General features: G+C 71.5%; 52 protein-coding genes and 2 pseudogenes (1 of these 54 cut by a window edge). 33 read left to right on the top strand and 21 right to left on the bottom strand.

The window, feature by feature from the left end; translation table 11 throughout:
• Positions 1-138: the beginning of an ATP-binding protein gene (locus E4N62_RS19520; protein ID WP_230216061.1), read on the bottom strand. It extends 279 nt beyond the left edge of the window; only the first 138 of its 417 coding nucleotides appear in the window; the start codon lies at positions 136-138; the stop codon falls past the left edge of the window.
• 179 nt (positions 139-317) lie between these two features.
• Between E4N62_RS19520 and E4N62_RS19515 the strand changes: the two genes are divergently transcribed.
• A complete protein-coding gene (locus E4N62_RS19515) occupies positions 318-1,187 on the top strand; it encodes a helix-turn-helix transcriptional regulator (protein ID WP_230216059.1) in 870 nt (289 codons plus the stop codon).
• Complete coding sequence (locus tag E4N62_RS19510; protein WP_230216057.1) at positions 1,184-1,384, top strand: DUF397 domain-containing protein; 201 nt, start codon at positions 1,184-1,186, stop codon at positions 1,382-1,384. Before E4N62_RS19515 ends, E4N62_RS19510 begins: the two co-directional genes overlap by 4 nt.
• Before the next feature lie 126 nt (positions 1,385-1,510).
• On the opposite strand, the gene E4N62_RS19505 is transcribed toward E4N62_RS19510, so the two are convergent.
• On the bottom strand, positions 1,511-2,092 hold the full coding sequence (locus E4N62_RS19505) for a hypothetical protein (RefSeq protein WP_230216055.1): 582 nt from the start codon (positions 2,090-2,092) through the stop codon (positions 1,511-1,513).
• Positions 2,093-2,693: 601 nt separating this feature from the next.
• Here E4N62_RS19505 and E4N62_RS19500 point away from each other — a divergent pair.
• Positions 2,694-3,335, top strand: a complete 642-nt coding sequence (locus E4N62_RS19500) for a hypothetical protein (protein ID WP_230216053.1) — start codon at positions 2,694-2,696, stop codon at positions 3,333-3,335.
• The gene (locus E4N62_RS19495) at positions 3,332-3,703 is read left to right on the top strand and encodes a peptidase inhibitor family I36 protein (protein ID WP_184905513.1); all 372 of its coding nucleotides are present in this window, start codon (positions 3,332-3,334) and stop codon (positions 3,701-3,703) included. Before E4N62_RS19500 ends, E4N62_RS19495 begins: the two co-directional genes overlap by 4 nt.
• A gap of 104 nt (positions 3,704-3,807) precedes the next feature.
• On the opposite strand, the gene E4N62_RS19490 is transcribed toward E4N62_RS19495, so the two are convergent.
• The gene (locus tag E4N62_RS19490) at positions 3,808-4,947 is read right to left on the bottom strand and encodes a diacylglycerol kinase (RefSeq protein ID WP_230216051.1); all 1,140 of its coding nucleotides are present in this window, start codon (positions 4,945-4,947) and stop codon (positions 3,808-3,810) included.
• Positions 4,948-5,146: 199 nt separating this feature from the next.
• On the opposite strand from E4N62_RS19490, the gene E4N62_RS19485 reads away from it, so the two are divergent.
• Together E4N62_RS19485 and E4N62_RS19480 are read left to right on the top strand one after the other, a co-directional pair.
• Positions 5,147-6,430 (top strand): adenylosuccinate synthase, encoded by a 1,284-nt coding sequence (locus E4N62_RS19485; protein WP_215448175.1) that lies wholly within the window; start codon positions 5,147-5,149, stop codon positions 6,428-6,430.
• Positions 6,431-6,921: 491 nt separating this feature from the next.
• The gene (locus tag E4N62_RS19480) at positions 6,922-7,215 is read left to right on the top strand and encodes a DUF3303 family protein (protein WP_230216049.1); all 294 of its coding nucleotides are present in this window, start codon (positions 6,922-6,924) and stop codon (positions 7,213-7,215) included.
• A 23-nt stretch (positions 7,216-7,238) separates the two neighbouring features.
• Here the strand turns inward: E4N62_RS19480 and E4N62_RS19475 are convergent, their stop codons facing one another.
• From E4N62_RS19475 to E4N62_RS19460, 4 genes are all read right to left on the bottom strand, one after another.
• Positions 7,239-7,889, bottom strand: a complete 651-nt coding sequence (locus tag E4N62_RS19475) for a hypothetical protein (protein ID WP_230216047.1) — start codon at positions 7,887-7,889, stop codon at positions 7,239-7,241.
• A 97-nt stretch (positions 7,890-7,986) separates the two neighbouring features.
• Positions 7,987-10,443, bottom strand: coding sequence for a dolichyl-phosphate beta-glucosyltransferase (locus E4N62_RS19470; RefSeq protein ID WP_230216044.1), 2,457 nt, complete (start codon positions 10,441-10,443; stop codon positions 7,987-7,989).
• Positions 10,440-11,144 (bottom strand): GntR family transcriptional regulator, encoded by a 705-nt coding sequence (locus E4N62_RS19465; RefSeq protein WP_230216042.1) that lies wholly within the window; start codon positions 11,142-11,144, stop codon positions 10,440-10,442. The genes E4N62_RS19470 and E4N62_RS19465 overlap by 4 nt, the downstream gene beginning before the upstream one ends.
• 166 nt (positions 11,145-11,310) lie before the next feature.
• Complete coding sequence (locus E4N62_RS19460) at positions 11,311-12,666, bottom strand: aspartate aminotransferase family protein (RefSeq protein WP_230216040.1); 1,356 nt, start codon at positions 12,664-12,666, stop codon at positions 11,311-11,313.
• Positions 12,667-12,939: 273 nt separating this feature from the next.
• On the opposite strand from E4N62_RS19460, the gene E4N62_RS19455 reads away from it, so the two are divergent.
• The 4 genes and pseudogenes from E4N62_RS19455 to E4N62_RS19440 all read left to right on the top strand — a co-directional run bounded on the left by E4N62_RS19455 (position 12,940) and on the right by E4N62_RS19440 (position 16,841).
• Positions 12,940-13,551: a DJ-1/PfpI family protein gene (locus E4N62_RS19455; protein ID WP_230216038.1), complete on the top strand. Its 612-nt coding sequence runs from the start codon at positions 12,940-12,942 to the stop codon at positions 13,549-13,551.
• A complete protein-coding gene (locus E4N62_RS19450) occupies positions 13,548-14,015 on the top strand; it encodes a MarR family winged helix-turn-helix transcriptional regulator (RefSeq protein WP_230216036.1) in 468 nt (155 codons plus the stop codon). Before E4N62_RS19455 ends, E4N62_RS19450 begins: the two co-directional genes overlap by 4 nt.
• 200 nt (positions 14,016-14,215) lie before the next feature.
• Positions 14,216-15,137, top strand: a pseudogene (locus E4N62_RS19445) (serine/threonine-protein kinase); the annotation flags it as partial.
• A 1,149-nt stretch (positions 15,138-16,286) separates the two neighbouring features.
• On the top strand, positions 16,287-16,841 hold the full coding sequence (locus E4N62_RS19440) for a hypothetical protein (protein WP_230216033.1): 555 nt from the start codon (positions 16,287-16,289) through the stop codon (positions 16,839-16,841).
• 208 nt (positions 16,842-17,049) lie between these two features.
• Here E4N62_RS19440 and E4N62_RS19435 read toward each other — a convergent pair whose 3' ends face one another.
• Positions 17,050-17,667, bottom strand: coding sequence for an SLATT domain-containing protein (locus E4N62_RS19435; RefSeq protein WP_230216031.1), 618 nt, complete (start codon positions 17,665-17,667; stop codon positions 17,050-17,052).
• A gap of 344 nt (positions 17,668-18,011) precedes the next feature.
• On the opposite strand from E4N62_RS19435, the gene E4N62_RS19430 reads away from it, so the two are divergent.
• From E4N62_RS19430 to E4N62_RS19415, 4 genes are all read left to right on the top strand, one after another.
• Positions 18,012-18,356 carry a YbaB/EbfC family nucleoid-associated protein gene (locus tag E4N62_RS19430; protein WP_230216029.1) on the top strand — a complete coding sequence of 115 codons (345 nt, stop codon included), beginning with the start codon at positions 18,012-18,014 and terminating at the stop codon, positions 18,354-18,356.
• Positions 18,357-18,559: 203 nt separating this feature from the next.
• Positions 18,560-19,159, top strand: a complete 600-nt coding sequence (recR, locus tag E4N62_RS19425; protein ID WP_184905496.1) for a recombination mediator RecR — start codon at positions 18,560-18,562, stop codon at positions 19,157-19,159.
• A complete protein-coding gene (locus E4N62_RS19420) occupies positions 19,152-19,817 on the top strand; it encodes a DUF5063 domain-containing protein (protein ID WP_217182050.1) in 666 nt (221 codons plus the stop codon). The genes recR and E4N62_RS19420 overlap by 8 nt, the downstream gene beginning before the upstream one ends.
• Before the next feature lie 182 nt (positions 19,818-19,999).
• A complete protein-coding gene (locus E4N62_RS19415; protein ID WP_230216027.1) occupies positions 20,000-20,935 on the top strand; it encodes a M56 family metallopeptidase in 936 nt (311 codons plus the stop codon).
• 47 nt (positions 20,936-20,982) lie between these two features.
• Here the strand turns inward: E4N62_RS19415 and E4N62_RS19410 are convergent, their stop codons facing one another.
• Positions 20,983-21,417, bottom strand: coding sequence for a hypothetical protein (locus tag E4N62_RS19410; RefSeq protein ID WP_268269553.1), 435 nt, complete (start codon positions 21,415-21,417; stop codon positions 20,983-20,985).
• Positions 21,418-21,564: 147 nt separating this feature from the next.
• Between E4N62_RS19410 and E4N62_RS19405 the strand changes: the two genes are divergently transcribed.
• From E4N62_RS19405 to E4N62_RS19385, 5 genes are all read left to right on the top strand, one after another.
• On the top strand, positions 21,565-22,320 hold the full coding sequence (locus E4N62_RS19405) for a helix-turn-helix transcriptional regulator (protein WP_230216320.1): 756 nt from the start codon (positions 21,565-21,567) through the stop codon (positions 22,318-22,320).
• Positions 22,313-22,504, top strand: a complete 192-nt coding sequence (locus E4N62_RS19400) for a DUF397 domain-containing protein (protein ID WP_230216023.1) — start codon at positions 22,313-22,315, stop codon at positions 22,502-22,504. Before E4N62_RS19405 ends, E4N62_RS19400 begins: the two co-directional genes overlap by 8 nt.
• A gap of 778 nt (positions 22,505-23,282) precedes the next feature.
• A complete protein-coding gene (locus tag E4N62_RS19395) occupies positions 23,283-23,840 on the top strand; it encodes a hypothetical protein (RefSeq protein ID WP_230216021.1) in 558 nt (185 codons plus the stop codon).
• Positions 23,841-23,890: 50 nt separating this feature from the next.
• The gene (locus E4N62_RS19390) at positions 23,891-24,472 is read left to right on the top strand and encodes a Uma2 family endonuclease (RefSeq protein ID WP_230216019.1); all 582 of its coding nucleotides are present in this window, start codon (positions 23,891-23,893) and stop codon (positions 24,470-24,472) included.
• A gap of 173 nt (positions 24,473-24,645) precedes the next feature.
• Entirely contained in the window at positions 24,646-25,146 is a 501-nt protein-coding gene (locus E4N62_RS19385) for an SgcJ/EcaC family oxidoreductase (protein WP_230216017.1), read from the top strand.
• A gap of 71 nt (positions 25,147-25,217) precedes the next feature.
• Here E4N62_RS19385 and E4N62_RS19380 read toward each other — a convergent pair whose 3' ends face one another.
• Positions 25,218-26,603, bottom strand: a complete 1,386-nt coding sequence (locus E4N62_RS19380; protein ID WP_230216015.1) for a HAMP domain-containing sensor histidine kinase — start codon at positions 26,601-26,603, stop codon at positions 25,218-25,220.
• The gene (locus E4N62_RS19375; RefSeq protein WP_230216013.1) at positions 26,600-27,358 is read right to left on the bottom strand and encodes a response regulator transcription factor; all 759 of its coding nucleotides are present in this window, start codon (positions 27,356-27,358) and stop codon (positions 26,600-26,602) included. Before E4N62_RS19375 ends, E4N62_RS19380 begins: the two co-directional genes overlap by 4 nt.
• 340 nt (positions 27,359-27,698) lie before the next feature.
• Between E4N62_RS19375 and E4N62_RS19370 the strand changes: the two genes are divergently transcribed.
• The 4 genes from E4N62_RS19370 to E4N62_RS19355 all read left to right on the top strand — a co-directional run bounded on the left by E4N62_RS19370 (position 27,699) and on the right by E4N62_RS19355 (position 33,016).
• Positions 27,699-28,979 (top strand): aspartate kinase, encoded by a 1,281-nt coding sequence (locus E4N62_RS19370; protein ID WP_230216011.1) that lies wholly within the window; start codon positions 27,699-27,701, stop codon positions 28,977-28,979.
• 127 nt (positions 28,980-29,106) lie between these two features.
• Positions 29,107-30,174, top strand: coding sequence for an aspartate-semialdehyde dehydrogenase (locus tag E4N62_RS19365; protein ID WP_230216009.1), 1,068 nt, complete (start codon positions 29,107-29,109; stop codon positions 30,172-30,174).
• 755 nt (positions 30,175-30,929) lie between these two features.
• Positions 30,930-31,535 carry a SigE family RNA polymerase sigma factor gene (locus E4N62_RS19360; protein WP_230216007.1) on the top strand — a complete coding sequence of 202 codons (606 nt, stop codon included), beginning with the start codon at positions 30,930-30,932 and terminating at the stop codon, positions 31,533-31,535.
• On the top strand, positions 31,532-33,016 hold the full coding sequence (locus E4N62_RS19355; protein WP_230216005.1) for a hypothetical protein: 1,485 nt from the start codon (positions 31,532-31,534) through the stop codon (positions 33,014-33,016). The genes E4N62_RS19360 and E4N62_RS19355 overlap by 4 nt, the downstream gene beginning before the upstream one ends.
• A gap of 92 nt (positions 33,017-33,108) precedes the next feature.
• Here E4N62_RS19355 and E4N62_RS19350 read toward each other — a convergent pair whose 3' ends face one another.
• Positions 33,109-34,026, bottom strand: coding sequence for an SURF1 family protein (locus E4N62_RS19350; RefSeq protein WP_230216003.1), 918 nt, complete (start codon positions 34,024-34,026; stop codon positions 33,109-33,111).
• A 74-nt stretch (positions 34,027-34,100) separates the two neighbouring features.
• Positions 34,101-34,583 (bottom strand): nuclear transport factor 2 family protein, encoded by a 483-nt coding sequence (locus E4N62_RS19345; RefSeq protein ID WP_230216001.1) that lies wholly within the window; start codon positions 34,581-34,583, stop codon positions 34,101-34,103.
• 153 nt (positions 34,584-34,736) lie between these two features.
• Here E4N62_RS19345 and E4N62_RS19340 point away from each other — a divergent pair, with 153 nt between their 5' ends.
• The gene (locus E4N62_RS19340) at positions 34,737-36,566 is read left to right on the top strand and encodes a prolyl oligopeptidase family serine peptidase (RefSeq protein WP_230215999.1); all 1,830 of its coding nucleotides are present in this window, start codon (positions 34,737-34,739) and stop codon (positions 36,564-36,566) included.
• A gap of 92 nt (positions 36,567-36,658) precedes the next feature.
• On the opposite strand, the gene E4N62_RS19335 is transcribed toward E4N62_RS19340, so the two are convergent.
• Together E4N62_RS19335 and E4N62_RS19330 are read right to left on the bottom strand one after the other, a co-directional pair.
• The gene (locus tag E4N62_RS19335; RefSeq protein ID WP_268269552.1) at positions 36,659-37,339 is read right to left on the bottom strand and encodes a sigma-70 family RNA polymerase sigma factor; all 681 of its coding nucleotides are present in this window, start codon (positions 37,337-37,339) and stop codon (positions 36,659-36,661) included.
• A gap of 210 nt (positions 37,340-37,549) precedes the next feature.
• The gene (locus tag E4N62_RS19330; RefSeq protein WP_230215995.1) at positions 37,550-38,215 is read right to left on the bottom strand and encodes a hypothetical protein; all 666 of its coding nucleotides are present in this window, start codon (positions 38,213-38,215) and stop codon (positions 37,550-37,552) included.
• Positions 38,216-38,432: 217 nt separating this feature from the next.
• On the opposite strand from E4N62_RS19330, the gene E4N62_RS19325 reads away from it, so the two are divergent.
• Positions 38,433-40,448 carry an NAD-binding protein gene (locus E4N62_RS19325; RefSeq protein ID WP_374117023.1) on the top strand — a complete coding sequence of 672 codons (2,016 nt, stop codon included), beginning with the start codon at positions 38,433-38,435 and terminating at the stop codon, positions 40,446-40,448.
• A gap of 214 nt (positions 40,449-40,662) precedes the next feature.
• Here the strand turns inward: E4N62_RS19325 and E4N62_RS19320 are convergent, their stop codons facing one another.
• Together E4N62_RS19320 and rpmF are read right to left on the bottom strand one after the other, a co-directional pair.
• On the bottom strand, positions 40,663-41,814 hold the full coding sequence (locus tag E4N62_RS19320) for a GTP-binding protein (protein ID WP_230215993.1): 1,152 nt from the start codon (positions 41,812-41,814) through the stop codon (positions 40,663-40,665).
• 4 nt (positions 41,815-41,818) lie between these two features.
• Entirely contained in the window at positions 41,819-41,989 is a 171-nt protein-coding gene (gene rpmF, locus E4N62_RS19315) for a 50S ribosomal protein L32 (RefSeq protein WP_215448211.1), read from the bottom strand.
• 170 nt (positions 41,990-42,159) lie between these two features.
• Here rpmF and E4N62_RS19310 point away from each other — a divergent pair, with 170 nt between their 5' ends.
• A complete protein-coding gene (locus tag E4N62_RS19310) occupies positions 42,160-43,143 on the top strand; it encodes a permease (protein WP_230215991.1) in 984 nt (327 codons plus the stop codon).
• Complete coding sequence (locus E4N62_RS19305) at positions 43,140-43,886, top strand: TIGR03943 family protein (protein ID WP_230215989.1); 747 nt, start codon at positions 43,140-43,142, stop codon at positions 43,884-43,886. Before E4N62_RS19310 ends, E4N62_RS19305 begins: the two co-directional genes overlap by 4 nt.
• 271 nt (positions 43,887-44,157) lie before the next feature.
• Here E4N62_RS19305 and E4N62_RS19300 read toward each other — a convergent pair whose 3' ends face one another.
• Positions 44,158-48,507, bottom strand: a complete 4,350-nt coding sequence (locus E4N62_RS19300; protein ID WP_230215987.1) for a WD40 repeat domain-containing protein — start codon at positions 48,505-48,507, stop codon at positions 44,158-44,160.
• Positions 48,508-49,137: 630 nt separating this feature from the next.
• Between E4N62_RS19300 and E4N62_RS19295 the strand changes: the two genes are divergently transcribed.
• The 4 genes and pseudogenes from E4N62_RS19295 to E4N62_RS19280 all read left to right on the top strand — a co-directional run bounded on the left by E4N62_RS19295 (position 49,138) and on the right by E4N62_RS19280 (position 53,356).
• Positions 49,138-49,593 (top strand): helix-turn-helix transcriptional regulator, encoded by a 456-nt coding sequence (locus tag E4N62_RS19295; RefSeq protein WP_230215985.1) that lies wholly within the window; start codon positions 49,138-49,140, stop codon positions 49,591-49,593.
• 751 nt (positions 49,594-50,344) lie between these two features.
• Positions 50,345-50,833 (top strand): regulator component, encoded by a 489-nt coding sequence (locus tag E4N62_RS19290; RefSeq protein WP_230215982.1) that lies wholly within the window; start codon positions 50,345-50,347, stop codon positions 50,831-50,833.
• A pseudogene (locus E4N62_RS48770) lies at positions 50,830-51,975 on the top strand (MAB_1171c family putative transporter); the annotation flags it as partial. The gene E4N62_RS19290 and the pseudogene E4N62_RS48770, both read left to right, overlap by 4 nt.
• Before the next feature lie 193 nt (positions 51,976-52,168).
• Positions 52,169-53,356, top strand: coding sequence for a cytochrome P450 (locus tag E4N62_RS19280; protein WP_230216317.1), 1,188 nt, complete (start codon positions 52,169-52,171; stop codon positions 53,354-53,356).
• A gap of 158 nt (positions 53,357-53,514) precedes the next feature.
• Here E4N62_RS19280 and E4N62_RS19275 read toward each other — a convergent pair whose 3' ends face one another.
• From E4N62_RS19275 to E4N62_RS19265, 3 genes are all read right to left on the bottom strand, one after another.
• Positions 53,515-53,733 (bottom strand): hypothetical protein, encoded by a 219-nt coding sequence (locus E4N62_RS19275; protein ID WP_230215979.1) that lies wholly within the window; start codon positions 53,731-53,733, stop codon positions 53,515-53,517.
• The gene (locus E4N62_RS19270) at positions 53,730-53,927 is read right to left on the bottom strand and encodes a hypothetical protein (protein WP_230215977.1); all 198 of its coding nucleotides are present in this window, start codon (positions 53,925-53,927) and stop codon (positions 53,730-53,732) included. Before E4N62_RS19270 ends, E4N62_RS19275 begins: the two co-directional genes overlap by 4 nt.
• A gap of 290 nt (positions 53,928-54,217) precedes the next feature.
• Positions 54,218-55,555: a hypothetical protein gene (locus E4N62_RS19265; protein WP_230215975.1), complete on the bottom strand. Its 1,338-nt coding sequence runs from the start codon at positions 55,553-55,555 to the stop codon at positions 54,218-54,220.
• Positions 55,556-55,735: 180 nt separating this feature from the next.
• Here E4N62_RS19265 and E4N62_RS19260 point away from each other — a divergent pair, with 180 nt between their 5' ends.
• A complete protein-coding gene (locus tag E4N62_RS19260) occupies positions 55,736-56,167 on the top strand; it encodes a DUF6325 family protein (RefSeq protein WP_268269603.1) in 432 nt (143 codons plus the stop codon).
• A gap of 32 nt (positions 56,168-56,199) precedes the next feature.
• Positions 56,200-56,487 carry an SHOCT domain-containing protein gene (locus tag E4N62_RS19255; RefSeq protein ID WP_230215969.1) on the top strand — a complete coding sequence of 96 codons (288 nt, stop codon included), beginning with the start codon at positions 56,200-56,202 and terminating at the stop codon, positions 56,485-56,487.
• Positions 56,488-56,809: the final 322 nt, after the last annotated feature.

Below are 56,809 nucleotides of genomic sequence, written 5' to 3'. Positions count from 1 at the left end.
GGTGGTGACGTCATGGGCGAGTTCACCGTCGAGCGCCCAGTCCTTGAGGATCCGCCGCACGCGGGCGCGGGCTTCGGGGACGTGTCTTCCACGCTTGGGGATACGGAAGGAGTCGCGACGTGGGGTGAGAGCGGGCATGGCGAATGGACCCCCTGACGTGCAGGCAAGTTCACGCCCTGTAGCGGTGCGTGCACGAGGAGATTGGATCCTCAATCGCCTACGGCTGCAACTGAAAGAACCTCATGCATGCGAATTTTCCCTCTTGAGGTTGGCGAGGACCCCTAGAGTTGAGGCGGTTCAGACCGAGAGGGGACGCGATGCCCGCAGGGGGACGGCCGACGGTGCGCAGTAGGCGGCTCGGTGCCGCGCTCAGGCGTTACCGACAGGCCGCCAAGCTCGACCAGTTGGCGGCTGCTGAGGTACTCGGGGTGGATCCGGCCCGAGTCAGCCGCATAGAGAGCGGACTCGTGACGGCGCGCATCCTGGAGATCCGCGTGCTGCTGAATGCCTACGGCGAGGACGATCCAGAAGTCCGCAGCAAGCTGGAGGACTTGGCCAAGAGGTCGAAGCATCGTGGTTGGTGGCTCGAACACGCGGCTCACCTGCGGCCGGACTATCTGGACCACATCTCGCTGGAGGATGACGCTACGTACATCCGAGTGTGGGCGCAGGCGCTGGTGCCGGGCTTGCTGCAGACGCCCGCCTACGCGGAGGCCGTCATCACGGCCAGCCCCAGTTACGTTGCGCCGGAACGCGTCGGGCAGATGGTCAAAGTGCGTGCGGCGAGGCAGGCGAAGATCGAGGAGGGTGGAGCGGCGTACACGGCCATCATTTGGGAGCCCGTGGTCATCCACCCCTTGGTGCCCGCCGAAATCCACCGGGAGCAGCTGGAGCAGATTCTTGAGGTCGGGCACAGGAAGAACGTGACTGTTCAGGTCCTCCCGTTGAGCGCGGGCACGCTGGCCGGAGAAGTCTCCGCGTTCGCCTCGTTCAGTTTCGATGAGGCGGCGATGGTGGAGGCGGTGACGCTGGAGAACCTGCGGGGCACGTCGATCCTCGAAGCACCTGAGGATCTCGCCGCTTACACGCTCGCCTTCGACCAACTACGATCGGTGGCGTTGACACCGGATGCGAGCGCGCAGCTCATTCGGCGCGCACTACAGAGAAGCAAGGACGACGCGTCGTGACTCCTGAGCTCATAGGCCCGTTTCGGAAGTCTTCGTACTCCGGAGGACAGGGTGACTGCGTCGAGGTCGCTGTCACTGTCACTGGCGGCCGTGCTGTCCGCGACAGCAAGAACCCCCACGGACCTCTCCTTCACATCTCGCCCACCGGATGGCACGCCTTTATCGGCGGCGTGGCCGGAACGGCCGTCCCGCGCTGACTATCATGGAAAAGGTCATCCCGTAGGGATACCCCCGTGCCGGAACCCCGGCTCGATTACGGCGAGCCGGGGTTTCCGATGCTGCGGGTGGGAGGCTATCCCTATCCGTGGTCGAAATCGGTTGCGTCAGTGGTGCTCGTACGAGTCGATCACGCGGAAGCTGGCCGCAGTGTTGTTTCCGCCGATGTTTGTCCCGGGGATCGAGGAGTTGAAGGTGTGAGCGCCGACCGGGGTGACGATGGGTCCGGTGCAGTCCACCGTGGGAAAGAATTCGACGGTCTTGCGACTGTCGTTTCGGACGCTGAAGGTGGCCGTTTGGGGGGTCTTGAGGACGGTGAAGCAGAACCCCGGCTCGGCAGGGTAGGGGCGGTCGCTGACGAGAATCAGGCCGTCGTCGTCGCGGTTTCTCCGGTTCTCGCCTCGGAAGTCCTCCCGGCCCTCGCCCCCGTTGCCGCCTCGCCCTTCGTGCCCCTTGGACGGCCTCGAACTGTCGCCGCGCCCGGCGTCGGCCGGCGCGTTGGCCGCGTTCGAGCCGGCCTCCGTGCCCGTTCCGTTGCCGCCACGCGGGGCGACGGGTGCGGCGTCCTGGACGATCGAGGCGGACTTGGGGGTCGACTCCAGGGCGGAGCTGGCGTAGGTGACACCGGTGGCGGCCGCGACTGCCACGCCGACGGAGGCGGCGATCACTGTGATCTTACGAGTGCGCAATGCACTTCCCCTTCTCTTCGTTCTCGTCGACAGGACCTGCCGACGAGAACGAACGTAATGACGGCCATTTCCGCTGTCATTTCGAAGAGGGCTGGGGTGGGGCCGGAAAAGAGGCCGAACGGCCGCATGAATGGTCGCCCTGACGGGTGACGATCGGCGTGCCTGACGCACCATCAAAATATGGCGATGAGCTGGTATTTCGAATTCTGGTGCGATCTACACTCGCGCACGCTGACACGTAGTCACCCTCTTGGAGTCGCCGGGACGTACCCCGCTCCCTGATTCCACGTCAGGTCGCGGCCTGAAGCGCACCTGACGGTTCCTCAAAGGTCGGAAATTGCCTGCCCGGAGGGCAATGCGCCCTGCCGCGTGAAATCCGTCGCCGAGAAGTGATCGCGACGGCGTGTCGCACCCTCGTGCGGGCCTCACGGCGCATACCGTCGTCGGCCCTCCGGTGAGGGTCGCGGCGTCGGCAACACGCGCCCCCACGCGCTCGCCGGTACGGGTGGAAACGGGCATATCGGCGTGCGCGGTGGGCAGGTCGCCGTGTCAGCTGTGGCTGGCCCTGTCGACCGAACCACCGTTTCCGGGAACCCCTCCCATGCGCCGACCCGTCATCCCCGCCTCCCTCCGCGTCCCCGTCCAGACCCGCGTCCCCACCTCCATCGCCGTCCCCGCCACGCCCTTCGCCGTGCTCCTCCTCTGTGGGCTGCTCCTTGGCGCCGGTACCGCCTGTTCGCCGGCCCCACCGGCCGCCTCGGCGTCGGCTCCGCCGCCCCGGTTCTCCCCGGACGACGTCATCAAGGCGGCGACCCAGCGGCTGACGGACGACTGCCTGGCCCGGCAGGGGCTCACCCCGCCGCGCCCCGGGCAGGGCGGCTCGCCGGACGTCGGGCGGACGCGTGTCGCGGAGGCCATGTTCGGCGCGGGGCGTACGGAGCTGTCGTTGCGTCTGCCCACGGGGCACGTCGTCCGCGCCCACACCGACGGCTGCCTGGCCGAGGCCCAGCGGCGGCTCTACGGCGACCAGCGCCGCTGGTTCCGTACGTCGACGATCGTCAACAACCTCGCTCCCGAGGCCGCCCACACCGACCGCGCCCTCGCCGAGGTCCGCGCGGACCGGCGTACGGAACTCGCCGAGTGGCGGCGGCTGCGGTCCCGGGCCCTCACCGAAGCCACCTCTCTGATCGGTAGTACCAGCACCACCAACCCCCCACCCCCGAAGGGAAATCCACCACAGTGAAGCGCTTCACCGCCCTCCTCTCCGCCCTGCTCTTCTCCGCCGGACTGGTTCTCGCGTCGTCCGTGCCGGCTCAGGCCGCCGCCTGCGGCACCGGCAACTTCTGTGTCTGGACCGACGCCAATTTCGGCGGCATGAAGGTCGAGTGGCCCGGCGACGACCGCTGGTGGGAGAGCAACATCGCCGACGAGGACTCCTCCTGGGCCAACCACGGCGTCTCCGGACCCGGGGTCAAGGACCACGTCAAGGTGTACTCCCGCGCGCAGCTCGGCGGGCACATGACCATCTGCCTCACCCCCGGCCAGGAGGTCGGCTACAACGGCGCCGCCAACGACAACGGCGACTCCCACACCTGGGCCATGAGCTGCTGACCCGATGACCCGGGACACGGTGGCCCAGTGACCCGCTGACCCAGGGGCGCCCGGCACCCGCCGGGCGCCCCCACGCACGCCCGCCCGGCGCACCCAAACCGTTCTCACCCCGGCAGCGTCAGCCCCCACGCCGCCTCCCGTACCGTCCACGTCCGTGTCCGCACCGGGCCCGCCACCAGGGAGTCCGCCCGGTAGCGGAAGTCCGCGCCGGAGACGGTCACCCGGTGGCCGGTCGCCAGCAGTGGGGCCGCCTCGGCGCCCACCGACACCGGCCGGATCTCGACGTCGGCGCCGCCGTCGGCGCCGGGCACGACGGACACGGCCTCCACGGGCTGGTCCAGATCGACGAGGATCACCCCGTCCACCTCCACCCGCAGCCGCCAGGGCCCGGGCCCGCCCCCGGCGGCGACCCGTATGCGCGAGGGCCGCAGCGGACGGGACATCCGGGCGGGTATCGCCGGACGCGTCGACAACGTACGGGCGAGGGACTGCGGCCAGGCGCGCAGCCAGAAGTGGGAGCCGGCGCCCGACGGCGGTGACGCACAACCTTCGGCCGACCCCTCTCCGGACCGGGTCGCCCCGTCCGGCCCCGCGCCACTGCCCGCCTCCCGGCCCGCCCCCGAAGCCGTACCCGAGGAGCCGGTTCCGGAGGGGCCCGTTCCGGAGGAGCCGGTCCCTGTCCCGGAGGCCGTCCCGGTCCGCCCCGGAGCCGCGCCCCGGTCGGATCCCGGGGCGGCCTTGCCCCTGCCAGGGCCCGGCGGGGCCGCGCCCGCCGGGCCGCCCGCCTCCGGCGTGTCCCGCGGCGGCACGCCCGGCAGGGCCGGGATGCGCAGGGCACCCAGGACCACGCCGTCGCTGTCGTCGACGAGCAGATCCAGCCGCCGTTCGACGCCGTCGAGGGCGGCGCGGGCCGCCGCGACCGCGCCGGGGGGCACACCCAGGGAGTGGGCGAGACCCAGGGCGGTACCCACGGGAACCAGGGAGAGCGCGCACCCCGCCAGCTCCCGCCGCCGATGCAGGTGAGACACCGCCCGCAGCAGCGCGCGGTCGTCGCCGACCAGCACAGGGCGCCGGGAACCGCGTCGCGAGAGTGCCCGCGCGAATTCCTCCGGCCCATCCGGAAGGCACACCTTCGTACTCGCCGCACCCGCGCTGAGCACGTCTTTCGCGATCCGTACGGCCTCGCCGTCCGTGCGACGGGCGACGGGGTCGATGACCACGAGGAGCTGGTCGTCAGTCGCCACCTCGGTCCTGCCTCGCTTCCTCGGGTAGCATCTTTGTGCAAGAGCCCCTTGCGCTATTGCGCCAGGGGCTTCGTCTATTCCGGGGCATCCGGGTCCACAGTGTGCGGCCAACGACGGTCGCGCGGCGCACGCGACGGTAACAAGCCATCGCGTACGCCCCCGACCATGGACATGCCCCGCCCGGAAGGGGTGTACGCGCGTGCCCGCACTTGTGCTGCTCGGTGCTCAGTGGGGTGACGAAGGCAAGGGAAAGGCGACGGACCTGCTAGGCGGATCCGTCGACTACGTGGTGCGCTACCAGGGCGGCAACAACGCCGGCCACACGGTAGTCGTGGGTGATCAGAAGTACGCCCTCCACCTACTCCCTTCCGGGATTCTCTCCCCCGGCTGCACGCCGGTCATCGGCAACGGAGTCGTCGTCGACCCGTCGGTCCTGCTCTCCGAGCTGAGCGGTCTGAACGAGCGCGGCGTCGACACGTCCAAGCTCCTGATCAGCGGCAATGCTCACATCATCACGCCGTACAACGTCACCGTGGACAAGGTCACGGAACGTTTCCTCGGTAAGCGCAAGATCGGTACGACGGGGCGGGGCATCGGCCCGACCTACGCCGACAAGATCAACCGCGTGGGCATCCGGGTCCAGGACCTGTACGACGAGTCGATCCTGACGCAGAAGGTCGAGGCGGCCCTCGACGTCAAGAACCAGCTCCTCACCAAGCTCTACAACCGCCGCGCGATCGCCGTGGACCAGGTCGTCGAGGAGCTGCTGGGCTACGCCGAGAAGCTGGCGCCGTTCGTCGCCGACACCGTCCTGGTGCTGAACCAGGCGCTGGAGGAGGACAAGGTCGTCCTGTTCGAGGGCGGCCAGGGCACGCTCCTCGACATCGACCACGGCACGTACCCCTTCGTGACCTCGTCGAACCCGACGGCCGGCGGTGCCTGCACGGGCGCGGGCGTCGGTCCGACGAAGATCAGCCGGGTCATCGGCATCCTCAAGGCGTACACCACCCGCGTCGGCGCCGGTCCGTTCCCCACGGAGCTGTTCGACGAGGACGGCGAGGCGCTGCGCCGCATCGGCCACGAGCGGGGCGTGACCACCGGCCGTGACCGCCGCTGCGGCTGGTTCGACGCGGTCATCGCCCGCTACGCGACCCGCGTGAACGGTCTGACGGACTTCTTCCTCACCAAGCTCGACGTCCTCACGGGCTGGGAGCAGATCCCGGTCTGCGTCGCCTACGAGATCGACGGCAAGCGCGTCGAGGAACTCCCGTACTCGCAGTCCGACTTCCACCACGCGAAGCCGATCTACGAGACCCTGCCGGGCTGGTCCGAGGACATCACCTCGGCCAAGTCCTTCTCCGACCTGCCCAAGAACGCCCAGGCGTACGTCAAGGCACTGGAGGAGATGTCCGGCGCCCCGATCTCCGCGATCGGCGTGGGCCCGGGCCGCGACGAGACGATCGAGATCAACTCGTTCCTCTAGTCCGCTAGTCCGCGACCCCGCGCGCGAGGCGGCCGACCCGGTGACGGTGTCGGCCGCCGCCGCGTCCCCGGGACGGCGGCCGGATGGGCCCGGGACGGGGAACCCTCCCGTTCGAGTGACGCGCCCTTCAATCGGCCGCTTCGCGGTTGCGGCACTGCTTGCCTGGACGGGCGACGGCGACAGGCGGCAGCGCAGACGTGTGCGCAGCGATTGTGGGAGCAGCAATGATCGAGGACCAGGTCCTCTACGTGATCGAGCTCGAACCAGAGGTACGCGCGTGGCTGCAGACTCTCGCGGTCGCCGACTACCGTGCGGTCGCACACCGGTACCGCCGTCTCCCAACTGCGCGCCGCCGCCCGTCATGTGTCCGCCCAGCCCCTGTCGGCGGCCAACCGGGGCGCCATCACCCTCCTGCTGCACGTGCACATCGGGCATAGAATCGATAAAGCACGCAAGGTGTGCATATCGGGCGACCGGAGGAAGTGACTGAGATGCGCATGATGCTCAAGGCCCGGCTCGACACCGAGAAGTCCAACGAGGCCATTCGGAACGGGACTCTGGGGAAGCTGATGCAGGCCTCCATGGAGCAGGTGAAGCCGGAGGCCGCGTACTTCACCGCCGACAACGGGCACCGCGCCTGTTACCTGGTCTTCGACATGCAGGACAGCTCACAGATGCCCGCCATCGCCGAGCCGTTCTTCCTCGAACTGGGTGCCGAGGTCACGTACACCCCGGTCATGAACGCGGAGGACATGCAGAAGGGCCTCGCGGCCCTGGGGCGCTGAGCGCCGGTCGTCGAGAACCGGGCTCAGCTGAAGACGATCATCGAACCCTGCGCCAGGCTGCGGGTCGTCGCCGCGTGCAGGCCCAGCCAGACGTGCCGTTCACGGGCGAAGGGGCTGGGGTCGTAGGGCGCCGCGACGGCCGGTTCCTCCAACTCCGTGGGCGCGAGCGGCGCCTCGGGCGGTGCCGGGGGATTCGCCGGGTCGATGCCGATGGCCGGGGCCACGAACTCCAGTTCCCGCAGGAGGCCCTGGGAGGAGCCCAGGGGGCCGCCGCCGGCGAGGAGTTCGTCGCTGGAGAGGGGCTGCGGGAAGTCGACGGGGACGTAGGCGCCCGCATGGTCGTAGTGCCACACCAGGTGCGACTGCTGGGCCGTGCCCTCGAACATCTCCAGGAGCTGCTCGTAGTCCCCGCCCAGCGCGTCCACCGGGGTCACCGCGAGCCCGCACACCTGCAAGAGGTAGGCGCGACGCAGGAAATGCAGCGCGTCGTAGTCGAAACCCGCGACGGGGGCGACCTCCCCGGTCAGCCCCGGCATGTACTGGTACACCGGGACCGGTGGCAGCCCGGCCTCGCTCAGCAGCTTGTTGTAGAGCGCGAGTTCCTCGGCGAAGGGGTTGTCGGGCGTGTGGCACAGCACGTCGACGAGCGGGACCAACCAGAGGTCACAGGCCAAAAGAGAACTCCTCGGTCATCCGGCCGCACACGCACGGTAGGCATACGTTCGCGTACGGCACACAGTGGTCAGGGAAGCGTAGTCGCTGAACGCGTCTTCAGTCCCCTTCGTGCAGGTCCCATACCCACACTCCGGCCACCCACCTCCCGGGTCGGCCGACCAGCTCGTCCACGGCCTCCCGCAGCTGCTCGTCGTACGGCTGCGGGCGCAGGACCAGCGCACCCGCGTGCCAGTACGCGAAGTCCCTGCGGGCCTGCGCCTGCCAGTTCTCCCCGATCACCGGGACCTTGCCGGTGTAGCGGACGTCACGCAGCAGGTTGGAGGTGTGGCGGGGGACGGCGCCGTAGATGCCGACCCGGTCCTCACCGAACGGGCCGTTGAAGTAGCCGCCGGGCATCCGGAACCCGAAGTCCGCCGTGGTCTGCCAGTGCAGCGCCTCCGCGTTGCCCGGGTCCGGCAGCGGCACCGGCACCAGGGTCTCGCCGGCCGAGACGTCGACGTACGACCGCCACGTGCCGTCCGCGAAGAACGCCGGGACCTCGGCGCGGTCCACGGACTTCAGGGGGGCCGGGACGATCGGCAGCAGGGCGAGGGTGACGGACAGGAAGCCGACGTAGCGGGTGCCGAGGGAGGGGGCCGCCGCCAGGCGCTCGCAGGCGATCGCCAGCAGCATGCCCAGCACCGGGGCGCAGATCATCGCCACCCGGCCCTCGACGACCGACTCGAAGAGCGGCTTTTCCGCCAGCAGCGCCCATGGGCCGGGCAGGACGAGGTCCGTCTGCGGCAGGCGGAACTCGGGGCCGAGGGAGAGCACGGCGGCGGCGAAGGCGGTGGCGGCGAGCGCCTTCACCAGGGGGCGTTCCCACAGCCGTACGACGATGCCGAGGGCCAGCAGGACCAGGGGCCAGCCGTAGAAGGCGTTCTGTTCGGTGATGTTGAGGGAGAGCGCGTCCGCGCGGTCGCGGTCGCCCGCGAGGAGGGAGCGTTCGGCGAAGGAGAGGAGCGCGAGCGGGCTGTTGCCGGAGTTCGCGCCGTGCGCGATGTTGCCGTAGCTCTGCGGGCCGAAGAACTGCCAGGAGAGCGGGAAGGTGACCAGGGGGAGGGCCACGACGACCGCGATGCCGAGGCCCGTCAGCAGCGGGCGCCAGGACGCGCGGGCCACGTCCCGGCGCACCAGGCCGTACGCGACGGCGAACAGCAGCATGCCCATCGCGGCGAGGAGGAGGGGCTCCTCGCCGAGGAACACCTGGTAGGCCGCCATCAGGCCGAGGACGATCCCGTCCCGCCGGGTCCGGGCGCCCGTGCACAGGCGCAGCGCCCGGTCGACGATCAGCGGGAGCATGAACAGGACGACGAAGTTCGGGTGCGCGTTGGCGTGGCTGACCATCGGCGGCGCGAACGTGGCGAGGGCCGCTCCGGCGAAGGCCGCGCCCCGGTGCCGTACGACCCGTTTGACGATCAGCCAGTACCAGGCGCCTGCCGTGGCGGCGAGGCCCAGGGTCATGACCAGGGCGAGCGAGACCGCCGGGCCGAGGAGGAGCGTGACGGGCGCGAAGGGCACCGACAGGCCGAGCATGACGGTGTTGGCCATCAGGTTCACGCCGTCGGGGAAGCCCTGGAAGGTGGTGAACAGCGGGTTGCGGAAGTGGACGAGGTTGTCGGCCGTGACGGCGAAGAACCACTCCCACTGGTTCTGGTCCTGGAGGGAGTCGGGGAGGTAGCGGCCGTTCGGGTCGGTCCAGCGGCCGATGTAGAGGGTCACCGCCATCAGCAGGAAGCCCAGGACCGCGAGGATGTCGGCCCGGCGGACGGAACGGGCCCGCAGGGCGGCGAGTTCGCCGAGGACCCGGGCGTAGTCGCTCGGGCGGATCTTCGAACCGGGCTGGTGGGACCAGCGGACGGGGACCTCGGCGACGGGCCAGCCGTTGCGGTGGAAGTACCGCAGGATCTCCACGTCGATCCCGAACCCGTCGAGTCGGGAGGCGGCGAAGGCCTCGCGGGCACGGTCGCCGTCGAACAGCTTGAAGCCGCACTGGGTGTCGCGGATGCCGGGCACCGCGACGCCGCGTATCAGGAAGTTGCCGGCCCGGCCGAGCGTCTCGCGCAGCCGGTGCTGGTGGCGCTCGATGCTGGCGCCGGGCGCCTCGCGCGAGCCTATCGCCGCGGTGTGGCCGTCGGAGAGCGCCTTGTCGAGCCGCTCCAACTCGTCGATGGGCGCGGAGAGATCGGCGTCCGTGAGCAGCACCCGGCGGCCGTGCGAGGCGAGGACACCGAGCCGCAGGGCATGCCCCTTGCCCCGGTTGCGGGGCCCGTCGGAGACCAACTGCACCCGTGCGTCGCGGGCGGTGACGGCGGCCACGACCTCGGCCGTCGCGTCGGTCGACCCGTCGTCGACGACGATGATCTCCCAGCGGGCGGCGGCCTCGGTGACCGAGAGACGACCGATGATCGCGTCGAGTGTGGGGGCGAGGCGGTCCTGCTCGTTGTAGGCGGGGACGACCACGGAGAGGTCGACGCTCAGCTGCCCGCCGCCCGTCTTCGGGGTCGGGCTCATCCGTCCGCCAGTCGTTCCACAAGCGTCAGGGACTGCTCGTCGTAACCGGCGATGATCTCCTGCGCGCTCTGCGCGTCCCGGCGGCTGAGGGCGTCGACGAGATCGGTGTGGTCGGCCCACAGCCGGCCCTTGAGGTCGTCCGTTTCGTGGCTGCCCTGCCGCAGGTACTGCACCGCGCACACCCAGGACTGCACGCGCAGCCGGTGCAGGAAGTCGGTGAGGTAGGGGTTGCCGAACAGGGCGCTCAGCTCACGCCAGAACCGCAGGTCGTAGCCGATGAGGATGTCCAGGTCCCCGGCGGTCGCGGCCCGCCGCGCCTCCTCGCCGCGCCGTCGGACCCCGGCGAGCGCGGCCGCCGTACGCGGGTCGACCTTGCGGTCGCCGAGCCGCCGGAACATGCCGTCGGCGATCAGGATGCGGGCCTCGACCATGTTCCGGTAGTCGGCCACCGAGTACGCGCGGACCTCGAAACCCCGGTGCTGCACGGCGTCCAGCAGCCCCTGCGCGGACAGATCCACCAGCGCCTCGCGTACGGGCGTCGCCGAGACGCCGTACTGCTCGGCGATCTCCTTGACGGTGAACTCCTGCCCGGGCTTGAGTCTGCCGGCCAGCACCTCGTCACGGAGCGCGTCCGCGAGCTGCTGCCGCAGGGTGCTGCGGGTCACGGCGCCAGTGCCGCCGCCGGTGCCGGTGCCGGGCATCGTGGTCTGGGTCCCCCATCCGCGTACGCGCACGCGTCCTGTGCGTGCTCTCCGAGCTCTCTTCGGAGTCCTCTTCTGAGTTCTCTTACGAGCACGTCACCTTACGCGTTCGGGTTCGCGGGAGAAGTTTCAGCCCTTCCGCTCGGCACCGCCGCCTGTCACGGCGTCACACGGTGTACTCGTCCGCCACGGACAGCGCCGCGTCCAGGGCGGCCAGCCCCTCCTTGGCCTCGGCCTCGGTGATGGTGCACGGGGGCACGACGTGGGTGCGGTTCATGTTGATGAAGGGCCACAGGCCGCCCGCCTTGGCGGCCGCGCCGAAGGCGAGCATGGGGGAGTTCGCCTCACCGGTCGCGTTGTAGGGGACGAGGGGCTCGCGGGTCTCCTTGTTCCGCACCAGCTCCAGCGCCCAGAACATGCCGGTGCCGCGCACCTCGCCCACGGAGGGGTGCCGGTCGGCCAGTTCGTGGAGGGCGGGCCCGATGAGGGTGGCGCCGAGGGAGGCGGCGTTGGTGACGACGCCCTCCTCCTCCATCACGCCGATCGTCGCGACGGCGGCGGCGCAGGCCAGCGGGTGGCCGGAGTACGTGAGACCACCGGGGTAGGGGCGGCGGGCGAAGGTCTCGGCGATCGCGGGGGAGATGGCGACCCCGCCGAGGGGGACGTAGCCGGAGTTCACGCCCTTGGCGAAGGTCATCAGGTCGGGCACGACGTCGAAGAGGTCCGCCGCGAACCAGGTGCCGGTCCGACCGAAGCCCGCCATGACCTCGTCGAGGACGAACACGATCCCGTACTTGTCGCACAGCTCCCTGACCCCGGCCAGATAGCCCGGCGGCGGGACCATGATCCCGGCGGTGCCCGGGACGGTCTCCAGGATGATCGCGGCGATCGTCGACGGCCCCTCGAAGATGATCGTCGTCTCCAGGTGCTCCAGCGCGCGGGCGCACTCCTGCTCCTCCGTCTCCGCGTGGAAACGGGTGCGGTAGAGGAACGGCGCCCAGAAGTGCACGACGCCCGCCGTGCCGGTGTCGGAGGCCCAGCGGCGGGGGTCGCCCGTGAGGTTCACGGCCTGCTGGGTGCCGCCGTGGTACGAGCGGTACGCGGCGAGGACCTTGGGGCGGCCGGTGTGCAGGCGGGCCATACGGGTGGCGTGCTCGACCGCGTCGGCGCCGCCGTTGGTGAAGAAGATCTTGTCCAGGTCGCCGGGGGTGCGTTCCGCGATGAGCCGGGCGGCCTCGGAGCGGGCCTCGACCGCGAACGCCGGGGCGAAGGTCGTCATCGTGGCGGCCTGCTGCTGGATGGCCGCGACGACCTTGGGGTGCTGGTAGCCGATGTTCGTGTAGACGAGGCCGCTGGTGAAGTCGAGGTAGCGGTTGCCGTCGTAGTCCCAGAAATAGGAGCCCTCCGCGCCGGCGATGGGGAGGGGGTCGATGAGTTCCTGTGCGGACCAGGAGTGGAAGACGTGCGCGCGGTCCGTGGCCTTCACCTGGGCGCCAGCCTGGGGGTTGGGGCGAGGGGTCATGGTGGTGAGGCTAGGGGTGGGTGGTGGGTGGGGACATCGGCTTTGTGTCTGCGTGCGGCTCGGTGAGTGCGACAGTGTGTCGCCCCCGCCGCCCCTACCCGTCCCGTCCTCGCAAGGGGCTGCGCCCCTTCGACCCCCAGGCGTCCGTCCGGTGGGGGCTGGTCGCGCAGTTTCCCGCGCCCCTGAAAGGCGGGGGCTGCGCCCCACGTTTTTCAGGCCCGCAGGGGCCGTTGCTCAATTGACAGCACACTGTCGCTGTGTCAGTATGCTGTCATGACGAATCGGAAGCCCGTTCATCTCGCCGTGTACGACACCTACGCCGACTGGGAGACGGGGCACACCACCGCCTGGCTCGCTCGGGGCGGGTACGAGGTCCGGACGGTCGGGGAGGGGACCGGCGCCGTGCGGACGATCGCGGGGGTGCGGATCCAGCCGGACTCCGCGCTGGAAGGGCTGCGGCCCGAGGACAGCTCCCTGCTCGTCCTCACCGGCGCTGACCTGTGGGACACGGGAGACGCGCTCGCGCCGTTCGCCCGGAAGGCGCGGGAGTTCCTCGCGGCCGGCGTACCCGTCGCCGCGATCTGCGGCGCGACCGCCGGTCTCGCCCGCGAAGGGCTGCTGGACGACCGGGACCACACCAGCGCGGCCCTCTTCTGCCTCGCGGCCACCGGGTACGGCGGCGGTGAGCGGTACGTCGACGCGGACGCCGTCACCGACGGCTCCGGGCTGCTCGTCACCGCCGGCCCCACCGAACCCGTCGCCTTCGCCCGCGAGGTCCTCCGCCTCCTCGGTGTCTACGAGGGCGAGGTCCTCGACGCCTGGTACCGCCTCTTCCACGACTCCGACGCGGAGGCGTACGCCGTGCTGGAGGCGGCGGCCCGGTGAGCCGCGAGCAGCAGGACCTCCTCAGCCGCGCCGCCCTCGGTGTCTTCCGCCTCAACGGCCAGTTTCTCTCCGTGGCAGACGAGTTGGCGGGCCCCGCCGGGCTCACGGCCGCCTGGTGGCAGGTGCTCGGCGCGGTGCTGCCCGAGCCGCTGCCGGTCGCCGGGGTCGCCCGCGCCATGGGCATCACCCGGCAGAGCGTCCAGCGGGTCGCCGATCTCCTCGTCGACCGGGGGCTCGCCGTGTACCTGCCCAACCCGGCCCACCGTCGCGCCAAGCTCCTCACGCCGACGCCCGCCGGCCGCGCGGCGATCGAGCGGATCGACCCGGGCCACGCGGCCCTGGCCGCCCGGCTCGCCCGGGCGCTGGGGGAGGAGGAGTTCGCGGCGACCGTGCGGGCGCTGGAAAGGCTGTCGGCCGTCCTGGACGACCTCGCGGCGCCACCGGACGCTGTTACGGAACCGTAGACACCGCCCCATCCGACTCCCCGCACGGCCGCACTACGATCGGTCCGTTGCGCACGTACGCGACGTAGACGACGTTGATGAGGTTGCCGACGTAGGCGACGTACCCGTACGTACATGCACACGGATGCACGGAGACACGGATACGTGCACGCGTCCACGGACGCGGCGGGGGCGGCACGGGAATCGGGGGGACGGTGGCCATGGAGAAGCTCGGGCCCGGGGATCCGCAACGGATCGGGGCGTACCGGCTGCTCGCCCGGCTGGGGGCCGGCGGCATGGGGAACGTGTACCTGGCCCGGTCCGAGCGCGGCCGTACCGTCGCCGTCAAGCTGGTCCGGCAGGAGCTGGCGGAGCAGGAGGAGTTCCGGGCGCGGTTCCGTCAGGAGGTGCGGGCCGCGCGGCAGGTCGGCGGGTACTGGACCGCGCCGGTGCTGGACGCGGACACCGAGGCGGGGGTCCCGTGGGTCGCCACGGGGTATGTCGCCGGGCCCTCCCTCCAGGCCGTGGTGGGGCGTGACCACGGGGCGCTGCCCGAGCGGTCCGTACGCATCCTCGCGGCCGGGCTCGCGCACGCGCTGGAGGACATCCACGCGGCCGGGCTCATCCATCGCGACCTCAAGCCGTCCAACGTCCTGGTGACCATCGACGGGCCGCGCGTCATCGACTTCGGGATCGCGCGGGCGCTGGAGACCGTGACGGACGGCGGACTGACGCGCACCGGCGCGCTCGTCGGGTCGCCGGGTTTCATGGCGCCCGAACAGGTGCGCGGCGACCGCGTCACCCCTGCCTGCGACATCTTCTGCCTCGGTTCCGTCCTCTCCTACGCCGCCACGGGCAACCTGCCGTTCGGCGCCGCCAACTCCGGTGTCCACGCGCTGATGTACCGCATCGCCCAGGAGGAACCGGACCTGGACGGGCTGCCGGAGGGGCTCTACGACATCGTCCGCGACTGCCTGCGCAAGGACCCCGCCGCCCGCCCCACCCTGGCCCAGATCCTCCAGCGCACCGGCGCCGAGGACACGGTCTTCGCGGGCCGCTCCCGCGACCCGTGGCTGCCGAGCGCCCTGGTCGCCCAACTCGGCCGGCACGCGGTGCGCTTGCTGGAGGCCGAGGACCCGGAGGAGAGCGCGGGACCGGGGCAGCTTGGGGAGCCTGGTCGATCGGGGCAGCCCGGGCGGCCGGGAGCGGGAGGTCCGGGGCTTCGGGGTGCCCGGGGTTCCAGGGGTTCAGGGGCTGTCGGAGGTATCGGCGGGGCGGGAGGCCCGGCGGTTGCGGCGAGCGCGGCGGCTGCGGGTGGGCCGGGTGTGCCGGGTGGTGGCTTCGGCGCGCCGGGAGGTCCGGCGGGAGGCGGTCGGCCTACGGCTTCCGGTGGTTCCGGCCACTCCGGGCAGCCGACCGCAGCGGCTTCCTCGGCCTCGGCCCCGCCCGCCGCGGGCCCGCACCCGGGGCGCCGGGCCAGTCCCCTGACTTCCCCGCTCCGCCGTCGACCCCGCCGTCGACTCCGCCCTCGGGCCGTCGGCGAGCCCGTCGGGGCCGCCGCCGCGAACCTGGCGGGCGGTGCCGCTGCCCAGCAGTCGCCGTCGGCCGGTACACCGTCGGCGGGTGCGCCGTCCGCCGGTCCCGCGTCCGCGCCCCCGGCCGGGGCCGCCGGGCCGCCGTCGGCTCCGCCCGTGTATCCGCTGGGTGACCCGCATTCTCCGTACGGTGGTTCGGGGCCGCGTCGGGCACTTCCCCGTCCCCGCACTCGGGTGGGGCGGCTGGGGCGGCAGCTCCCGGCGCCGCCCCCGGCTCCGGCCGATCACCCCGCCGCCCCGCCCGAGGGTGCCGTGCCGCCTCCGCCGGGGCGCCGGGTGGGGAGCCGTTGGACCGGATGCAGACACGCGTCGCGGGGCGCCCGCCGCACAGCCGCCTCTTCCCGCGGCCCCACCCGGGCCCGCCGCCGCACCCGGTGGTTACAACCCGGGGCCCGCGCCCGTAGGCTATGGCTTCCCGCAGCCGTACACCCAGCAGCCTGCCGGTGGCTACGGTACACCCGCCCCCGGCCCTGCCTACGGCTACCCGCAGAGCGGACCGCAGGCGCCGTACGGGGCGTACGGGCAGCAGCCGTACGGCGGCGGTCAGGGGCACGGAGGCGCCGCCGGGGCGGGGCTGGGCGCGACCCCGCCGTACGGGCCGGAGCCCCTCTACGGATCGGAGCCCCCCTACGGGCCCGGGGCCGGGACGGGCCCCGGCGGGGGTCCCGAACCGGAGCGCGGGAGCCGGGGCGCCTCCGTGCTGCTCGTCGCCGTCGCGTTGGTGGTCGCCCTCGGCGCGGGCGGCTCGGTGTACGCGCTGATGAAGAAGGGGGGCGACGGCGGCGAGAAGGACGACGCGAAGGGCGGTACGACGACGAGCGCGCCCGAGACGCCCGGGCCGACGACCGGCGAGCCCACGGACCCCGCGACCTCGCCGGACCCGACCACCGAGGCGCCCGACGCGGGCACGGTCCCGGAGGACTTCCTCGGCACCTGGGACGCCACGCTCGGCGGCGCGGACACCCGCCGGCTCGTCATCCGGCAGGGCGAGGTCGGCGACACGGTGCTCTCGCTCACGGCGGACGGACCGCTCGAAGGCGGCGGCACGTACCACTGCGTGTTCGAGGCGACGCTGACGGACGAACCGGACGACGACGGTCCGCTCCGGATCGGTCCCTCCACCGTCACCACCGGTGAACCGGCCGAGTCCTGCTCCCCCGGTGCCGCCACCACCGTCACCCTCCTGCCCGACGGACAACTCCGCCGCGTCGACACGGCGGGCAAGTCGGTGACCTACACGAAGACGGGCTGAGAGGTTCGGGGCAGGGGCGCGGGGAACTGCGCGACCAGCCCCCACCGAACCCGCACGTGGGGGTCGAAGGGGCGCAGCCCCTTGCGACGATGGGACGGGTAGGGGCGGCGAGAGAACCCCGCCGCCCCCGGCGGCCCCTACCGAGCCTCTGGCGGCCGCTGCCGAGGCATGTTCGGCCGAGCCGCCGGAGGCAACGGCACCCGCCCGTTCACCACCCTCCGGCCGACCCGCGGATCCCCCACCCGCAACCCCGACGGCGCCGCCCCGCCCGGAACTCCACCATCCAGTCCACCGTCTCGGCCCGCACCAGCTCCGTGATGTCCTCGGAGAACCGCCGCAGCACCCCGAGGCACCGCTCGGCGGCCTCCCCGGCCGTCCCCTCCGCCGGTCCCAGCACCTCCCGCGCGCTCTCCGACGCCCAGTCGAACCGCAACACCTGCAACCGCCGCTGCACCGCCTGGGCCGTGGCGACGTCCCGCATCCACCCGGAGGTGACCCCGAAGAACCGATCCACCGCCACGCACGCCACACAGGACAGCAGCGCGAGATACCCCCAGGGGGCCGCCCCGCCCACCGCCCCGGTGAGGTCGAGCAGCGGCAGCGCGGCCCCGACGAGCGCGCCCGTCGCCGCGCCGACCCGCAGTACCCGCGCCGCGAGGCGCTTCCACACCCGGTCCGCGAGATACCACGACGCGGTCTCCAGCGCCGCCCGCTCGACCCACTGGTACAGCTCCTCCAGCCGCTGCCCCCAGTCCCCCTGCGGGAACGGCCGCCCGGCCAGTTCCCCACCCACGGTCCGGTCGCGGCCGTCCACGGCTCCGCCCACAGCCCGGACCCCTCACCCCGCCCGTCCTGGGGTCCCCCCTCGGGCTGCATCTCCGGCTGGCTCACCCGGCACTCCCTACGTACGTACGGCGCTCACGCACCACCCTGACGCGGCCGGACCCCTTCCTACCGCCCAATGGGTGGCGAAGATGGTGTTTTCGCCGCTTATCCCCTGGAAGATGCCCTTGATCGGATATATGAATCCCCGCCGACTCACTCGAAAGAGTGGCGCGGCAGAGGCCGTGCCGACCACGTAGGCTCGTTGCGACCGCAAGAAGGTCCACGGGGGCGTCCGTAGATCCGTCCCCGCGGACCTCCGCAAGTACTCGTGCGAGGGAGCTGAACGTGATCCCCGGTGGTGGCCAGCCCAACATGCAGCAGCTGCTCCAGCAGGCCCAGAAGATGCAGCAGGACCTGGCGAAGGCACAGGAGGAGCTCGCGCGGACGGAGGTCGACGGTCAGGCGGGCGGCGGTCTGGTGCGGGCCACCGTCAACGGCTCCGGCGAACTGCGCGCCCTGAAGATCGACCCCAAGGCGGTGGACCCGGAGGACACCGAGACCCTCGCCGACCTGATCGTCGCGGCCGTCCAGGCGGCCAACGAGAACGCCCAGACCCTCCAGCAGCAGAAACTGGGCCCCCTCGCCCAGGGCCTCGGCGGCGGTTCGGGCATCCCCGGCCTGCCCTTCTGAACCGGGCCTCTCGGCCGCCCCTCACCCACCCTCTCCGCGCCCCCGGCGCGACTTTTCGCCCGAACACCTCCCGACACCTCCGAACTCCGCAGAACTCGCCCGCAACCCCCCGGCGAGCCCATCCGTGCCCGGTACCGCCTTCCTCGGAGCGGCGGCGGCCGACTACGGTACGTACTGAAAGACACCAGGAAGGACGGCAGTCCGTGTACGAAGGCGTGGTCCAGGACCTCATCGACGAGCTGGGGCGGCTGCCCGGCGTCGGTCCCAAGAGCGCGCAGCGGATCGCCTTCCACATCCTGCAGGCGGAGCCCACGGACGTACGACGGCTCGCGCAGGCCCTCCTCGAGGTGAAGGCGAAGGTCCGTTTCTGCGCGACCTGCGGCAACGTGGCGCAGGAGGAGCTGTGCAACATCTGCCGCGACCCGCGCCGCGACCCGTCCGTCATCTGTGTCGTGGAGGAGCCGAAGGACGTCGTCGCGATCGAGCGCACCCGCGAGTTCCGGGGCAAGTACCACGTCCTCGGCGGCGCGATCAGCCCGATCGAGGGCGTCGGCCCCGACGACCTGCGCATACGGGAGCTGCTGGCCCGCCTGGCCGACGGCACGGTCACCGAGCTGATCCTGGCCACGGACCCGAACCTGGAAGGCGAGGCCACGGCCACGTACCTCGCCCGCATGATCAAACCCATGGGCCTCAAGGTCACCCGCCTGGCCAGCGGCCTCCCGGTGGGCGGCGACCTGGAATACGCGGACGAGGTGACCCTCGGCCGCGCCTTCGAGGGGAGACGATTGCTGGATGTCTGACGCCACGCTGCACGCGACGGACCTGAACCCGGACGACTTCGCGGTCCAGATCGCGGACCAGATCGAGAGCTTCCTGGTCGCCGTCACCGAGGTGGCCAAGGGCGACGAGCCGGACTCGGCCGTCCCGTTCCTGCTGCTGGAGGTCTCCCAGCTGCTGTTGGCCGGCGGTCGCCTCGGCGCGCACGAGGACATCGTGCCCGACGAACGCTACGAGCCCGACCCCGGTTTCGAGCCGGACGTGGACGAGCTGCGCGAACGCCTCGCCCTGATGCTCGACCCGGTCGACGTCTACTCCGAGGTCTTCGACCCCTACGAGCCCCGCAAGGCGCCGGTCCCGGCCCGGATCTCCGACGACCTCGCCGACGTCATCGCCGACCTGCGCCACGGCATGGTCCACTACCGCGCGGGCCGCACCACCGAGGCGCTGTGGTGGTGGCAGTTCTCCTACTTCTCCAACTGGGGCTCCACGGCGTCGGCGACCCTGCGGGCCCTGCAGTCCCTGGTCGCCCACGTCCGCCTCAATCAGCCCCTCGCCGAGCTGGACGGTCTCGACACCGACCAGGAACTGATGGGCGACGAGACGCTGGAGTTCGAGGCGGGCCAGGTCATGGCGGAGGAGATCGCGGGGCCGCTGGGACTGGGCAGGAAGGTCAAGTAGCTCCATCGTCCGTCGTCCGCCTCGAACGCTTGGACGCCGGCCTCGAACGACCGCCTCGTCGCCTGCCGCCTCGCCTGTCTCGTCGCCCGCTTCGGGGCACGCCAAGGGGTGCTGCGGGTGCGGGGACCGGCGGTAGCGTAAGCACCGTCGCCCGCCCCCCGACAGGAACCGGACCCAGTGACGTGACCGTTCTCCTGCTGCTTCTCGTCGCCGTGGCTCTGACCGCCGCCGTGGTGGGTCCCCGTGCGCTGCTGAGGGCCAGGTGGCCCGAGCGGGAACCCGTGGTCGCGCTGTGGACGTGGCAGTGCCTGGTGGCGGCGGCCCTGCTGAGCTGTCTCGCGGCGCTGGTGCTGGGCGCGGCGGCCGTGTTCGAGACGGTTCGGACGCATGCCTTCGCCCCCGCGCCCCCGGCCGTGACCGCCGCGTACGACCTCACGGCCGCGCCGCCCTGGACGGCCGTACTGACGCTGGTGCTGGCCCTGGGGGCGGCCTGGAGCGGTGCGATGCTGGCCCGGGAGCTGGTCGAGGCCCGGCGCCGGCGGCGGTTGCGCCGTGCGCACCTGCGGGAGCGGGCCCCCGATCTCCCGGCGGGCCTGCCGCAGGCGAAGGGGCCGCTGCTGGTGCTGGAGGACGAGTACCCCGACGCGTGGCTCATGCCGGGCGCCCCGCCCCAACTGGTCGTCACCACGGGTGCGTTGGGCAGGCTGAGTGACCGCCAGCTGGACGCCGTGCTCGCCCATGAACTGGGTCACGCCCGCGCCCGCCACGACTGGCTGCTCCATCTCTCGACCGCCCTCGCCACGGGCTTCCCGCGCATCCCCCTCTTCGCCCACTTCGCCGACCAGACCCACCGGCTTGTCGAACTCGCCGCCGACGACACGGCATCGCGCCGCTGCGGTCACCTCACCACCGCCCTCGCCCTCATCCAACTCAACCAGCACCGGGGCGTGTTGAGTTGCTCCACCACCCGCCGCCTGCTGGGCGACCGGGTGGAGCGGCTGCTGGAGCCGCCGCCCCGCCTCGACCGCACCCGCCGCGCGGCCACAACGACGGCCGCCGCGCTCCTGGCCCTGCTCCCGCTGCTCATCGCGTTCGCACCGGCGCTGGGCACGCTCTAGGCAGGACACGACTCGGGAACGTCTCTGGCGGTGGCACTGCACTCACGTCAGGGTTCCTCCCGGTCGGCCTGGGCAGCGCGCACCGCAGTCACTGCCGTGAGCAACAACTCCGGTGCCACGTACGGTGTCTCCGGGGTCGGCTCGGAGTACCAGCGCAGCGGGAACGTGTTGCCGTCGAGGGCCGGGATGCCGACGTAGGTCACCGTCCGCATGTTCCCCGCGTTCAGGCCGAACCGCTGCACACCCGGCAGCCAGGCGTGTCCGTGCACCGTGCCCGGCCTCAGCAGGAAGTACATCCACCGGAACCCGGCCTGTTCGAGGACGACCGGCCCCGCGTCCCCGTCCGTCACCTCGATCAGCCTGTCCGCGACGGTCTCCCCGAGGGCTCCCTCGATCCGTACGGCGTCGAAGTGCACGCCGACCACGCGCAGCCGGTGCCCCGCCACGGGCACCCACGGGGGCCGGTGAATTGCGTCCGTCATGGTCACACGGTGGCGATCGGCGGGCTACGCTCGGTAGTGACTGAGGTGATACACGCGGGTGTGTATCGGTCGGAGGTGCGCGCGGTGTCGGTCCAGTGCAACGCCAACTCCCAACCCCCGGTTGCCTGGCGCTACGGCGGCAACCAGATGAAGCGCTGGCGCACGAAGGCGAACGTGACCCGCGAGGAGCTGGCCGAGGCCGCGAACTACTCGCCGGACACGATCAAGTCCATGGAGCAAGGGGTGCGGATGCCGACCCCGAGGGTGCTTGATGTGGCGGATCAGCTGTGTGGGGCGCAGGGGCTGCTCAGCTCGGCCAAGGAGTATCTCCAGAGGGAGAAGTTTCCGGCGAGGGCTCAGGACTTCATGCTGCGGGAGAGGGAGGCGATCAGCCGTTGGTCGTACGAAGTCGCGCTGGTTCCTGGGTTGTTGCAGACGCCGGGTTACGCGCGGACACTGATCGAGAATCGCTACCCACCTCTGGACGAGGAGACGGTGGAGGAAAGGGTCGCCGCACGTCTGGAGAGGCAGGCCATCCTCACGGAGCGGAAGCCCTCGGTGGCCCTGAGCTTTGTGCTGTACGAGGCGGTCCTGCGCAGTTCCCAGGTGGATGCCGAACAACTGCGGCGCTTGCTGGAGGCGTCCTGCCTTCGGAACGTCCTGTTGCAGGTGCTCCCCTTCGAGCGAGCCATCAGTGCGGCCCTCTTGGGGCCCATGGTGATGCTGGAGACGCGTGATCACGAACGGTTCGTCTTCACGGAAGGGCCGCTTGCCAGCGAGCTTTCGGCTGATCCGGAGGTTGTCAACCGCGTGACCGAGCGGCTTAGCATGATCCGCGCGCAGGCCCTCAGCCCCGCTGAATCGGCCCGTTTCATCGAGCGGATGGTGAACCGTGATGAGTGAGCAGCTGGCGTGGTTCAAGTCGAGCTACAGCGACGACGAGGGCGGCGACTGTGTTGAAGTCGCCCTATCCGAAGCACGGTTGACGGTCCACGTACGCGACTCCAAGGACCCCACCGGCCCCACCCTCACCCTCACCGCCCCCGCTTGGAGGGCCTTCGTTTCCGCAGGTCGGCCCGGGGCTTGAGCCTCGGGACCCGAGCTCTTCCATGGGGTTTTCCAAGATCTCTGGGTTGGGTGAAAACCCAAACCAACCAACCAGGTCTGTACGTGAGTTGAAGGGGCGCAACCCGAAAGGGTGACGTTCCGTGATCGGATTGCTTCGGAACGTAAAGTCGCTCTAGGTTCGCGGCAACCAACCAAATAGATCGGCCCCGGCCGGTGCGCCAACACCGCTGCCAGGGCCTAGACCTACGGATCGAAAGAGACTCGATCGTGGCTTACGCCCACCCTAGTGCTGCCCTGCCTTCCCCGTCTCACCCGATGGCCAAAACGGGCTGCGGAAAACGTTCCGTAGGTGACGAAGACCCGCACGCGGACCCGGATTTCGCACATCTGAGCCCCCGTGACGCCGAGATCGCCGTCTTCATCGACCACCTCGAAGACGGCCACGCCATGGGCCACAAGGTGATCGCGGCGGAGCATCCGCACTACGGCCAGCAGGCGGTGCGTACATCGGCGGGCCGCCTCGTCCACGCCGGGCATCTGCGCTGGATCAATGAGCACATCACCGTCGAGGAAGGCTCCATGCGGTGGGTGACGCGAACGTACTGGTCGCGTACCCGCAGGTCCGTGGAGTGGTGGGCGAACTTCGCGCGGGAGCGCGACGGCAGGGATGTGACGGAGCACCACCGGTCGGGACTGGTCCGGGTCGAGGAGAACGAGCCCGCTGACGAGACGCCCGAAGAACCCACTCCGACCCCCACCCGATCCAGACCCAGGACCCCGGCCCGACGCCCCCTTCGGTGGACCAGCCCAGCACCGCCTACCGGACGCTCGCCGAACTCCGTTCCGTCGATCCCCGGATGCCGCTGTCCGAAGCCGACTGTCACTCCCTCGAATCCCTGGTCACGCAGTGGCTGTCGCGCGGCGCGACGCCACAGGACGTCACCACGGCACTGACCGACGGCTTGCCGTCGGAGGTCACCAACCCGGGCGGATTCGCCCGCAAACGATTGGAGAACAAGATGCCCCCGACCCCGTCGACACGTCCGGCGAAGGCCAAGCTGCGGCAGAAGGCGGCCCGGCGCGCTCGTGTGACCCGCGTGATCATGGTCTGTGGTCTCTGTGACGCGGACGAGCGAGCCGTTGAGCTCGTGAACGGCCTGTGCCCCGAATGCCTCGCGGAGTGTGAGGCGGACGGGCCGATGTACGCCCCGGTGCCGGACACCTTCCTCCCCGCACCACGTGCCGGTGGCCTCCCCGACGCCGACGCCGACGCCGGCGCCGACGAGGTCGTGGACGTCACGGCCCGCGTGGAGGAACTGCGCCGTGCGGCCGGCCTGGCCGGGAGGCGTGTATGAGCGTGCAGGACGTGCCGGTCAGGGCACCATGGAGTCGAGGAGGCGACGCCATGACCACCCCCACGCCCGAACACCGGCCGCAGATGTCCGTCGAGGAGTTCGAGGAGCTGGAACGCCATGCCCCCGAGATGGTGAGGCTGGAGTTCATCAAGGGGAAGGTTCAGGTCAAGCCGGTGACCGATGGCAATCACGACCACATCGTCGCCTGGTTGCAGCGGCTGTGCATGCAACACCGTCCCGAGCTGTGGCTCTACGGGGATCGTGGGATGAAGGTCGAGGAATACCGCAAGGGGCGGGCCCGCCCGGACGGACTGCTCGCGCCGTTCGGCTTCCCGATGGGGCATGGCGACTGGTCGGATGCCAAGGGCGTCCTCATGGTGCTGGAAGTGACCTCGCACGACTCGGACACGCATCAGCGCGACCGGGTGGAGAAGCCCGACGGCTACGCCGCCGCAGGCATCCCGGTCTACCTCCTCATCGACCGCGACGACGGCTCGGTCGTGGTGTTCAACGAGCCGGAAGGTGGGCGCTACCAGCACGAGGAGAAGTTCACCTTCGGGGCCACGGTCAGGCTCCCCGACCCGGTGAACATCATCCTCGACACCGAGCCCCTCAAGGAGTACGTGGACTGACCCGCCCCCGGCCGGGATGTGTCGCACGGGTCGTCCGACCATCCTGTACGAACCTTGCCCGGGGCCTGTACGTCCGTTGCACGGCCCCTAACCGGCGTCACGCGAATCTTGTGTCACTTCCACCGCACAGGAAGCGGCGGCAGTAACACCCCCACCTCGCACGGGAGATCGCGATGACCCGCAAGAACCGGATACGCGCCGCCATCGTCACCGCCACCGCTCTGGTCACCGTCGGCACGGTCACCGCCGGTGTCAGCATGGCCGGGGCCGAGGCCGCGCCGAAGAAGCCCTCCAAGAAGGAGATCGCGGCGCTCTTCGACGGCTGGAACAAGGCGCTGCGGACCGGTGACTCCAAGAAGGTCGCGGACCGCTACGCGAAGGACGCGGTCCTCCTGCCGACCGTCTCCAACAAGATCCGCACCGACCGCGCCGGCATCGTCGACTACTTCGACCACTTCCTGGAGAACAAGCCGGTCGGCAGGAAGACCAAGACGATCATCAACGTCCTGGACGGCAACTCCGCGATCGACACCGGCTCCTACGCCTTCACGCTCACCGACCCGAAGACCGGCAAGAAGCGTGTCGTCGAGGCTCGTTACACCTACGAGTACGAGAAGCGGAACGGCGTGTGGAAGATCGTGAACCACCACTCGTCGGCGATGCCCGAGGGCTGAGCACCCGCCCTCACGAGCGTGGCTGAGAACCCCCCGGCTCAGCCACCCGAGGCCGGCTGAGCTCTCCCGGCTCAGCCACCCCCGTGCCGCGCCGCCCGCAGCGTGAGCGCGACGCACAACCCGCCCCCGGGCGCGTCCTTGAGGGCCACGGTCCCGTTGTCGTCGGTGACGAGTTGCTTGACGACGGCGAGACCTAGGCCCGACCCGGACTTCCCGGTGAGGCCCTGACCGCGCCAGAAACGGTCGAAGGCGCGGGACTTCTCGGCGTCCGACATGCCGGGGCCCTCGTCCAGCACCGACAGCACCACCACGTCGCCCCGGGTCTCCATCGAGACCGTGATCGTCGCACCGTCCGGCGAGACCTCCAGGGCGTTCGAGAGCACGTTGTCCAGGACCTGGTCCAGATGACCGGGGCTGGCCAGCACAAGCGGCCGGCCGTCGGCACTCCCCCTGAGCGTGATGGTGACTCCGCGCTCGTCGGCGGCCGGTCTCCACAAGGCGAGTCGCTCCTGGATGATCTCCCGGAGGGACAGCGGTTCCGCCACCGTCACCTTCGCCTCCGCCCGCGCCAGCACCAGCAGGCCGTTGACCAGGCGACTCATCCGGACCACCTCGGCCGTCGCCTGCTCCACGTCCTCCCGGACGAACTCGTCGTCCACCCCGTCCGCGATGTTGTCCAGCGACAGCCGCAACGCCGTGAGGGGGGTGCGGAGTTGGTGGGAGGCGTCGGCGACGAAGATGCGCTGCGAGGCGATCAGCGTGTCGAGGCGTTCGCCCGCCTGGTTCAGCGTCCGTGCCAGGGTCTGTGTCTCCTGGGGGCCTGTCACGGGGGAGCGGGCCGTCAGGTCGCCGTCGCTCATCTTGCTCGCCATCTCGTTGAGCTGGCGCAGCGGAGCGGTCAGCCGGCGGGCGGCGAACACGCCGATGAACGCGGCGGCCGCGAGGACCAGGACGGCCAGCGCCGCCCGGAAGCCCCAGATGGTCCAGAGGCGGTAGGTGAGGTGGTCGGTCGAGAAGACGATCCGTACGGCGCCGACGACCTCATCCGTCGCCTTCCCGTTCGCCGTGCGCTCATGGGCGGGGACGGTGATCACCAGGTTGTCGCCCCAGATGAAGTCGGCTCCCCAGTCGGTGGTGGCCCTGCCGTCCTCCAGGGCCCTGGTCAGGGCCGCGTCCCGGACCGGTGCCGCCAAGCCCTCGGGCCCGCAGCCGTTCGTGGCGGACACCTGGACCTCGGCGTCGTCGTCGGTGTACGCCTTGGCCATCTGCGTGAGGGCCTCGCACGCGGCGACGTCGTCGGTGCCCAGCAGCTTGGCCATGGTCTCGGCCTCACGCTTGACGGACAGCTCGGTGTCCCCCCGCAGCTGATCCGTGAGCGTGAACGCCACCGGCACGGTGAACAGGGCGATCGCCACAGCCACGAGGAGCACGTAGCTGCGGATGAGCTGACGGATCATGACGCGCCCGCGCCCTCACCGCTGGTGCCGCCCGCGCCTTCACCCCGGCGGCCCCGCGCCCTCACCGCCGGCGGCCCCGCGCCCTCGTCGACGACGAGCCGGAACCCCACGCCCCGCACCGCCTCGATGGTGATCGCCCCGGCGAGCTTGCGCCGCAGCGCGGCCACATGGACGTCGAGCGTCTTCGTCGGGCCGAACCAGTTCGCGTCCCAGACCGCCTCCATGATCTGCTCGCGCGACATCAGGGCACCCGGCTCCTCGGTGAGAAAGGCGAGGAGGTCGTACTCCTTGGGGGCCAGCGCCACCTCCGTGCCGTCCAGGTGGACGCGCGCGGCCTTGCGGTCGACGGTGAGGCGGGGGCCGTAGCGGTCGGGGCCGGCGGCGGGCGTGCCGGCGGCGCGCGGCTGCACCCGGCGCATCACCGCCCTTATCCGGGCGATCACCTCACGCACGCCGAACGGCTTGGAGACGTAGTCGTCGGCGCCGAGCTCCAGCCCGACCACCCGGTCCGTCTCGTCGCTGCGGGCGCTGATCACGATGATCGGCACCTGGCTGCGGTCCCGCAGGGCCTTGCAGACGTCGAGGCCGTCGGTGTCGGGCAGCCCGAGGTCCAGGAGGACGACGTCGTACGGGCCGTCGTACGACAGCGCGGCCCCGCCCGTGCTGACCCACCGCACCTCGAAGCCGTACCGAAGGAGCCCTCGTCGCAGGGACTCGGCGACCGGCTCGTCGTCTTCCACCAGAAGTACGCGCACGGCCACGACCTTAATGCTTGAAAGTTGCGGCTCCCTCGGCGGAAGGGTCCTCGGTGGGCCGGGGTGTGACTCCAGGCACTTTTCCGCGTCCGCGCCGACTGTTCGGCGACGACCTGGGCAGGGACGTTCCCGGAGCGGTCGAGGCTCCGGGCGAGAAGCCGGGTGGAACCGGTGGAAGGCCCGGAGAAAACCCAGGTGATCAAAGGGTGAGCGGGACATCTCACCATGCGGTACCAGGGAAGGGATATTCGACCGCTCGATAGACTGAGCCGACCGCCGCAGCACGTGTGAGTGCGTGTGTATGTGCGGATAAGGGACTGAAACGGAGCGAGGAGCGCACGTGGGCCTTGTCGTGCAGAAGTACGGAGGCTCCTCCGTAGCCGATGCCGAGGGCATCAAGCGCGTCGCCAAGCGGATCGTGGAAGCGAAGAAGAACGGCCACCAGGTGGTCGTCGTCGTTTCCGCGATGGGCGACACGACGGACGAGCTGATCGATCTCGCCGAGCAGGTGTCACCGATGCCTGCCGGGCGTGAGTTCGACATGCTGCTGACCGCCGGAGAGCGTATCTCCATGGCGCTGCTGGCCATGGCGATCAAAAACCTGGGCCACGAGGCCCAGTCGTTCACCGGCAGCCAGGCAGGCGTCATCACCGACTCGGTCCACAACAAAGCCCGGATCATCGACGTCACGCCCGGCCGCATCCGGACCGCGCTGGACGAGGGCAACATCGCCATCGTCGCCGGCTTCCAGGGTGTCAGCGCGGACAAGAAGGACATCACCACCCTCGGCCGCGGCGGGTCGGACACGACCGCCGTCGCGCTGGCCGCCGCGCTGGACGCCGAGGTCTGTGAGATCTACACCGACGTCGACGGCGTCTTCACCGCCGACCCGCGGGTCGTGAAGAAGGCGAAGAAGATCGACTGGATCTCCTCCGAGGACATGCTCGAACTGGCCTCGTCCGGTTCGAAGGTGCTGCTCCACCGCTGTGTCGAGTACGCCCGCCGCTACAACATCCCGATCCACGTCCGCTCGTCCTTCTCCGGACTGCCGGGCACCTGGGTCAGCAACGAGAAGCCAGAGTCGCAAGGGGACCACAAGGTGGAGCACGCCATCATCTCCGGAGTCGCCCACGACGTCTCCGAGGCCAAGGTCACGGTCGTCGGCGTCCCGGACAAGCCGGGCGAGGCCGCCGCGATCTTCCGCGCCATCGCGGACGCCGAGGTCAACATCGACATGGTGGTGCAGAACGTCTCCGCCGTGACGACCGGGCTGACGGACATCTCCTTCACCCTCCCCAAGACCGAGGGCCGCAAGGCCATCGACGCGCTGGAGAAGAACAAGGCCGGCATCGGCTTCGACTCGCTGCGCTACGACGACCAGATCGGCAAGATCTCCCTGGTCGGCGCGGGGATGAAGACCAACCCGGGCGTCACCGCCTCCTTCTTCGAGGCGCTGTCCGACGCGGGTGTGAACATCGAGCTGATCTCGACCTCCGAGATCCGCATCTCGGTCGTCACCCGCGCCGACGACGTGCCGGAGGCCGTGCGCGCCGTGCACACCGCCTTCGGGCTCGACTCCGACAGCGACGAGGCCGTCGTCTACGGAGGCACCGGACGATGACGGTCCGTTCGTACCGGGCGTACGACGGCTCGTACCGCTCGTGCGACGGCTCGTGCCGGGCGCACGGCTGCGGTGTCGGCGTAGGCATCGGTGGCGGTGTCCGTAGCGGTCTCGGCAGCGGTCGCTGATGGCGGTCGATGCCGGGCGCGCCGGCAGGCCGACGCTCGCGGTCGTGGGCGCGACCGGGGCCGTCGGCACCGTCATGCTCCAGATCCTGTCCCACCGCGCGGACATCTGGGGCGAGATCCGTCTGTTCGCCTCCCCGCGCTCGGTCGGCCGCAAGCTGACCGTGCGCGGGGAGCAGGTCGAGGTGTCGGCCTTGTCGGAGGATTCCTTCGACGGGGTCGACATCGCCCTGTTCGACGTCCCCGACGAGGTCGCCGAGCAGTGGGCGCCGGTCGCGGCGGCCCGGGGCGCGGTCGTCGTCGACAACTCGGGCGCCTTCCGGATGGACCCGGAGGTGCCCCTCGTCGTCCCCGAGGTCAACGCGCACGCCGCCCGGAACCGGCCGCGCGGGATCGTCGCCAACCCCAACTGCACGACCCTCTCCATGATCGTGGCGCTCGGCGCGCTGCACGCCGAGTTCGGGCTGCGCGCGCTGGTGGCCTCCTCGTACCAGGCGGTCAGCGGCGCGGGCCGGGCCGGCGTGGACACCCTGCGCCGGCAGATCGCCCTGGTCGCCGGTACGGAGCTGGGGACCGCCCCCGGTGACGTACGGCGGGCCGTGGGCGACAGCACCGGGCCGTTCCCGGAGCCGGTGGCGCTCAACGTGGTGCCGTGGGCCGGGGACCTCCGCGCGGACGGCTGGTCCTCGGAGGAGATGAAGGTGCGGGACGAGTCCCGCAAGATCCTCGGAATGCCGAAGCTGCCGGTCGCCGTGACCTGCGTACGGGTGCCGGTGGTCACCGCGCACTCCCTCACCCTGCACGCCCGCTTCGAGGGCGAGGTCACGGTCGCCAAGGCGCGGGAGATCCTCGCCACGGCCCCCGGGGTCGTCCTCTACGACGATCCGGGCGCGGGGGAGTTCCCCACGCCGGCCGACGTGGTGGGCACGGACCCCACCTGGGTCGGGCGCGTACGCCGGGCCCTGGACGACCCGACGGCCCTGGAACTCTTCGTCTGCGGCGACAACCTGCGCAAGGGCTCCGCCTTGAACGCGGTTCAGGTGGCTGAGCTGGTGGTGAAGGGCGCGTAGTCGCTCGGGGCGCGGGTCGCTTTGGCGGGTGCGGGTGCGGGTGCGGGTGTGGGTGTGGGTGCGGGTGCGTGGTCGGGTGCGGGTGCGTGGGGCTTCTCGCGCAGTTCCCCGCGCCCCTGAAAAGCAGGGGCTGCGCCCCGTGCTTTTCATCCTGCGGCCCCGTCGGCTTTCAGGCCCGCAGGGCCTGATCTTCCTGGGGCGCGGGGAACTGCGCGAGAAGCCCACCGGGCCCGCGGTCGCCGACGAACCCGCACTCCCCGCCCCTACGGCGTCGGCCCCTGTCAGCGGTGGCGTGTAAGTTCTTCGGGTCGGTGGTTCCACGGACGGACGATTTCCGCCCGCACCGCCGCCGGATTTCCGGGTTGATTCAGGCCTCCCGGTGATCGAGGATTTTTCTCCCCGTCCGCCGCAACCGCGCGGCGCACGGGGAGCGTCTTTACCGGGCGCCCTTCGGCGGGGCTGGGCGCCACCACTTGGGGCATAGGGGAAGAGCTGGTACGCATGAGGGCGTTCGACGCGCTGTCCGGTGTTCGGTGGGTCGTACCGATGGCTGCGCGTTGCGTGCCGACGGACGTGGCCGCCATACCGACCAGCGCCCATGCCATACGGACACGTGTGCGGTCTGACGCAAAAGTAATGCCTGTCTCGTACAACCCCGACGGGGGGATGCGGGTCCAACAGGCGTGGCAGAGGTACTCGATTTCACCGCGGTACAGACGAGGGGCACCGCCCTGCGTCCACCCCGCCGTCCCCGCATGCCCGGTTCGGCCGGCGGCATGCCGGTGATCGCGCCGATGCCCGCGGCGCGGCCGACCCGCATCCCCAGCCAGCGCGACGGCGCGGACGACACGTCGACGGTGCCGGCCTCCGGTACGACGGTCGACCACCTCACCGAGACGTACCGCGCTCACTACCGTTCGCTCCTCGGTCTCGCGGCGCTCCTCCTCGACGACACCGCCTCCTGCGAGGACGTCGTCCAGGAGGCGTTCATCCGCGTGCACTCGGCGCGCAAGCGCGTTCGGGACCCGGAGAAGACGCTCGCCTATCTGCGCCAGACGGTCGTGAACCTCTCGCGCTCCGCCCTGCGCCGCCGGATCCTCGGCCTGAAGCTGCTGTCGAAGCCGATGCCCGACATGGCGAGCGCGGAGGAGGGCGCGTACGACCAGCTGGAGCGCGACTCGCTCATCAAGGCGATGAAGGGGCTCCAGCGGCGGCAGCGCGAGGTTCTCGTGCTGCGCTACTTCGCCGACATGACCGAGGCCCAGGTCGCCGAGGCACTCGGTATATCGCTGGGCTCGGTGAAGGCGTACGGCTCCCGGGGCATCGCGGCACTGCGCGTCGCCATGGAGGCGTCCGCATGAGCACGCACGGCAAGGACGACGGACCCGACAGGCACGACGGACCCGACAGGCACGGCGGGCCGGGCGGTCGGGACGAGCTCGGCGCCAGGAGGCGTGCCTCCTGGGGGCGCCGGGACGAGGACGAACGCGCCGAGGAGCGCGAGGACGAACGCGCGGAGCAGCGCGGGCGGGACGGGCGCGTCGGGGGGCGCGGGCTCGAGGAGCACGAAGAAACGCAATCGCACGCTGGGAACGGAACTGTGAATCACGGCCCCGAAGAACAAGGCCCCCACCCCGAGGGCCAGGATCTCGAAGGCCACGCTCCGGACGACTCGCGTGAGGACGACTCGCGTTCGGCCGACCTGAATTCGGCTGACCCGAGTACGGACGACGCGACCCCGGATGGCCCCGCGCCGGACGGCCCCGCGCTCAACGGTGCGGTGCTGAACGGCGCCGTGCTGAACGGCGCGGTGCTGAACGGCTCCGGGGCGAAGGGTCTCGGCGCGTTCGACTCCGACGAACTGGTGCTGCGCAATCTCCTGCACCAGGCGGTGGCGGAGATCGAGCCCAGGGACGGCACCCTGGAGCATCTGCGGCGGGCGGTACCGGCGCGGCGGACCCGCAAGCGTCAGGCCGTCGTCGGCATGGCCGCCGCCGCGCTCCTCATCGGCACGGCGATCCCGGCCCTGGTGCACGTCTCCAACTCCACCGGCTCCGACGTCAACACCTCCATCATGGGCAACGGCTCGCACAAGCAGGAGACCGAGGGCCAGTCCAAGGGCCAGACCGGCGGGAACGGTTCGTCAGGAGGCTCCTCCGGCGGGTCCAAGGAGCCCGGCAGGAGCAAGGACAAGGGCAAGGGCGACAAGGGCAAGGGCCAGAGCAGCGGCTCCACGAGCGGCACGCAGGCGACGCCGACGGCCGCCGCCTCCGCGCTGTGCACGGCGGCCCAGCTCGGTGGGGGCGGGAGCGTGGACGCACCGGACTCCGGCGGAGCCGTCTACGGCTCCTTCCGCATCTCCAACATCTCCGGCACGAGCTGTACGGTCACCGGCGGGGGCTCTGTGAGCGCCCTCCCGCAGGGTGCCGCGGACGGGTCGAAGATCACCGTGGCGACCCATGTCGCCGGTGACGCGGCGGCCGGACTGCCCGACCCGTCGCTGTCCCTGACCCAGCTGGTGCTGCAGCCGGGAGCGGCGTACGAGGTGCGGTTCGCCTGGGTGCCGTCCGAGCCCTGCCCGACCGCCGGCGGGACGACGGGCGGCGGCACCGGCGGTTCGGATCCGTCACCGGACCCGACGCCCACGGGGGAGGCGAGCCCCGGCACCACGACCGACGGCACCAACTCCGTCTCCACCCAGCTCTTCACCGAGGACGGCGTCGGCGACGGCAGCGTCCTCGTCTCCCACACCACCGAGGGCGGCATCGCCACCTTCTCGGCCAACATCGGCAACGCCTGCGCGGGCGTGGTCTACCGGACGGGTTTGATGGCAGCGACCTGACTGGCCTGCCGGGGTGCCTGACGGGGGCGGCAGGGCCACGGGCCCCGGCGTGGCCGTGGGATGCCGTCGATTCTCAGCGGAGCCCGTCGGTCCTACGGGGCCGGCTCGGCCTCGCGGGAGCTGTTCTCGTCGGCTCGGTCGGCGTGCGCCCCGTCTCGGTTCGCTTCGCCGCCGCCCTGCTCGTCGCCGTCTCCGTCACCGTCCGGTGCGGCGGCGCTACGGCCGTCTCCGTTTCCGTCCGGCTCGGCGGTGTCGGGCAGCAGCCCCAGTTCCGTGTCGCGGATGAACTCGACCTCGCGGCGGATCAGGCGGAACCACATGAACACGACGAAGCCGGCGAACACGAACCACTCGCCGGTGTAACCGAGGTTCTGGAAGGCCTTGAGGTCGAGCCCGGTGTCCTGCGGCGCCGTCGCGGGGACGGCCTTCATGCCCGAGTCGCCCTTGTCGAGGGTGATCCAGGCGTCGTACAGGTCGTCCGGCACGAGGTTCACCAGCGCCGCCGCGCTGATCGCCGAGGTCTGACCGGTCGGCAGCCCGCCCTGGACGGGCACGCCGTTCGACCCCGGGGTCTCGGAGGCCTGGAGCGACCCGGTGACGGTGACCTCGCCGGAGGGGGCCGCCGGGGCCCGGTCGGCGTCCGCCGCGCCGGGCAGCCAGCCCCGTACCACCGGCAGGGCTTTGCCCTCGTCGGTGCGCAGCAGAGTCAGCACGTAGAACCCGGTCCGGCCGTCCAGCTCACGGTTGGGCACGAGGAGCTGCTCGCCGTACCGCCCGCTCACGGTGGCCAGTTCGCCCGAGGTCTCCTTGTCCACCGGCAGCAACGACTCCAGCGGGCGTGCCGGGGCCCGGTCCGCCGGGTCGATCCGCTCGGTCGCCGCGCGATGGTCCTGCATCCGGTCCTCGAACCGGCTCAGCTGCCACGACCCCATGAACACGCAGAACGGGATGGCGAGCAGCACGAAGACGTTGATCCCCCACCATCGGGGCGTCAGCAGGAACCGGTACACGCCTTCCACCGTACGGTGCCCGCGCGGGGCCCCCGGCCCCGGGGTCGCCCCGCCGAGCCCGCCGCGACGCCCCCTCAGTACCGCTCGACGAGGTGCTCACGCCCGGCCGGAGGCTCGTACGGTTCGGGCCAGAAGTCCGTGATCGCGGCAATCCGGCCGTCCTCGTCCACCGTGAAGAAGGAGATCGCGTACATTTCCTCCAGCCCCACGGTGACGTGTGTCCGGCTGACGACCTGCCCCGGCGACCCCGGTCGCGGCGGCTCCGCGACGATCCGTTCGATCCGGGCGTGCCAGTCACCGGGGTACTCCCGGTTGAACTCCACGTACCGCTCGCGGCCGCGGATCCGCTCCCGCGTCTGCGGCAGCTCGTACACGACGTCCTCGGCCAGCGTCTCGGCGAACGCGACCCAGTCCCGGCCCTCGGCGGTGGCCCAGAACCGCTCGACCGTCCCGCGCAGATCGGCACGCGCGGTCGTCCCCGCAGCGGTCGCCGTAGTCGGCCCCGCCCGGGGCCCCGTAGTCGTTCCCGTGTCCGTCCTTCGTGTCGTTGAGGTCATGCGGCGAGTCTGCACCCGGGCACTGACAATCGTCCCGGACGACCCCGACCCGGGCACGGGTGATCAGCCCGGCCGACCCCGCGGCGGCCGAAGTTGTCCACAGGCTGGGGACCTCGTCGGCGCGATGTCGTGCGGTCGGGGCAATATGGGGCCATGACTGAGAGCAACGGGGCCACCCCGCAGCAGCAGCACGGGTCCATGCCCGACTGGGAGAAGAGGTTCCGGGCACCGAGGGTGTCCCTGCCGGACTGGGCGGAGGACGCGCCGCACCGCTCGCTGTTCGTCTCCAACGCCACGGGCACGTACGAGCTGTACGCGTGGGACCGCGCCACCGGCGAGCAGCGCCAGGTCACGAACCGGGCCAACGGCACGACGGACGGTGTGCTCTCGCCGGACGGCGAGTGGATCTGGTGGTTCGACGACAAGGACGGGGACGAGTTCGGCGTCTGGCGGCGCCAGCCGTTCCAGGGCGGCCCGGACGAGGAGGGCGCCCCGGGCCTGGAGCCGTCGTATCCGGCGGGCCTGGCCCTCGGCCGGGACGGCCGGACGGCGGTCGTCGGCCGCTCCACCGACGAGGACGGCTCCACGATCCACCTGTCCCGGCAGGGCGAGGCCCTCGTCGAGATCTACCGCCACCGTGAGTCGGCCGGCGTGGGCGACCTCTCGCACGACGGCTCGCTGATCGCGATCGAGCACACCGAGCACGGCGACGCGATGCACTCGGCGCTGCGCGTGGTCCGGCCGGACGGCACGCCGGTCGCCGAGCTCGACGACACCAAGGGCGGCACCATCGAGCTGGGCCTGGAGGTGCTGGGGTTCGCACCCGTCGTCGGCGACACCCGGCTGCTCATCGGCCATCAGCGGGGCGGCCGTTGGGAGCCGCTCGTCTGGGACGTGGTCTCCGGCGAGGAGACCGACCTCGGCCTCGCCGACCGGCTGGAGGGCGACCTGAGCGCCGAGTGGTATCCGGACGGCTCCGCGCTGCTGGTCGCCCACAGCTTCGAGGCCCGCAGCGAGCTGTTCCGCTACGACCTGGCGACCCGCGCCCTGGAGCGGGTGGACACCCCGCGAGGGACCGTGTCGGGGGCCACGGCCCGCCCCGACGGCAGTATCGAGTACCTGTGGTCCTCGGCCGCCGAACCGCCGGTCGTCCGCTCCACGACCGGCGAGGTGGTCCTCGACCCGCCGGGCCTGAAGTCGCCCGGTTCGGTGCCGGTGGAGGACGTCTGGGTGGACACACCCGGGGGGCGCGTCCACGCCCTCGTCCAGCGCCCCGAGGGCGTGTCCGGCCCGTACCCGACGGTCTTCGACATCCACGGCGGCCCGACCTGGCACGACAGCGACGCCTTCGCCGCGGGCCCGGCCGCCTGGCTCGACCACGGGTACGCGGTGATCCGCATCAACTACCGCGGCTCCACCGGGTACGGCCGCGCCTGGACCGACGCCCTCAAGCACCGGGTCGGCCTGATCGAGCTGGAGGACATCGCGGCCGTGCGGGAGTGGGCGGTGGGCTCCGGCTTCGCCGACCCCGACCGGCTCGTCCTCACCGGCGGCTCCTGGGGCGGGTACCTCACCCTCCTGGGTCTCGGCACCGAGCCCGAGGCCTGGACGCTCGGCATCGCCGCGGTCCCCGTCGCGGACTACGTGACCGCCTACCACGACGAGATGGAGGCGCTCAAGGCGATGGACCGCACGCTCCTCGGCGGCACGCCCGAGGAGGTCCCCGAGCGCTTCGAGGCCTCGTCCCCGCTGACCTACGTCGACGCGGTGAAGGCCCCGGTCTACATCTCCGCCGGCGTCAACGACCCCCGCTGCCCCATCCGCCAGATCGACAACTACGTCGACCGCCTCGCCGCCCGCTCCGCCGTCCACGAGGTCTACCGCTACGACGCCGGCCACGGCTCCCTGGTCGTCGACGAACGCATCAAGCAACTCCGCCTGGAACTCGACTTCGCGCAACGCCACTTGGGAGGCCGTGCCTGAGGCCACCAACACCCCCGCGCCCCGTAAGGGGCGCGGGGAACTGCGCGAGAACTCCCACCGAACCCGCGGACGAACGACGACGCAGAACCCCCTCAGGCCGCCACCAGCACGCGCTCGCCCTCCCGCCCCTCCTCCCGACATCCCTCCGCTGCCACCAGCAACCGCACGAGCGTGCTCCGCGCCCGCGACACCCGTGACCGCACCGTCCCGACGGGGCACCCGGTCAGCTCCGCCGCGTCCTCGTAGGACAGCCCCAGCATCTGGGTGAGGACGAACGCCTCACGCCGTTCCTCGGGCAGTGCGCCCAGCAGATCGGCGAGCGCGATCCCGTCGTCGAAGCCGGGCAGCCCGCGCGGCTGGGCGTGCTCGACGGCCAGCCGCCAGTCCGGTACGTCGGACAGCCGGGGCCGGGCCGCCGCGTACCGGAAGCTGTCGGTCACCGCCCGGCGGGCGATGGACAGCAGCCACGTACGGGCGGAGCAGCGGCCCTCGAACCGGTGCAGGCTGCCGAGCGCGCGCAGGAACGTGTCCTGCGCGAGGTCGTCCACCGCCTGCGGGTCCGCGCAGAGGTGGGCGACGAAGCGCCGGACGTCACGGTGGAGCGCGCCGACGAACCGTTCGACGGCCTCCGGGTCCCCGCCGCGCGCGGCGAGCGCCCAGGCGGTTATGGACTCGTCGGTCGCGGACCGGGAGGCGCGCGGGATCGACGCGGGCGGGGGAGTAAGGGGGATCACCTGATGTCCTTCGGGTCGTCCGGGACCCGGACCATCCATCGACACGGGCACGCGAGCACGGGCACACGGGCACGCCGGCACCGCGGGTGGGCAGGCAGGCGTACGGATGCGTGCGGACGTGCGCGACACGTGGGAACGCGTTCGGTGGTCCGGTGGGGAGGGAAGCCGGCCGTACGGCACGCGCGTGGGCGGCGTACGGCCGTAGCCCGGGAGCGAGCCGTGGTGGCTGCCCCGGGGCACCGGCTGTCGTCAGCTGACAGCGGTCCCGGCGGGCGGACCCCGAGAGGTGATCGCGTGGACGAGAAGGAGTCGACGAGGCGAGCGGTCCGTACGGCCGCGCCGTACCCGCAGACGAGGCCGCTCCACCGCGACGGGCAGCGCGAGCACCAGCCGCAGCGGTGCGGCCAGCCGGCCGGCCACGGCCCGCAACAGCGCGAACGCGGCGCGCTCGCCGTGGGCCAGCCACAGACCGCACAGCAGCGCGGCGAGCAGGTGCGCGGCGAACATGCCGGAGGAGGACGTGTATGCGCCGTCCAGGAGGTGACCGGTGGGGTCCACATGGTCCATGTGAGCGTTCGGGCCCATGTGGACGGTGTGACTCATGTGGGCGGAGCCCATGTCCATGGCGTCGACGGACACCGCGCCCGCCTCCGCCGAACCCGACGGCCGCGCCAGCTCGAAGCCCCAGTGAAGGGCCGTCTGCGCGGCGACCACCACGGACGTGATCAGCGGGAGGCCGCGCTCACGTCCGGCCAGGCACCAGCCGGCCGCACCGGTCGCGACGGCTCCGACGGCCAGGGCCCACCAGGGGACCTGAGCCCCCGACATCAACACGTGGCCCAGGGCGGCGAGCAGCACGCAGACGGCCGCGAACATCGCGGCGCGTGTCGTGCGCGTAGCCCACCCTGCGGTCATGGCGCCCCATCCTCGCATCCGGACACCGCCGTCATCCCGTCCCCCTTGAGTACGTTTTTCCACCCGCCGTGGCACTCACACCGGCAACTGTGATCCGGATCACTGGGGAACCGGCCGCGTCGATGAGGCAGTCTTCTGCCTCGTGGGGAGCCCTTCGCAAGCCAACAGCCGTACCGGCCCCGGCCGGCAGCCGGGTCCCGCCGACCCCGGCGCGCACATGGTCGTCTGCGGGGACGACGGGCTGGCGCACCGGCTCGCCGCCGAACTGCGCACCGTGTACCGGGAGCAGGTGACCCTCGTCGTGCCGCCCACCGCGCGGATCGCCCAGCGGCCGGTCGTCGGGCGCGCCCGCACCGCCGCCGCGCTCTTCGACCGGGTGACGGCGGCCGTCAACAGGGCGGCGGGCAACGGCGATCCACCCACCGGCGACCGGACCGGCGACCGTGCCGGGGGCAGTACCGGCGACCGGACCGGCACGGTCGGCGACCGCACCGGCGGCGGCAGGAACAGCCCGCGGGACGGCGGCGAGCGGGTGCTGGAGGCCGCCGAGGCCACCGAGGCGGTGCTCGCCGAGGCCGGGGTGGAGCGGGCCGCCGCGCTGGCCCTGGTGTACGACGACGACGAGACCAACATCCGCGCGGCCCTCACCGCCCGCCGCCTCAACCCGCGCCTGCGGCTCGTCCTCAGGCTCTACAACCGCCGGTTGGGCCAGCACATCGAGGAACTCCTCGACCAGGCATCGGCGTTGGCGACGGGAGGCACCGCCGCCGACGGGGTCGACGGCTTCGGCGCCTCGACGACCGTCCTGTCCGACGCCGACACGGCCGCGCCCGCGCTGGCCGCGACCGCCGTGGCCGGGACCAGCAAGGTCGTCCAGACGGACGGGCTGATGCTGAGGGCCGTGGAACGCCCGCCGGGTCACGCGGGCCAGGGCCCGGGAAGCCAGGGTCAGGGCGGCCAGGGCCAGGGCGGGCAGGGCTCGGGAGGACGGGGCTCGGGTGGCCTCTGCACCCTCGCGCTGCTGTCGGCCACCACCAACGACCCCGCGGGAACCGAGGGTTCCGAGGGCAGTGGGGAACGCGGACCCCAACTCCTGCCCGACGAGCGGGCGGTGGCGGCGGCCACCGGGCGCGGCACCGTCGTGCTCGACACCGTGCGCTACACGGGGCCCGCGCTGCCGCCCGGCCGGTCCGGCGGCGGTCCGCTCGGCGCCGTCGGCTCTCTGCTCTCGCGGCGGCTGCGGTGGTCCCTCGCTGGGATGATCGGGTGCGTGTTCGCCCTCGCCGTGGCCCAGATGGTGATCACCGGGGAGCATCCGCTCCAGGCGACGTACGCGACCCTGCTCGACCTCTTCGGGATCGCCGACCCCGCGACCGACCAGAGCGACTCCCGCCAGATCCTCCAACTCCTCTCCGGCCTCATGGGCTTGCTCCTCCTGCCCGTGCTCCTGGCCGCCGTGCTGGAGGCGCTCGGCACGTTCCGCAGCGGCACCGCCCTGCGCAAGCCGCCGCGCGGCCTGTCCGGACACGTCGTCCTCCTCGGCCTCGGCAAGATCGGCACCCGCGTGCTCGCCCGGCTGCGCGAGCTCCACATTCCGGTGGTCTGCGTCGAGGAGGACCCCGAGGCACGCGGTCTCGCCGAGGCCCGCCGGTTACGGGTGCCGGTCGTCCTGGGCGACGTGACCCAGGAGGGCGTCCTGGAGGCCGCCAAGATCCACCGAGCCCACGCCCTCCTCGCCGTCACCAGCTCCGACACGACGAACCTCGAAGCCGGCCTGTACGCCCGTTCCGTACGCCCCGACCTGCGTGTCGTCCTGCGCCTCTACGACGACGACTTCGCGACGGCCGTCTACCGCACCCTGCGCGCCGCGCACCCCGGCGCCCTCACTCGTAGCCGCAGCGTCACGCACCTGGCCGCGCCCGCGTTCGCGGGCGCGATGATGGGGCGCCAGATCCTGGGCGCGATCCCCGTCGAGCGCCGTGTGCTCCTCTTCGCCGCCGTGGAGGTCCGAGGGCACCGGCACCTGGAGGGGCGGACGGTCGCGGAGGCGTTCCGGGCGGGAGCGTGGCGGGTGCTGGCCCTCGACACGGCGGCGTCCGGGGAGCCGGGAGCGGAGCGGGGCCCGGGGCCGCTGCCGGGTTCGGGGCTGATCTGGGACCTGCCGCCGACGTACGTCCTGCGGGCCGAGGACCGTGTGGTCCTTGCGGCGACGCGACGGGGTTGGCGGAGTTGATGGGGAGACGGGCGGGGAGTAGGTCCGGGGCGAGTGCCGTCTGCGGGTGGGTGGGTGCTTCTCGCGCAGTTCCCCGCGCCCCGAAAAGCCGGGGCTGCGCCCCTTGCTTTCAGGCACGCAGGGGCCGATCTTTCAGGGGCGCGGGGAACTGCGCGACCAGCCCCCACTCACCCGCAGCCGCCCCACAACCGCGACCACACCCCCGTAGGTGCCCTCACCCGCAAGCCACCCCATGCGTCTCCCATGCCGGAAACGGGTCGTCGAAGGCCACCCCGGACCGCACCTCGCCCTCCGTCACCAGACACCCGGCGAGAGCCGTCCGCAGGGCGTCCCCCCGCAACCTCGTCCCGATGAACACCAACTCCTGCGCGAACGGGGCCTCGTCATCCTGCGCGGCCGTCGGTTCGAAGCGGGCCACCGACCCGGCCTGCGACCACAGCCCGACGACCCCCGCCCGCCCGGCGAGCGTGAAGAACCCCTTGGACCGCAGCACCTGCCCGAACGCGCCGCTGTCCAGCCCCTCGGTCACGAAGTCCCACAACCGCCCGGGATGGAAGGGCCGTTCGGCGCGGAAGACGGTCGACGAGATGCCGTACTCCTCGGTCTCCGGCACATGCTCCCCGTTCAGCTCCCGCACCCACCCCGGCGCCTGCTGAGCCCGTTCGAGATCGAACGCCCGCGTGCCGAGCACCTCCTGGACCCGGACCCGCCCATGGCTGACCGGCACGATCCGCGCCGCCGGATTGAGCCGCGCCAGGGTCGCCGCGAGCCGCTCGGCGGTCGCCGTGTCCACCAGGTCGGTCTTGTTGAGGACGATCACGTCGGCGAACTCCACCTGGTCCATGAGCAGATCGCTCACGGTGCGCTCGTCGTCCTCGTACTGGTCGAGCCCCCGCGCCACCAGTTCGTCGCCGCCCGCGAGCTCCGGCAGGAAGTTCACCGCGTCGACGACCGTGACCATGGTGTCGAGCCGGGCGAGATCCCCGAGCGTGGCCCCGTCGTCGCGCGCGAAGGCGAACGTCGCCGCGACGGGCATGGGTTCGCTGATCCCGGAGCTCTCGATCAGCAGATAGTCGAAACGACCCTCCCGCGCCAGCCGGTCCACCTCCTCCAGCAGATCGTCGCGCAGGGTGCAGCAGATGCACCCGTTGGTCATCTCGACGAGCCGCTCCTCGGTGCGGGACAGCGCCGCCTCGCCCCCGCGCACGAGCGCGGCGTCGATGTTGACCTCGCTCATGTCGTTGACGATGACCGCGACGCGGAGTCCCTCGCGGTTGCCGAGGACATGGTTGAGCAGGGTGGTCTTGCCGGCGCCGAGGAACCCGGACAGGACGGTGACGGGCAGCCGCTCCCGGAGCGTCGTCACGGCCTCAGCCCTCGGGGTGGAGCAGCCCGCGCTCGTACGCCTTCAGCAGCCGCTGCGGTACGAGGTGGGTGGTGCCGTCGACCGTGAACGGCACCAGCTGGGGCGTGCTCGCCTTCCACTGGGCGCGACGGTGGCGGGTGTTGCTGCGGGACATCTTCCGCTTGGGTACGGCCATGGGGTCCTCCTCCACAGGGTGATGGACCGGAACGCTACATGAAAATGGATCCCATTACTAAAAAATGCGGTCCGGAGGCCGTGAGCAACCGAGGGCCGGGCGCCGTATGGGAGGAAAGGGTCGAACAGGCCCGCTCAGTGCAGCCGTTCCCTACGGAGGTACCGTCCCCCGTGGCCACAACCAAGGAAGAAGCCCCCCACCGCGGCCGGCATCTCGACCCGCCCCTCCTGCTCACCATGCTGCTGGTCCTCGCGGTGGTGGCACAGGCCCCCCTGCGGGGCCTGCTGTCCGCGCCCGTGACCCAGAGCTGGATGACCGTGTTCGTCGCGGTGGTCGTGCAGGCCCTGCCGTTCCTGGTCATCGGGGTGCTGCTGTCGGCGGCCATCGCGGTGTTCGTGCCGGCGTCGTTCTTCGTCCGCGCGCTGCCGAAGCGGCCCACCCTGGCGGTCCCGGCGGCGGGCGTGGCCGGGGTGGTGCTGCCGGGTTGCGAGTGCGCCTCGGTGCCGGTCGCGGGCGCCCTCGTACGCCGGGGCGTGACGCCCGCGGCGGCGCTCGCCTTCCTCCTCTCCGCCCCCGCGATCAACCCGATCGTGCTGACCGCGACCGCCGTGGCGTTCCCGGGGAACCCCGAGATGGTGCTGGCCAGGCTCGTGGCGAGCCTGCTGGTGGCGTGCGCGATGGGCTGGCTGTGGCAGCGGGTGGGCCGCGGCGAGTGGATGCGCCCGCCGGAGCGGCCGTCCTACGAGGGGCAGAGCAAGGGCGCGGCCTTCTGGGGCTCGGTGCGGCACGACGTGATGCACGCGGGCGGGTTCCTGGTCGTCGGTGCGATGGCGGCGGCCACGCTCAAGGCCGTCGTCCCGGCGAGCTGGCTGAACGCCGCCGCCGACAACCCGGCGATCGCGATCCTCGCCCTCGCCGTCCTGGCCGTGCTGCTGTCGATCTGCTCGGAGGCGGACGCGTTCGTCGCGGCCTCCCTGACCCAGTTCTCCCTGACCTCCCGGCTGGCCTTCCTGGTCGTCGGCCCGATGATCGACCTGAAACTCTTCGCCATGCAGACCGCCACCTTCGGCCGCGCGTTCGCGCTCCGCTTCGCCCCCGCCACCTTCGTCCTCGCGATCCTGGTGTCGGCCCTGGTCGGGGCGGTGCTGCTGTGAACCGCCAGGCCCAGACCGTCGTCCTGTTCCTCACCGGCGGAGCCCTGCTCCACGCCGGCTTCACCGACCTCTACCTCCGCTACGTCAAGGCCGGCCTGCGCCCTCTCCTCATCGGCGCGGGCATCGTCCTGATCGCCGCCGCCGTCGCCACGCTCTGGTACGAACGCCGGGCGCGACGCCAGGGGCCACAGGCCAACGAACCGCACACCCAGGGGACCGAACCGCACGCCCACCGCGAACCCAGGGTCTCCTGGCTCCTCGTCCTCCCGCTCCTCGCCCTCGTCCTGGTCGCCCCGCCCGCAGCCGGTTCCTACACCGCGATGCGCACCGGCACGGCACTCCAGGAGCAGCCCTGGGGCTATCCGACGCTCCCCGCCGACGGCACCCTCCGCCTGAGCGTCGCCGACTACGCGGGCCGCGCGGTCTACGACAAGGGCCGGGCCCTCGCGGGCCGCACGCTCAAGGTCACGGGCTTCCTGGCCTTCGACGACTCCGGCCGGCCGTATCTGGTCCGCATGGCCCTCAACTGCTGTGCCGCGGACGCCCAGCCCGTCAAGATCGCCCTCACCGGCGAGCTCCCCGCCGTCCTCCAGCCCGACACCTGGATCGAGGTCACCGGCACCTACACACCGAAACGGACCGAGGACCCCCTCAACGGCACCGCCGTCCCCTACCTCCAGGTCACGACGACCAAGCCGGTCAAGGCGCCGCAGGACCCGTACGACGAGGCATGGAACGGCTGAGACGGGCGGAGGGGGAGAGCGGGGAGAGCGCGCGGAGGGTGAAGGCCCCGGGCATGAAAGGGCCCGGTCGCTGGCGACGGGGATGCACCAGCGACCGGGCTATGGCCAAGGCTAACAAGGCTGTTCGCGGGACGGGACCCGACTGGTCGATAGCGTTGACAAGTTGTGATCGGGATCACTCGGCCACACAGACCCCTCCACCCTCCCCGGCCCCGCCCAGTAGGCCGGACGGGACCGGCGAGAACCGGGAAAAGAGCTGCTCAGAGGCGGTTCAGGAACCCTCGCACGGTGGCTCGTACGACAGCCGAGGCAGGTACTCGTCCCACTTCTCCCGCGTGAGCACCCCGCGAGTCGACGAGCAGATGTGCCGTACGGCGTCGTCGACGTCCAGATTCCACAGCCGTACGGTGTCGGCGCCGCTGGAGACCCCGAGCATGTCGCTCTTCGGGCTGAAGGACAGGAACTGGCCCGTCTTGGCGTTGGGGCTCATCGCCCGGCCGATGGGGGAGGCGTCGGCGGGGTGGGAGACGTCCCAGAGGTGGACGGTGCTGTCGTTGCCACCGCTGGCCAGGGTCCGCCCGTCCGGGCTGAAGGTCAGCGAGACGATCGCCTCGGTGTGGCCAGCGAGCGGCGCGCCCAGGTGCGTCGCCTCGCGGGGGTCGGAGACGTCCCAGAGCCGGACCTTGTCGTCGCCACCGCCACTGGCCAGCGTCCTGCCGTCCGGGCTGTAGACGAGATCGCTGACCGCGCCGCGGTGGGCGGTCAAAGGTCCGTCGAGCCGTGTGGACCGCGCCGGGTCCGCCACGTCCCACAGCCGAATCGTGCCGTCCGCGCTGCCGCTGGCGAGGGTCCTGCCGTCCGGGCTGAAGACCAGGGCGAGGATGTAACCCTTGTGTCCGGTGAGGGGCTTGCCGAGCGGGACCACGTGCGACGGGTCGCCGACGTCCCACAACTGCACGTCGTGGTCACCGTAGGAGGTGGCCAGGACCCGCCCGTCCGGGCTGTGGGCCTGCGCGTCCGTGTACCGGATCCGCAGCGGGAGCGGCGACCCCCGCAGCACCGGCCGGGCCGGGTCGCCGACGTCCCACAGATACAGCGCCCGGTTCCCGGCCACGATCGAGAGGGTGCGTCCGTCCGGGGAGAACGACAGGGAACGGTTGCCGCTGTCCTTGAGCGTGAACGCCTTCCCCAGCAGCACGGGCCGCCCCGGCTCCGCCACGTTCCACAACCGGATCCGGCCGTCGCGCCCGGCGGTGGCCAGCACCCGACCGTCCGGCCGGAACACGCCGTTGCGGCCGACCATGTCCGAGGTCGGCAGCGCCCACAGCCGGACCTTGCTGTCGCCGCTCCCGGTGGCGAGGGTCCGGCCGTCCGGGCTGAATCCCAGGGCGAACATCTCCCCGCTCGCCCCGGCCAGCGGCTCGCCGACCTGCGACGGGTACGCGGGGTCCTCCACGTTCCACAGACTCGCCGTACTGTCCGCGCTGGCGGCGGCGAGCGTCCTGCCGTCCGGGCTGAAGGCCACGGACCAGATGGGACCGGTGTGCCCGGTGAGCGGCGCGCCGAGCGCGCTCGCCCGCCGTGGCTCGGCCACGTCCCAGAGCCGGACGGTGTTGTCCGAACTGCCGCTGGCCAGCGTCCGCCCGTCGGGACCGAAGGCCAGCGAGTGCACCAGACTCGTATGACCCTTGAGCACGGTGCCCAGCGCGCGCGAAGCACGCGGATCGGCCACGTCCCACAGCCGGATCGTGTTGTCGTCGCCCCCGGTCGCCAGGGTCTTCCCGTCCGGGCCGAACGCCACGGCGCGTACGGGAGCACTGTGCCCGGTGAGGGGCGCGCCGATCTCCTTCGCGTGCGCCGGATCGCTCACGTCCCACAGCCGTACGGTGTGGTCCTCGCCCACGGACGCCAGGGTCTTCCCGTCCGGGCTGAAGACGATCAGGAAGATCGTGCCGTCGTGTCCGGTCAGTGGTGCGCCGAGCGCGCGCGGCGCACGCGGGTCCCGCACGTCCCACATACGGATCGTGCCGTCGTCGCCGGCGCTGGCCAGCGTACGGCCGTCCGGCGCGAAGACCGCGCTGCTCACCCAGCTGGTGTGCCCGGTCAAGGGCTTGGCCAGGGCCTTGGGCCGGGACGGGTCCGCCACGTCCCACAGCCGTACGGACCGGTCGTAGCTGGCGGTGGCCAGGTACTTCCCGTCGGGGCTGAAGGAGGTGAGGTAGACGGCACCGCCGTGGCCGAGGAGAGGGGTGGCGAGGGGCGCGTTGACGATCGAGACGAGCCGGTTGCCGGTGCCCTCGTCGTCGGGCCGCAGCTCGTGCGCCACCAGGTCGAGCTGGGCCGACAGCGACGGATCGGAGAACTGGACCCGATCGGCCTGGGCGACCACCTGTTCGAACACCGCGTCGTTGCGCTGCTGCCAGGCGACCACCGCCGAGCCGACGGCGACCAGGGCGAACGCCACCAGCGCTGCCACGGCACTCCGCCGGATCCGGACGGTACGCCGACGCAGCCGGACCGAGGCGGCCAGGAACTCCACCGCGCTACGGGTCAGGAAGGCGCCCCCGGCGCCCCCGGCGCCCCCGGTGTCGCTGGTGTCGCGGATGTCGCCGGGGTCCCCGGCGCGCCTGCCCCCGCCGCTCCGCTCCTTGCCGCCGGCATGGCCTGTGCCGCCGACACCGCCTGTGTTCCCTGTGCCCCTTGCGTCCCCTGTGCTTCCGGCGCTGCTGGTGGACTGCGCCCAGGTGTGCGCCTGTTCGAGGCGCGAGCCCCGGTAGAGCAGCGAGGAATCCCGCCCGGAGTCCTCCCAGGCGCGGCCGTCCTCCTCCAGCCGCTGCCGCAGCAGATGGTCGTTGCGGCCCTCGTCGATCCACCCCCGCAGGCGCGGCCAGGCGTGCAGCAGCGCCTCATGGGTGATCTCCACGGTCTCCGCGTCCAGCGTCAGCAGCCGGGCGCGGGCCATCGCCTCCAGCGACTCCTCGGTCTTCGCCGGGTCCGCCGAGCCGTCCGCGAGCTGCCGCCGGGTGCCCCGGCGCCGGGTGGCCTGGGTGTCCTCGCCCAGCCGGACCAGCCGCAGCAACAGCAGCCGAGCCGCCGCGCGGGCCGCCGGGTCCAGCCCCGACCAGGCCCGCTCGGCGGTGGCCGCCACCGCGCCCTGGATACCGCCGGCCGCCCGGTAACCGGCCAGCGTCAACCGGCCCGCCTTACGCCGCTGCCACGTCACGAGCAGGGCGTGCGACAGCAGGGGCAGCACGCCCGCGTCGTGCGCCCCGCGCGGCCCGTCCGCGCTCACCTCGCGCACGATCAGCTCGGCCAGCCCCGGTTCCAGCTCCAGCCCCACGGCCTTGGCCGGGCCGGTCACCGCCTCCCGCAGTTCCGCCGTGGTCAACGGCCCCAGCACCATGTGCCGGTGCTGAAGGGCGTCGGCCAGCTCCGGATGGCCGAGGCACTGTTCGTAGAAGTCGGCCCGTACGCCCAGCACCACGACCACGGGCGCCGCCCGGCCCTCCTCCCCGGGCGAGCAGGCCGCACTGAGCACCTGCACGAACGTCCGCCGGTCCGCCTCGTCGGAGGAGAGCGTGAAGGTTTCCTCGAACTGGTCGACGATCAGGACGGGGCGGAGGTGGGGGTGGGGGCGTTCGCCGGTGCCGGTGTTGCCGCTGCCGCTGCTGGTGCCGTGGCCGGTGATGTCGTTGCTGTCCCTGGTCTCGCCGTCGCGGGTCTCGGTCCCGCGTCGCCGTGCCCACGCCGCGACCGCCTCCCGTACCGCCTCGGCGAACATCGGCGTACCGGGCTCGTAGGCGGCGGACACGACCTGCGCCAGCTCCGGTATGTGACGGGTCAACTCCCCGACCGGATCGGCCCCCGGTACGAGCTGGAGCACCTCACCGGCCCTCCGCCCACCGGTGGAGCCTGTGCTCCCGAGGCCCGAGCCCACGCCCGCGTTCCCCCGGCCGTTGCCGCTGTCACCGTCCGACTCCAGGGCCCCGCCGCGCACGGCGGGCACGAGTCCGGCGTTGAGCAGGGAGGACTTCCCGGCGCCCGAGGCACCCACGAGCATGACCAGACCGCCGGTGCGCCCCGCCGCGCGCAACTGCTCCACGAGCGCGTCGGTGCTCCGCTCCCGCCCGAAGAACCAACGGGCGTCCTGCTGCCGGTACGAGGCCAGCCCTCGGTAGGGGCAGACACCACCGGGGAGGGATGTGCCGTCGCCGGGAGGCTGCTCGTCCGAGACGGCACCCGACGCGGCGGTGGCGGCGCCGGACGCGGAGTCCGCGGGGCGCTCCCCGGCGGGATCGGCCAGGGCCCGCTCCCAGAGCCGCTGCCACTGGGCCATGTCGTACAGCCCCTTGGAGACCGGAACGGGCCGCGCCCGTCGTGCCTCGGGGATCAGCACGTGCAGGACGGCGGCGAGGGCGGCGAACTGCGCGGGCACGTTCCGGGCCCGTCGCCAGTCACTGATGCGCTGGGCCGAGACCCGCACGGGGCGCCCGCGCTCGTCGACCCGCTGCAGCCGGACGACCGACTCGGAGACGCTCTTGAGGGGAGGGTTGCCCGCTTCCTTGTACAGCAGCGCGAGACGTTCCGCGAAGGCCGTGCGTGCCTCTGAGTCGTGACTCAAGGCATCTACCCCTTACCTTCCCCCGCTACGTGGACATCCGGACCGGAAAACTCGGCTTGCTGGTCTGACCTGCGGAAATTCCGTCACCGGACACCAGGGCCCTCCTCTTCCACCAGCCCCGACTGGCAGGATCTGGCCCAAGCCGCCCACGCCGGTGCACGCCCCGCAGGGGCCACCGGCGTAGCGCCCGCAAATCCGATCCATCATGCCGCACGCTTCCGGCCACCCTGGGCGACGCCCCCTGGCCACCCCCTCGGTCCACGTCCCCAAGCGTGGATCGACACCCCGCACCGTTCGGCACCGGTCCCCACGTGGGGAGGGACCGGTGCCGAACGAGGCGCCCCGGGCGCCGAAGCGCGTCACGGAGAAGTGACTCAGGATGAGGAAGCGGAACGGCTCCAAGGTGGCCGGGCCCACCCCCGCGGAACCCGGCCACCGGCTGGGAGTTCTCATGGCCCGCGCCGAAGACAGCCGATCGGACCCATGGAACACTCTGGTGTGAGTGACCCCCGTAGAACGTACACCGTAGTTGTGGGCGATCGTCAACTAAAGTTGATGAGAAGCCACCAAGGTCCGCGCTCACGCATACCAGAGTGGACGCAGCGGCGATCAGGACAGGACGAACCGGACGTGACAGACGACGAGCCGCGCACCTTCGCGCAGTTGCTGGACCACCTCTTCCAGGAGGTCCACCCTGCGGGTCGCGGGCCCTACACGTACGCCGAGGTCGCGGAAGGGATCCGAGAGGCTTCCGGGGAGGAGGGCAAGGGGCTCACCGCGAGTGCCATCCAGCAACTGCGCACCGGCACGAAGAAGAACCCCACGAGACACACGATCAAGGCTCTGGCCGACTTCTTCGGCGTGTCCGCGGGCTACTTCGTCGACGAGAAGGCCGCCGAACGCACCCGAGCGGAGATCGCCGTCCTGGCCGCCATGCGGGACCAGAACGTCCGCACGGTCGCCCTACGAGCCAACGGCTTGAGCGCGGAGACCCTCCAAATGGTCACAGCGGTGATCGAACAGGCCCGCATCCTGGAGGGCCTCCCGGGCGACATACCGCCGCCCGACCTCGACCTGGACAATTAGGGACTGCGCCCCTGGGGGGCTCGGTACTGCGGGGCCGGCGATCGACGACCGACGGGTACATGCGGAGATCGGCAAGCGGAGGTGATCCGATCGGCGGTCAGTGGCTGATGGCCAGTGGACTCGCGACCGGCGGGTGGCCGGCTCGCCCACGGTCGGGGTGACCAGCCTCTGCCGCTGATCTTTCCTCCGCCGCAGATATCCCCGAGCCCCGAGCCCCGAGCCCGGAGCCCCAGCCCCGAGCCCCCGCCTCAGCCCAAGCTCCGGCCCCGGGTCTGGTTCCTGCCCCTCCCCCGCTCGGTCCTTGCTCCTTCTCCTGCTCCTGCTCCTTCTCCAACCCTGGCCTCGCCCAGGGCCCTGCCCTCCGTCCCTGCCCGACTGACCCACCACGTTCCCGCCCTCGCACCCCACCTCACCCCAACCCACCTCACCCCACCTCACCTCACCGCCACCCGGCCCCGGCGGCCCGCAGCAGTCGGCCAGCGCCTGGTGCCGGCGCTGGCGTCGACCCCGCCTGCGGCGTCGATCGCGACACCACCCCCTGATCCCCGAACGCGAGATCCGGCCATTCGGCCACAGCCCGGAGATTCACTTGGACCGGCCTACGCGTTCGCCTAAGCTTTCGAACGATTCGGTGCCGGGGATCCCGGATCGCACTCCGGCCTTACGGGGGCACGCCGTCAGCGGCCAGACCCGAGCAACGTCAGGACCGGACATGGACCTTGAGCGGTTACGCCGCGCGTGCGAGGAACGCGTGGACGCGCTTCACCTCCCCCACCGCTTCAACACCCGGGACCTCTGCGACGCCGTGGCGGAGAAGCGCGGCCGTCCGATCATCCTCAGACCCCTGAGCACCCTCGGCGCGATCGACGCCCCCTGCGGGATCCGCCTGGAGACACCTGACGCGGACCTCCTCTTCTACGAGGAGGGAACGTCCGCCCTGCACCAGAACCACATCCTCGCGCACGAGGTCAGCCACATCATCTGCGACCACCCGGGCACGCTGGAGCTGGACCCCGAAGCCTTCCGCGCCCTCGGCTTCAACCCCACCCTCGTCCAGCGGATGAACGGACGCACGAGCTACTCCACGGACGACGAGCGCGAGGCCGAGACGATGGCCACCGTCATCCGACAGCACATCTACCGCGGACGTGAGTTACCTCCCCGCGAGCCCGAGAAGGGCGCCGAACGCTGGGAGGCCCTGTTCGCCAAACCCACCAGAAAGGGCCGTCGGCGCCGATGATCGACCTCTTGTTCGCAGGCGTGGCCCTCGTGCTGCTGCTCGCCGCCGGCTACTGGGTCCGGGGCCGCGGCGGCCACCGGCCGACCGGCACCTGGGCCATGGCCGCGCTGCTCGTCTCCTTCGCCTGCGCCTTCGGCTCGTACGTGTCCGTCGTGGAGAACGCCGTCGAAAGCGTCGTCCCCGACGGCGGGCGGCTGCTCAGCAACTCCTTCACACTGGCCGCCGCGACCGCCGTCCTCGCGTTCATGCTCCAACTCGATCTGGAACCCGACGAGGCCCGGCGGAGCATCCGACGGCGCGTGCTCTTCCTCGGCATCTCCGTGACCGGCATGACGGTGCTGTTCACCGCCAGCCGGCTGAACGGCGACTCGCCCCAGTTGTACGCGCTCTACGTACTGATCTACATCACCTACCTCAGCGTCACCGCGAAGGACTTCGGCAAGCAGACCTGGAAGGTGGCCGGCCACTCCCGCCGCAGGAGCCAGCGCGTCGGACTGCGCATCACCGCCGTCGGCTGCGTCTTCGCGCTGCTGTACGCGGCCTACAAGGTGTTCGGCCTGGTCTCCATCGGTCTCGAACTGAACCTCCTGCCGCACGGCGTCCGGTGCTCGACGCCCATCAGCCCCGTCCGCTGCGTGTTCAGCGTGACGGCCCCGGCGCTGGCCGTACTCCTCATCACCCTGGGGCTCACGCTCCCGGCGGTCGTCTGGCCCTTCAGCCAGTTCCTGCGCCGTCGCTGGGAGACGAGGTCGTTCGCCGCGCTGGCCCCCCTCTGGAAGGACATCACCGACACGACCCCCGAAGTCGTCCTGGCCTCGGAGGGCTCGCAGCAGACGGACGACCCCGACTTCCTCCTCCACCGCCGGGTGATCGAGATCAACGACGGCGTACTCGCCCTCCGCCCCCACCGCTCGTCGCGCGTCCGGGAGAGCGCCGAACGAACCGTCGCCGCACGCGGCCTGACGGGCACCACGGAAGGCGACGCGATCGTGGAGGCCGCGATCCTCCGCGCGGCCGTCCAAGCGAAGCGAACCGGCACCCGATCGGTGACCGGCCCCCCATCGATGACCGGCATCCAGTTGATGACCGGAACCCGACCGGGCGACCTCCGAGCCGAGACCGAATGGCTGCTGCTGGTAGCCCACGCATACACCCAGAACGAAACCCCCACCCCCACCACCGAACCCCTGACCCCGTCCGGAACGGACCCCGAACGTGACCAACCCGCCCCACCCGCCCCACCCGCCCCACCCGCCCCACGCGCCCCACAAGTCCAGCCCGTCCCACCCAACCCCGCCTCACCCGACCCCATCGCGGCCCTCGGCCACCGACCCCCTGCAGGACCCCACCTTCTTCGCCGACCCCTACCCGACCTACGCCCGCCTCCGCGACGCGGCACCGGTACACCAGGTGCCCACCGGTTCAGGGGGAGGAGGCCGCCACAGCTACGTGGTCACGGGCTACGCCGAGGCCCGCGAGGCCTTCACCGACCCCCGCCTCTCGAAGGACACCGCGAGGTTCTTCGCAGGCCGGCCGTCGCAGCGCGATCTCCATCCGGCCGTATCCCGGAACATGCTCGCCACCGACCCTCCGGAGCACGCCCGGCTACGGGCGCTGGTGACGAAGGCGTTCACCACGGGGGCGGTGGCGCGGCTGCGCCCCTCCATCTCCTCCCTGGTCGACGAGTTGCTCGACGCCTGGCCGGCCCACGGAACGGTGGACCTGATCGCCGACCTCGCGATGCCGCTCCCCGTCACGGTCATCTGCGAGCTGCTCGGGGTGCCCGAGTCCGACCGCGCCTCCGTACGCACTTGGTCGGGCGACCTGTTCGCCGCCGGAGACCCGCAGCGGATCGACGCCGCCTCCCACGCCGTCGGCGACTACATGACCGCCCTCGTCGCCGCCAAGCGCGCCGCACCCGGCGACAGCCTGCTCGACGACCTCATCGCCGTACGCGACGGCCAGGACCGCCTGTCCGAGGACGAACTCGTATCGCTCGCCGTACTCCTGCTGGTGGCCGGCCACGAGACCACCACCAACTTCATCGGCAACGCCGCCCTGGCCCTCCTACGGCACCCGGAGTCGCTCGCGCGCCTGAGGGCCGAACCGCAGCTCCTCGGCGGTGCGCTGGACGAGTTGCTGCGCTACGACTCGCCGGTCGGGATCGCGACGTTCCGCTTCAGCACCGAGGCGCTCACGCTCGGCGGCACCGAGATCCCCGAAGGCGTGCCGGTCCTCATCGCACCCGGCGCCGCCAACCGCGACCCCGACCGCTTCCCCGACCCCGACCGCCTGGACCTCACCCGCAGTGCCACCGGTCACCTGGCCTTCGGCCACGGCATCCATCGCTGCCTGGGAGCCCCCTTGGCCCGAGCCGAAGCCGAACTCGCCCTCCACGCCGTCATCACCCGCTACCCCCAAGCCGCCCTGGCGACGCCCACCGAAACCCTCCCTTGGCGCCACACCCGCCTGACCCGAGGCCTGGCGTCCCTGCCCATGACCCTCCGAGATCACTCCACGTGAGCGTGGTCTCAAGCCCTGCTCCATCCTCACAGGCGCCGGACCCAGGGCTGCCCCGCCCTGACGGCTCGGCGGCTCAGCGCCCGGTCTTCGCTGTCTCGGTCCGGTCCGAGCTCGGGCCGATAGCGGGCATTCCGAGGTCGGTGCGGGCCGGGGTCGTGTCAGGCTGCCGTCCGGCGCCGACGGCGGACCGTGAGCACACCGAGACCAGAGGCCACGGCCAGCACCGCGAGGACGGGAAGCCACATTGCCCCGAACGCGGAGGCCAAGCCAACGCCGCCGAGGACGGGGCCCGCACAGCACACCGCGCAGGCGGCCATCGCGGCCGTACCGGCGCCGACGACACCCCAGCCGCGTGACGGTCCGGAGGAGGAGGTCATGCGGTCACTCCGAACAGGTCGGCCGGCATGCCGGCCGTGCTCTGTGGCGCGCGGACATCCAGCTGGAGGGCATCGGGAATCAGGCGCAAGGTGAAGTCGAAGAACGCGCAGCAGTTCTGCTCCGCCGCCGCGAGGGCCGCGACCTGGGCCGCGAGCTCGGCACCGGCCGGGAAGACCAGCCGCAGTCGGGTCACACCTTCTTGACGACGATCGTGTCCGGGACCAGCTTCTCCAGGTCGTCGACGTCCGAGGTGAAGACGGAGACCTGCCCCTTCTGCTGTCGCGCGATGACGGCGAGCACGGCGTCGATCGCGTACTTGTGGCCGTGCGGCTTGGCGTCGGCCAGGAGTCGACGCGCCTGGCGGGCCTCGTCCTTCCCGATGTCGACGACCTGGAGCCGGGACAGTACCCAGTCCCAGCGCCACGTCGAACATGTACGACGGGCCGCACCGAGCGGCCGTGCACGAACCGGCCGGGGCGGGCGTCAACGTGCGGCGGCTTCAGTCCGTGAGTCGGCGGGCGGTGTGGAGGGAGCATCCAGGAACTCACGGATCGCGAAGCCCACCAGGGTGATCACCGCGGTCCACACCACGACCGCCGTGGTCGGGTAGCTCCAGGTGAACAGGACGACGGCCGCGATCACGAGGATGGCCGCCCCGATCCAGCGCTTGAAGCGATGGACGAACCGCCCGACCGCACCGAGGCGAAGTCCCGCCGATGCCGCCACGTCGCGCAGACCGCCGATGCCTCTCCGGCAGCCGGTGCGCGTGAGAACGGCGATCCGCGACGGGCCGCACAGGAAGGCGCCGGCGGCGGTGAAGAGGGCGACCGCGGCGAGCGCCCGCACGCCGGCCCGCAGGAACTTGACCAGCGCGTCGTACACGGAGCCCGCGGCGGCCTGGGAAGCCCCGGGAGGCAGATGGTCGAGATAGACGTCACGGGCGACGGTGAGGCCGATGCCGAGCACCAGCATGGCGCCGAAGACGGCCAGTGCGGCCCCGATCAACGCGTGGCGACGGTTGAACGCCACGTACACCCCGGCGGCCGCGATCAGCAGCGCGATGACGGGCAGCCAGCCGCCGAGGATCTCCAGAACTCTCACGTAGCTCTTGATCTCGCCGACGTCCTCCGACGCGAACACCACGAAGTCCGTGTGGACTGCTGGGATCTTCGAGGCAGCGGAGAAACCGGTGTCGACCAGCTGGTCCTTGACGTTGGCGACAATCGGCCCCAGGTCGATGACGACCTGGTTGTTCTCCAGCTTGACCGTGCTGTCGGACTGGCCCGTCAGGGCCTTGTCCAACGCCGAGTGTGCCCGGCGGTTGGCGTTCACCCAGACCGTCTCGAAGGCGCTGCTGGTGACCACCCGCTCCACGGCGCCGTTGACCAGCTGCTTGAGTCCGTTCTCGATGGGGCCGTCCAGATCGCCCAGCAACTCGGCCACCCGCGGCGGGACCCCCTGCTGCGCAGCCGCGTCCGTCAGCTCCTTGACCAGCGCGTCCACGTCGATCTGTGCCAGCACGGCGGCGGTGACCCGGTTGGTGACCGCCTTCTGCACATCGGGATCGCTCGCCAGCGGTCCGACGGTGGCGACGTAGCGGTCCGTGTCCTGCACGATGCTGTTCGCCCACACCGCGACGACGGACAGCAGCGACAGCAGCGCGGCGAGGAGGATCAGCAGGACCGAGCCGAGCGAGCGGAAGGGGTGATGCCGCGCCGCCCGGGGCGGTCCGGCACTCTCCAGCGCATTCACCCGCTGCCGCAGCTCGTCCAGCTCACTGCGCTCCCGGGCCGAGAGCTCTTCGTCACCACCTTCACTCATGGCCACCAGCAGATCCGTGCGGAGCGCAACGCGCGACCGGGGCGAACCCAGGCGGGTGACCGGCGTACCGAGGTGCGACGGGCACGGCCCGATGCTGCAATTGGAGGAGTGGAAGGGGGGTGTTACAGGGGGGAAGCCACGAGCACCAGAGGTGACGCCGTGAGCGACGAATCCGAAGAAATGGGCGAAGGGGGCCCGATCGACTACCTGGTCGTCGAGTTCCCCGGTAGCCGGATGACGGGCGAGGGCTTCCCCATCCTCGTCGATCTCGTGGACCGCGGCCTCATCCGGATCCTGGACCTGATGTTCGTCCGGAAGGGCGACGACGGATCGGTGACCGGTATGGAGATCGCCGACCTCACCGGCGACGGCGAACTCGACCTGGCCGTCTTCGAGGGCGTGTCGTCAGGGCTCTTGGGCCAGGACGACATCGAAGAGGCGGCCACCGCGCTGGAGCCCGGCAGTTCCGCCGGCATCCTGGTCTACGAGAACCTGTGGGCCGCACCGTTCGCCGCAGCCCTGCGCCGCGGCGGGGCCCGGATGGTCGCTTCCGGGCGGATCCCGGTGCCCGCCCTCGTCGCCGCCCTCGACGCGACCGAGGCCGCTCACTAGGCGGACCTCACCAGGGCAGAAGGGACACAGCCATGCCAGGTCTCATCCGCGGGGTCGCGCGCACCGCCGTCGTGGCCGGAACGGCCACCGCCGTGTCGAACCGGGTGACCCGCCGACAGCAGGGACGATGGGCGGCGCAGCAGAGTTACGAGGCGCCCTCACCGCAACCGGCCTACCAGGCCGAACCGCCCGCGGCTCCGGCGGGCCCCGACATGACCAACAAGATCGAACAACTCAAGCAACTCGGCGAGCTCAAGAACCAAGGCGTGCTCACGGAAGCCGAGTTCGAAGAACAGAAGCGCACGATCCTCGGATCATGACCGGCTCCCGGTGACGGCAGCACAGTGGATCAGCGGCTGCTGGCCCTTGGCCCGGTTGGCGTGGTGGTGGGACCGGTGTCACGAAGCGGTCCCACCACCACGCGCATTCGCTGGCCGGTGAGGTGGATGAGCACAGGTCGCCCAAGCGGTGAAGCGAGCGGCAGAGGGCTGCGTCAGAGGCAGACCTGGACGGCGATGCGGCGACAGGCCCCCTTGAAGGGTGAAGAGGCTGCCGGGTCCTCGTGCAACGGGCCATGGGCGTTGCGGAATTGCGGGGCAGGTTGCCCTGGCGGCGAGCCCAGATCTGGGCCATGCCCGACGC

The sequence above is a fragment of the Streptomyces sp. MNU76 genome (assembly GCF_020982545.1).
Lineage (GTDB): Bacteria > Actinomycetota > Actinomycetes > Streptomycetales > Streptomycetaceae > Streptomyces.
Note: the sequence above shows the minus strand (reverse complement) of the source record. Positions and strands in the feature narration are given on the sequence as shown.

Bases quoted from the DNA above. Each gene is read 5' to 3' on its own strand.
- E4N62_RS19515 (WP_230216059.1), top strand. From the start codon at position 318: ATGCCCGCAGGGGGACGGCCGACGGTGCGCAGTAGGCGGCTCGGTGCC.
- E4N62_RS19500 (WP_230216053.1), top strand. From the start codon at position 2,694: ATGCGCCGACCCGTCATCCCCGCCTCCCTCCGCGTCCCCGTCCAGACC.
- E4N62_RS19480 (WP_230216049.1), top strand. From the start codon at position 6,922: ATGCGCATGATGCTCAAGGCCCGGCTCGACACCGAGAAGTCCAACGAG.
- E4N62_RS19470 (WP_230216044.1), bottom strand. From the start codon at position 10,443: ATGAGCCCGACCCCGAAGACGGGCGGCGGGCAGCTGAGCGTCGACCTC.
- E4N62_RS19465 (WP_230216042.1), bottom strand. From the start codon at position 11,144: ATGCCCGGCACCGGCACCGGCGGCGGCACTGGCGCCGTGACCCGCAGC.
- E4N62_RS19460 (WP_230216040.1), bottom strand. From the start codon at position 12,666: ATGACCCCTCGCCCCAACCCCCAGGCTGGCGCCCAGGTGAAGGCCACG.
- E4N62_RS19455 (WP_230216038.1), top strand. From the start codon at position 12,940: ATGACGAATCGGAAGCCCGTTCATCTCGCCGTGTACGACACCTACGCC.
- E4N62_RS19420 (WP_217182050.1), top strand. From the start codon at position 19,152: ATGTCTGACGCCACGCTGCACGCGACGGACCTGAACCCGGACGACTTC.
- E4N62_RS19410 (WP_268269553.1), bottom strand. From the start codon at position 21,417: ATGACGGACGCAATTCACCGGCCCCCGTGGGTGCCCGTGGCGGGGCAC.
- E4N62_RS19405 (WP_230216320.1), top strand. From the start codon at position 21,565: ATGAAGCGCTGGCGCACGAAGGCGAACGTGACCCGCGAGGAGCTGGCC.
- E4N62_RS19400 (WP_230216023.1), top strand. From the start codon at position 22,313: ATGAGTGAGCAGCTGGCGTGGTTCAAGTCGAGCTACAGCGACGACGAG.
- E4N62_RS19390 (WP_230216019.1), top strand. From the start codon at position 23,891: ATGACCACCCCCACGCCCGAACACCGGCCGCAGATGTCCGTCGAGGAG.
- E4N62_RS19385 (WP_230216017.1), top strand. From the start codon at position 24,646: ATGACCCGCAAGAACCGGATACGCGCCGCCATCGTCACCGCCACCGCT.
- E4N62_RS19380 (WP_230216015.1), bottom strand. From the start codon at position 26,603: ATGATCCGTCAGCTCATCCGCAGCTACGTGCTCCTCGTGGCTGTGGCG.
- E4N62_RS19365 (WP_230216009.1), top strand. From the start codon at position 29,107: ATGGCGGTCGATGCCGGGCGCGCCGGCAGGCCGACGCTCGCGGTCGTG.
- E4N62_RS19360 (WP_230216007.1), top strand. From the start codon at position 30,930: ATGCCCGGTTCGGCCGGCGGCATGCCGGTGATCGCGCCGATGCCCGCG.
- E4N62_RS19355 (WP_230216005.1), top strand. From the start codon at position 31,532: ATGAGCACGCACGGCAAGGACGACGGACCCGACAGGCACGACGGACCC.
- E4N62_RS19345 (WP_230216001.1), bottom strand. From the start codon at position 34,583: ATGACCTCAACGACACGAAGGACGGACACGGGAACGACTACGGGGCCC.
- E4N62_RS19340 (WP_230215999.1), top strand. From the start codon at position 34,737: ATGACTGAGAGCAACGGGGCCACCCCGCAGCAGCAGCACGGGTCCATG.
- E4N62_RS19335 (WP_268269552.1), bottom strand. From the start codon at position 37,339: ATGGATGGTCCGGGTCCCGGACGACCCGAAGGACATCAGGTGATCCCC.
- E4N62_RS19330 (WP_230215995.1), bottom strand. From the start codon at position 38,215: ATGACCGCAGGGTGGGCTACGCGCACGACACGCGCCGCGATGTTCGCG.
- E4N62_RS19325 (WP_374117023.1), top strand. From the start codon at position 38,433: ATGGTCGTCTGCGGGGACGACGGGCTGGCGCACCGGCTCGCCGCCGAA.
- rpmF (WP_215448211.1), bottom strand. From the start codon at position 41,989: ATGGCCGTACCCAAGCGGAAGATGTCCCGCAGCAACACCCGCCACCGT.
- E4N62_RS19275 (WP_230215979.1), bottom strand. From the start codon at position 53,733: ATGACCTCCTCCTCCGGACCGTCACGCGGCTGGGGTGTCGTCGGCGCC.
- E4N62_RS19265 (WP_230215975.1), bottom strand. From the start codon at position 55,555: ATGAGTGAAGGTGGTGACGAAGAGCTCTCGGCCCGGGAGCGCAGTGAG.
- E4N62_RS19260 (WP_268269603.1), top strand. From the start codon at position 55,736: ATGGGCGAAGGGGGCCCGATCGACTACCTGGTCGTCGAGTTCCCCGGT.
- E4N62_RS19255 (WP_230215969.1), top strand. From the start codon at position 56,200: ATGCCAGGTCTCATCCGCGGGGTCGCGCGCACCGCCGTCGTGGCCGGA.